This window comes from Kitasatospora sp. NPDC041917 (assembly GCF_055589745.1).
In genome coordinates this window covers 230,615-288,285 of the sequence record NZ_JBVJBI010000004.1, presented here as the reverse complement: position 1 = coordinate 288,285, position 57,671 = coordinate 230,615, and the positions used below count along the sequence as shown (strand labels likewise).

Sequence of the window (57,671 nt, the reverse complement as noted above, 5' to 3'; positions counted from 1 at the left end):
CTCCTTCGCCTCCGGCCTGTTCACCCGCTTCGACCTGACCTTCCTGGTCGCCGAGCCGACCCGCAAGGGCGTCTCCGTCTACCGCCAGTACCGGGACTACGCCCGCGACTTCGGCGTGCAGCTGCGAGTGGTCGGCAACAAGGTGCAGGGCCCGGACGACCTGGCCTTCCTGCGCCGCGAAGTCGGCGCCGACCTGCTCACCACCTTCGGGCAGTCGGACTGGGTGCGCCGTCTGGAGCAGGGTGCCGAACCGCCGCTGAAGACCCTGGAGCCGGCCAACCGGGCCGTGCTGGAGGAGCTGCGGTTCGAGGCCGACGCGGCGTACGGGCAGCGGGACGCGCGCCGCTACACCGAGCAGGCGGTGCTCTTCCACCGCCGCAACGCGGAGAGTTGGGCCAACTCCAAGGTCGGCATCGACCTCGCGACACAGGTGGACGAGGAGTTCGTCCTCGGCGGGTTCGCGGACGACGGCGGGCGCACGGCCCCGGCGGGCGCCCACGTCTGACCCGCACCACCGCAGCCGAACGGGCCACGGCCTCCCCATCCCGGGAGGCCGCGGCCCGTTCGCCGTGCGTGCTCCTGCTCCGGGACCGACCCCGGCCCCGCTCCCGTCGCCGGTCCCCGGCCGGCTGGTGCCACGACCCCTGCCACCAGCAGATTCCCGACCGTTCGGCCACCACCCATTGGGGTGAATCAGGGGGTTTTCCGCTTCCCTCCCGGAACCACGCTGTGCAAAGCTTTCATTACCCTCGGTTTACCGAGTCTTGATGGTTCGCCCGGCGGCCCCCGGTGAGACGTCCCGCACCTCGCCCGGAGCCCTGGCGGGCCTGATGGTCAACGCCGGCCGGTGACACCCGCACTCCCCCGCCGCGCCCACGCCATCCCGCCACACCGTCGCGACCCACGACAGCCGATCCGCCCCGGAGCCCCACCCCGGACTCACCGCCGGACCTGACTGCGTTCGCTCCCCCGGACAGACGGGAAGACAATGACCCTCGACATCTCCAGCGCCCCCATCGCCTCCGACACCACCGACCACGCGCCGCCGGGCCCGGCCCCCCGGATCCGGTGGGCCCAGGACCTCTCCGCGTCCCTCGTGGTCTTCCTCATCGCCGTGCCGTTCTCCCTCGGCATCGCGCTCGCCACCGGCGCCCCGCTCACCGCCGGCCTGGCCGCCGCGGCCGTGGGCGGGATCGTGGTCGGGCTGTTCGGCGGCACACCGCTCCAGGTCAGCGGCCCCTCGGCGGCGCTGACGGTGATCACCGCCGGGCTGATCGCCCGGTACGGCTGGCAGGCCACCTGTGCCATCACCGTCGCCGCCGGCCTGCTCCAACTCCTCCTCGGCGCACGTCGGGTGGCCCGAACGGCGCTCGCCGTCTCGCCCGCGATCGTGCACGGCATGCTGGCCGGGGTCGGGATCACCATCGCGATCGCGCAGCTCCACGTCGTCCTCGGCGGCTCCCCGCAGAGCTCCGCGATCGCCAACATCCTGGCCCTTCCAGGCCAGTTGTCCGGCCCGCACCCGGCCGCGGTGCTGGCCGGCACGGTGACCGTCGCCGTCCTGGTCGGCTGGCCCCGGCTCGGCCGACTCCCCGGTCGTGCCGGCGAGTTCGGCGCCCGGCTGACCAAGGTGCCCGGCCCGCTGGCCGGGGTCGCGCTGGCCACCGCCCTCGTCCTCGCCCTGGACCTGCGGCTCGCCCACATCGAGCTGCCCGCCTGGCGCCCGCAGTCGCTCCTGCCCGCGCTTCCGCACGGCCCGGTCCTCGGGTTGCTCGCCGCCGTCCTCACCGTCACCGCCGTGGCCAGCGTGGAGTCGCTGCTGTCCGCCGTCGCGATCGACCGGATGTCCCGGCGCACCGGCGACCTCGACCGCGAACTGCGCGGCCAGGGCCTCGCCAATCTGGTGAGCGGCCTGGTCGGCGGGCTGCCGGTCGCCGGGGGCGCGGTGCGCGGCACCGCCAACGTGCGGGCCGGTGGCCGGACCAGGTGGGCTTCGGTGCTGCACGGCGTCTGGGTGCTGGCCGCCGCGCTGGCGCTGACCGGCGGTCTGCGCCACATCCCGCTGGCCGCGCTCGCCGCGCTGGTGCTGGTGGTGGGGCTGCAGATGGTGAGCTTCGCGCACATCCGCAGGGTGCACCGGCACCGCGAGTTCCCCGTCTACCTGATCACCGTGCTCGGCGTGGTGGCCGCCGGCGTGCTGTGGGGCGTCGCGATCGGCGCCGGCGCCGCCGTACTGCTCGCGCTCTACCGGCTGACCCGCGCCCACGTGGACGTGGAGACCGGCCCCGAGGGGACGGTCACCGTCCGGACGCACGGCCCGCTCACCTTCACCGCCGTGCCCCGGCTCAGCCGGGCGCTGGCCGGCATCCCCGCCGGGGCCGAGGTCACGGTGATCCACGACGGCTCCTTCCTGGACCACGCCGCGTACGAGACGCTGCACACCTGGCGGGCCGCGCACCAGGACGCGGGCGCCCGGGTCTCGATGGTGACGCGCCGCCAGGACGACGAAGTGCTGGACCCGGACGGCACCGTGCGCGCGGGCAGTTCACCGGGCCCGCACCGGTGCCGGGCCTGGACGCCCTGGGTCGGCCATCACTGCATCGATCAGCAGGAGGACCCGCACGGCCGACTGCTGGACGGCGTCCGGGTGTTCCAGCTGCACACCGCCCCGCTGATCAGGCCGGAACTCGCCCGGCTGGCCCGCGAGGGGCAGGCGCCCTCCCAGCTCTTCCTGACCTGCGCGGACTCCCGGATGGTCACCAGCATGATCACCAACAGCGGCCCGGGCGACCTGTTCACCGTGCGCAACGTGGGCAACCTGGTGCCGGCCCCGCACGAACCCGGAGCGGCCGACGACTCGGTGGCCGCCGCGGTGCAGTACGCGGTCGAGGTGCTGGAGGTCCGCTCGATCACGGTCTGCGGCCACTCCGGCTGCGGCGCGATGAAGGCCCTGCTGGACGGCGTGCACGAGCGCCCCGGGCCGCCCACCCCCCTGGCCCGCTGGTTGCGCAACGGCCGCGGCTCGCTGGACCGGCTCCGACGCGTCCCGGCGGAGTTCGCCGCCCGGCCGGCGGTGGACGTCGTGGAGCAGCTCTGCATCACCAACGTGGTCCAGCAGCTGGACCAGTTGATGGCGAACCCGGCGGTGGAGCGCCGGGTCGAGGAGGGCACCCTGCGACTGGTCGGGATGTACTTCGACTTCGCGACGGCCCAGGCCTATGTCCTGGACCGGGCCGCCGGGACGTTCAGCCCGATCGAGGCCCGCACCGGCAATCGCACGAACGGAATCGAACACCACGCCGAGAACCCCACCGGGACCGGCTCCGAGGACCGGCCGGACACAGCATCGACCGAACGGGTGAATGCGGATGATCGGCTTCCGGCCGGGGACGGCGGGGAGGGCCCCCGACTGGCCGCCTGAGAGCCGGGTCCGTGTCCCGCCGGGCGGGCCGGGGCACGGGCCCACCCACCCCCGAACGGCCGTCCGGTCCTCCGCGGTGAATCGGACCGGAACCTGGTCGGCCATCGGTCAAAGGTCTACACCAATTCCCAGGAGCCTCTTGTCAACTGCCCCGTTCGCCTGGTGAGCTGTGCGCTGGGACACACGGGACAATCCCCACGCACGGGAACGCCCCCGATCATGACTCGATGAGGAGTGCGCGTTGAGCAACGAGAGCCTGGCCAACCTGCTCAAGGAGGAGCGGCGCTTCGCCCCGCCGACAGAGCTCGCCGCAGCCGCCAACGTCACCGCGGCCGCGTACGCGCAGGCCTCCGAGGACCGTCTGGGCTTCTGGGCCGAGCAGGCCCGTCGCCTCACCTGGGCCGTCGAGCCGACCGAGACCCTCGACTGGTCCAACCCTCCCTTCGCCAAGTGGTTCGCCGACGGCAAGCTCAATGTCGCGTACAACTGCGTCGACCGCCACGTGGAGAACGGCCTGGGCGACCGGGTCGCGATCCACTTCGAGGGCGAGCCCGGCGACGGCCGTTCGATCACCTACGCCCAGCTCAAGGACGAGGTCTCGCAGGCGGCCAACGCACTGCTGGAGCTCGGTGTCCGCAAGGGCGACCGGGTCGCCGTCTACCTGCCGATGATCGCCGAGGCGGTCGTCGCGATGCTCGCCTGCGCCCGGATCGGCGCCACCCACTCGGTGGTCTTCGGCGGATTCTCCTCCGACGCCGTCGCCTCCCGCATCCAGGACGCCCAGGCCAAGCTCGTCATCACCGCCGACGGCGGCTACCGCCGGGGCAAGCCCTCCGCCCTGAAGCCGGCCATCGACGAGGCGCTCACCAAGGTCGACGGCGTCGAGCACGTCCTGGTGGTCCGCCGCACCGAGCAGGACGTCCCGTGGACCGAGGGCCGCGACGTCTGGTGGCACGAGATCACCGCGCGCCAGTCCACCGAGCACACCCCCGAGGCGCACGACGCCGAGCACCCGCTGTTCATCCTCTACACCTCGGGCACCACCGGTAAGCCCAAGGGCATCCTGCACACCTCGGGCGGCTACCTCACCCAGGCCAGCTACACCCACCACGCGGTCTTCGACCTCAAGCCGGAGACCGACGTCTACTGGTGCACCGCCGACATCGGCTGGGTCACCGGCCACTCGTACATCGTCTACGGCCCGCTCTCCAACGGCGCCACCCAGGTCATCTACGAGGGCACCCCGGACACCCCGCACCAGGGCCGGTTCTGGGAGATCGTCCAGAAGTACGGCGTGACCATCCTCTACACCGCGCCGACCGCGATCCGCACCTTCATGAAGTGGGGCGACGACATCCCCGCGAAGTTCGACCTGTCCTCGCTGCGGGTGCTGGGCAGCGTCGGCGAGCCGATCAACCCCGAGGCCTGGGTCTGGTACCGCGAGCACATCGGCGGCGGCACCTGTCCGATCGTGGACACCTGGTGGCAGACCGAGACGGGCGCCATCATGATCAGCCCGCTGCCGGGCGTCACCGAGACCAAGCCGGGCTCGGCCCAGCGCGGCCTGCCGGGCATCGCGGCCACCGTGGTGGACGACAACGCCGTCGAGGTGCCGAACGGCTCCGGCGGCTACCTGGTGCTCACCGAGCCGTGGCCGTCCATGCTCCGCACCATCTGGGGTGACGACCAGCGCTACATCGACACCTACTGGTCGCGCTTCGAGGGCCGCTACTTCGCCGGTGACGGCGCCAAGAAGGACGAGGACGGGGACATCTGGCTGCTCGGCCGGGTGGACGACGTCATGCTCGTCTCGGGCCACAACATCTCCACCACCGAGGTCGAGTCGGCCCTGGTCGGCCACCCCTCGGTGGCCGAGTCCGCCGTGGTCGGCGCGACCGACGCCACCACCGGCCAGGCCATCGTCGCCTTCGTGATCCTGCGCGGCGGCGTCACCGAGAGCCCCGAGCTGGTCGAGGAGCTGCGGGCGCACGTCGGCCGCACGCTCGGCCCGATCGCCAAGCCGAAGCAGATCAAGGTGGTCGGCGAGCTGCCGAAGACCCGCTCCGGCAAGATCATGCGCCGCCTGCTGCGTGACATCGCCGAGGGCCGCGAGGTCGGCGACACCACCACCCTGGCCGACAGCACGGTGATGAGCCAGATCCAGGCCCAGCTGCCGCCCTCCGACAACAGCAACGGCAACGGCTGAGCCCATGACAACGGCTGAGCCCACGGCGCCGGCAACCGCCGAGCGCCACTGAGACGACGACTGTGCCCCGGGCGGTGATCACCGCCCGGGGCACAGTCGTCCCATCAGTCACCCGTTCGGACAGCGGGGCCCACCCGGGTATCCCGCCGCCTTCTCCCAGCGGCCCGGCCGCCGTCCGGTGCCGAGCCGCCGTTCGAGCACGGGGCCGCCCGTCGGGTACGCGGCCACCGTTCCGCGTACGGGCCACCGTTCCGCGTACGGGCCGCCGTTCCGCGTACGGGCCGCCGTTCCGCGTACGGGCCGCTGCTCCTCCGGAGTGCGAAACCAGCCCGCAGGGATTAAGTCCTTTGTTAGGACAATCCGGATGTCACCCAAACGTCCCGCTAGACTATTAAGGACGCATCAAGATCCCTTGACGGGAGTCGCGGGCGTCACAGGGCGCGCCGGGAAGTCTGGTCGGCAACTGCACCACACGTGCATCCATTTGCCGCTCCCAGCCCCAGGAGGTCCCGCGTGACCGACCAGCCGCCCGTCCATGAGCCGACGACCCGCCGCCGGCAGTTCCTCGGCCGGCTGTCACTGCCCGAGCGCACCTTCATCACCGACGCCCTGCGCACCGAGACGGTCGGCGGCATGCTGCTGCTGGGCGCCGCCGTCGTCGCACTGATCTGGGCCAACGCCTGGCCGCAGGCCTACCAGAGCGTGCTCGACTACACCGTCGGCCCCTCCGCCCCGCTCCACCTGAACCTCTCCCTGGCCACCTGGGCCAAGGACGGCCTGCTGGCGATCTTCTTCTTCGTCGCCGGGATCGAGCTCAAACGCGAGTTCGTCGCGGGTGAGCTGCGCACGCCCAGTGCCGCGCTGCTGCCCGTGGTCGCCGCCGTCTGCGGGGTGGCGCTGCCTGCGATCCTCTTCGCCCTGGTGAACTCCGGCAGCGGCGGGCATCCCAGTGGCTGGGCGATCCCGACCGCCACCGACATCGCCTTCGCACTCGGTGTGCTGGCCGTGGTCGGCAGCCACCTGCCGTCCCCGCTGCGCGCCTTCCTGCTCACCCTGGCGGTGGTCGACGACCTGATCGCGATCCTGATCATCGCGATCTTCTACAGCCACGGCATCAAGTTCTGGGCGCTCGGCCTCGCCTTCGTCGGGCTGGCGCTGTTCTGGTTCCTGCACCGGCGCGGCGTCCACGGCTGGTACCTCTTCGTGCCGCTGGCCTTCGTGACCTGGGCGCTGATGCACGAGAGCGGCATCCACGCCACGGTGGCGGGTGTCGCGATGGGCCTGATGCTGCGCTGCCACCGGGAGGGCGACGAGCAGCACTCCCCCGGCGAGCACATCGAGCACCTGGTCCGCCCGCTCTCGGCCGGCCTCGCCGTCCCGCTGTTCGCGCTGTTCTCGGCCGGGGTGGCCGTCTCCGGCCCGAAACTGCGCGAGGTGTTCACCCAGGCCGCCCCGTTGGGCATCGTGATCGGCCTGCTGGTCGGCAAGTCGGTGGGCGTGTTCGGCGGGGCCTGGCTGACCGCCCGGTTCACCAGGGCCGAGCTGAACCCGCGGCTCAAGTGGGCCGACATGGTCGCGGTCTCGGTGCTCGCGGGCATAGGTTTCACCGTCTCGCTGCTGATCAGCGAGCTGGCCTTCCCGGACGACCCTGCGCTCGCCGCCCGGGCCAAGACGGCGGTGCTGGTGGGCTCGGTGCTCGCCGCGGTCGTCGCCACGGTTCTGCTGAAGCTGCGCAACCGGCACTACCGAGAGCTGTGCGAGGAGGAGGACCGGGACGTGGACGGGGACGGCATCCCCGACATCTACCAGGAGGACGACCCGGCCTGGCAGGCCAGGGTCGGCGAGTCGCCCGGCCCGGCGGCCGGTGAGGAAGGCGACCCAGGCCCCGGCCACCAGGGCCGGCCCGGCCACACCGACTGAGACGCCCCGGCTGAAGCCCTGACCGAATCCCCTGCCCGACGCCCTGACCGAAGCCCTGCCCGACGCCCCGGCTGGGGCGCCCCGGCGGAAGCCCCCGACCGAGGCCTCCCGGCCGGGGCCCGGAAGGCTCTTCGGCCGGCACCCGGAGGACCGGGGCGGGGGAACGGTCCGGCGGGCCCGACCGAGGCATCCGAGGACCGGGGACGACGACCTCCGGCAGGCCCCGGCGGAGGCGCCCGGAGCACCCCCGCCGCCGGGACACATCCCTCCGGCGGGGCCCCGGAGTGGTGTCCGACTGACCGGTAGGGGCATGATTCTGAGCTGTCGACAACCCACAGACGCCTCCGGACCCCCGCCGGCCCCGGAACCGCACACCCGCGGCGGCGTCACGCCGCACAGCCGCAGAGGAGAACCGCTGATGCCCGCAGGAGCCGCAGACCCGTCCAGCAACGGCCGGGTGCCCTACGAGGGCGAGCGTTCGGTGGGGCAGCTGTTCGCGGCGGCCACCGCCGACCTGTCCGCGCTGGTCCACGACGAGATCGCGCTCGCCAAGGCCGAGATCCGGGCGGACGTCAAGCGCGGCGTCTCCGGCGGCGTCTCGCTGATCGTCGCCGGTGTGGTGGCGCTGTTCTCCATCCCGATGCTGAGCGCCGCGGCGGCCTTCGGCATCCACGCGCTGGGCCTGTCGCTGGGCTGGTCCTTCCTGGTCGTGGCGGGCGCCTACCTGCTGCTCGCGGTGCTGCTCGGGATGCTGGCCTGGCGCTCGTTCAAGAAGATCGAGAAGCCGGTCCGCACCATCGAGGGCGCCCAGAAGACCGCCGACGTGCTGAAGAACGCCCGGCCGCGGCCGGCCACCCAGGAGGAGATCGACCGGGCCTTCGGCCGCATCCCGTAACCGACCCGGTGTCGGCGGGGCGCCGGTGACCGGCCCGGGCGGGCGGGGACGGCGCCGCGCCGGTGAGCGGGGAGGGCCCGCCCCGGCGGGCTCCGGACCCGCCGACCACGAGTGCCGGGCACGTGTCCGGCGCCGGGATGTGACACGCTCTCGGTATGCCGCTTGACCAGAAGCCCGTGCCCGCGCAGCCGTCCGCCGAATCCGGCCCCGACTCCGGCGCCGGACTCACCGCCGAAGGCCCCGCCGGTCCCGAAGACCCCGGCGCCGCCCCCGGGAGCACCGGCCCGGCACCCGCGCGGAAGCCTGGGCGGGAGAGCGGGCGGGAGACCGGACGGGAAGCCTTCGCGGCGGCCTCCTCCGGGGGCCCGGCCGCGGGCGACGCGGAGGCCTGGAGCATCCGGCAGGCCGGCCCTTGGACGCACCGCGACCTCGCGGCCAACGGCGCCCGCTTCCACATCGCCGAGCTGGGCTCCGGCCCACTGGTGCTGCTGGTGCACGGCTGGCCCGAGTACTGGTGGGCCTGGCGCCACCAGCTGACCGCGCTCGCCGAGGCCGGCTACCGGGCGGTGGCGCTCGACCTGCGCGGCATCGGCGGCAGCGACCGCACCCCGCGCGGGTACGACCCGGGCAACCTCGCCCTGGACATCACCGGGGTGATCCGCTCGCTCGGCGAGCGCCGGGCGCACCTGGTCGGGCACGCCTCCGGCGGCACCCTGGCCTGGGTGGCGGCCGTGATGCGGCCGTCCGTCATCCAGAGCCTCACCGTGGTCTCCGCCGCGCACCCGCGGGACCTGCGCCGGGCGCTGCTGACCGACCGCCGGCAGTTCGCCGCCTTCGAGCACGTGCTGGGCTTCCAGCGGCCGTGGATACCGGAGCGCCGCCTGGTCGCCGACGACGCCGAGCAGGTCGGCCGCTACCTGACCTCCTGGACCGGTCCGAACGGTCTGGACGAGGCCGCGCTGCACGCGTACCGGCAGGCGATCCAGATCCCCAGCACGGCGCACTGCTCGATCGAGCCGTACCGCTGGCTGCTCCGCTCCTTGGCCCGGCCGGACGGCATCCAGTTCGCCCGGCGGATGAAGAAGCCGATCACCGCGCCGACCCTGCACGTCCAGGGCGCGGCGGACCCGGTGCTGCTGTCGCACACCGCGCTCGGCGGCGGCGAGTACGTGGCGGCGCCGTACCGCTGGCGGCTGCTGCCGGACGTCGGGCACTTCCCGCACGAGGAGGCGCCGGAGGAGTTCACCGCCGAGCTGCTGGACTGGGTCGGCCGCCACAAGGAGTGACCCCGAACACGGCCGGACGCAACCGCACGGCCACGCGGAGCCGGGGACCCCGGACGCGGCCGTACGTGCGGTCGGACGCTCGGCTGACCGGAAGGGCTCTCGGGCCCAACTCCCTTATGTTGACGCTCATATGACAACCGCATAGGCCAATTTCGGCGAGGCCCGGGCGGTTACCTCCACCGGCCCAGGGGCATCCATTCCGGTATGAGTTGGATGCCCGAAAGCGGCGGCGCCCCGCGCGGCCGACGTCACAACAGCCCCCAGCGCTCCGCCCACCGGCCCGACCGGGCGGACGACCTCGGCTTCGACGGCCCCGACGGCCGCCGGCGCACGGAACGGCGGCAGCTCGGCATCCCCCGCATCCTCGGCCGGCGCGCCCGCTGGGTGGGCGCACGGCTGCGGCGCGAGACCTGAGGCCCCGGTGCCGGCCGACCGGCACGGCCCGTTCAGTTCAGTTCACGATCGTCGGCGACAGCGCGGTGAACCAGAGCAGGACGAAGGTCGCCACCGACATGATCGGCACCAGCACCTTGGTCTCGACGCTGTTGCCGCTGCGCTTGATCAGCACGACCTCGTAGCGCTCCTTGTGCGGCCAGAGCAGCGGTGCGCCCTTCTTGGTCAGGCAGTCGCCGAGCAGGTGCGCCAGCGTGCCCAGCGCCACCGCGTACGGCAGCCAGCCGGGCGAGTTGGGCATCCAGGTGTTCATCCCGAAGGTGCCGAGCGCGGCCAGGCCGATGACGGTGATCCAGGCCTCCGGTCCGTCGCCCGGCGGGCAGAGCCGCAGGGCCCGGATCGCGAGCGCCAGCAGGAAAAAGGTCAGTCCGAGGGTGAAGTTGCGCCCCAGGTAGGTGACCCCGGCCCAGGTGCCGGCGCCCATCAGCGCGACGAACAGCAGCGAGTGGGTGGCGTGCCGGTGGCCGCCGGAGATCCACGCCACGAAGCGGCAGAGCACCTTGGAGACGGGGCCGAGGAAGTTGGCGATCGAGCCGTCGTGGTGGTCGAGGTCCGGCAGCAGGGCCGCGCCCGCGCACAGCACCGTGCCCATCAGTATGTCCGCCGGCTGCAGGGTGGTGTGCAGGAGCAGCGGGGGCAGGAAGGGAGCCGAGGCCGCGTACAGCATCGCCCCGCTCACCGCGTGCGAGTGACCCATCATCGGACTGCCACGACCTCTCGTCGGGCCCACGCCGGGACGGCGCCCGGTTGAGCCGAACGGGTGAGCGCGGCCGAGGCTACCAGGGCCGCCTGACGGGGCGGCGGATATCGGACGGACCGGCCCGGCGCGCCCTCCCGGCCACAGCCCGACCCCAGCCCCAACCCCACCCCGGCCCCACCACAACCCCGGCCCCGCCCCCGCCGGCACCCGTCAGAGCGCGCACCCCTGGGTGTCCGCCCGGCCGGTCGCGGCGCCGCCCCGCTCGACGTCCTCGCGCACCTCGGCCGCGGTCAGCACGTAGCCGGTGTCCGCGCTGTCCAGCGACTTGGCGAAGACCACGCCGTACACCTCGCCGTCCGGGGTGAGCAGCGGGCCGCCGCTGTTGCCCTGCCGGACCACCGAGCGCACCGAGTAGACGTCGCGGACCACCTGGCCGCGGTGGTAGATGTCCGGGCCGTTGGCCTGGATCCGGCCGCGGATGCGGGCCGGCTGGACGTTGAAGGCCCCGTTCTCCGGGAAGCCGGCCACGATCGCGCTGTCGTTGGTCTTCGCCTCGCCGGCGAAGGTCAGTGCGGGCGCGTTCAGCTTGGGCACGTCCAGGACGGCGATGTCGCGCTGCCAGTCGTAGCGGACCACCGTCGCGTCGTACAGCTGGCCGACTCCGCCGATCTGCACGGTCGGCTCGTTGACCCCGCCGACCACGTGGGCGTTGGTCATCACCCGGTGCGGGGCGAAGACGAAGCCGCTGCCCTCCAGGGTCTTGCCGCAGGAGGTCGCCGTGCCGACCACCTTGACCAGGCTCTGCCGGGCCCGCGTCACCGCCGGGCTGTTGGCCAGCGCGGGGTCGGGGGTGTCGACCTGGGTGATCGGCTCGTGCTCGAAGGGGTTGAAGACCTGCGGGAAGCCGTTGCGGGCGAGCACCTTGGAGAAGTCCGAGAACCAGTTCGGCGCGTCGCCGGGCAGCGCGTTCTGCACCCCGCCGAGGACCGCCGAGGAGCGCACCTGCTTGGAGACCGTCGGCAGCGACGCCCCGGCCAGTGCCGAACCGATCAGCCAGGCCACCAGCAGCATCGACACGACGTTCACCACCGCGCCGCCGCTCGCGTCCAGCACCCGGGCCGGGCGGCGCCCGATGTGTCCGCGCAGCTTCCAGCCGAAGTGCGCGGTGATCGCCTGGCCGATCGCGGCGAGGACGATCACCACCACGACGGCCACCACCGAGGCCGTGGTGCCCGGGCCGATGTGGTCGAGCACCAGCAGCGGCAGCAGCTCGACGGCGAGCAGGCCGCCGCCGAGGAAGCCGACCAACGAGAGCACGCCGACCACGAAGCCCTGCCGATAGCCCGACACGGCGAATGCCACGGCCGCGGCGATCAGCAGCACATCCAGGACGTTCACTCGGACACCCTCCCACGGTCCGCGCGCCGCACGCGCCGACGTCCGGTCACGAAGCGTCGGCGTCGCCGCCCGGCAGCACCCGGGAGTGTTCGAGGTCTCCCTGGACCAGGGCCAGCGCGTCGTCCGAGAGGTCGACGATCCGGGACGGATCCCAGGGCAGTTCCAGGCCGCCGTGGTGCAGCACCCGGTCGATCACGCCGGCGGTGAAGCCCCAGACCAGCCGCCCGGCGACCGCGAAGGCCGGCCCGATGTGCCCCGACGGGTGGCGCAGCCGCACCCGGTTCGCCGGGTCGGCCAGCTCCGTGATCGTGACCCGGAACACCGCGCCGGTCTCGGCCGCGTCCACCGGGCGCACCGGCGTCTCCTCGCGCCACCAGCCGAGCACCGGGGTCACCACGAAGCTGCTCACCGGGATGTACAGCCGGGGCAGCTCCGCGAACACCTGCACCCCGGCCGGGTCCAGGCCGGTCTCCTCCCAGGCTTCGCGCAGCGCCGCCGCGATCGGGCCCGGGCCGTTCGGATCGCCGTCCTCCGGGTCCAGCACGCCGCCGGGGAAGGACGGCTGGCCGGCGTGCGAGCGCAACGAGCGGGCCCGCTCGATCAGCAGCAGGTCCGGACCCTCCGGTCCCTCGCCGAACAGCATCAGCACGGCCGCCGGCCGGCCGCCCTCGGCCGGTGGCAGGAAGCGGCTCAGCTGCTCCGGCAACACCCGCTCGGCCGCCTCCCGGACCGGTTCCAGCCAGCGCGGCAGCCCGTCCGGCTCGATGCCCCGCGCCACTCCCCCGGCCTCCGGCCCGGGGTGGCCCCACCGCCCGCTCATGCGTCCACCGCCAGGTCCGCGACGTGCCCGTGGTGGCCGGCGGCGTCCGCGCGGGCGGCCGCCTCGCCGGGGAAGTCGGCCGGCGGCCGGAGCCGCTGCCCGGGCCGGCCGCCCATCTCGTACTTCAACAGCTTGCGTGCCTTCTCCGGGTCGGTCTCCCCCTCGCCGTACGAGGGGCAGAGCGGCGCGATCGGGCAGGCGCCGCAGGCGGGCTTCTGGGAGTGGCAGATCCGGCGGCCGTGGAAGACCACCCGGTGCGAGAGCATCGTCCACTCCGACTTCGGGAAGATCTCGGCGACGGCCGCCTCGACCTTCACCGGGTCCTCCTCGGTGGTCCAGCCGAACCGCCGGACCAGCCGCCCGAAGTGGGTGTCCACCGTGATGCCGGGGACCCCGAAGGCGTTGCCGAGGACGACGTTGGCGGTCTTGCGGCCGACGCCGGGCAGGGTCACCAGGTCGGCCAGCCGGCCGGGGACCTCGCCGCCGAACTCGTCGCGCAGCGCTATCGAGAGGCCCAGGAGCGACTTCGCCTTGTTCCGGAAGAAGCCGGTCGGGCGGATGATCTCCTCCAGCTCCTCCGGGTTCGCCGCCGCCATGTCCTCCGGCGTCGGGTACTTCGCGAACAGCGCCGGGGTGGTCTGGTTCACCCGCAGGTCGGTGGTCTGCGCCGACAGCACGGTGGCCACCAGCAGTTGGAACGGGTTCTCGAAGTCCAGCTCCGGATGCGCGTACGGGTACAGCTCCGCCAGCTCGCGGTTGATCCGCCGGGCCCGCCGCACCATCGCCAGGCGCGATTCCGGCTTCCTCGGCTTCACCGCCGCCTTCTTCGCCACCGGCTCCTGCGCCGCGGCCTTCCGGACCTTGCTCTCTGCCATGCACGAAGGCTACGCCGACCGGCGGACCGCTCGCGGCCGATCAAGCACGGAAACCGGTCCTGGCAAGGCCTGTTGTCTAATGAAGTCCGCCCGTGGCCGTCACCTGACAGGGGGAGAGTACGGATGATCAGGGTCCTGCTGGCAGAGGACATGAGCATGGTGCGCGGCGCGCTGGTGGCCCTCCTCGCGTACGAGGAGGACCTGGAGGTCGTCGCCGACGTGGAGCGCGGGGACCTGGTGGTGCCGACCGCCCTGGAGGTGCGCCCGGACGTCGCGGTGCTCGACATCGACCTGCCCGGACTGGACGGGCTGCGGGCGGCGGCCGAACTGCACGAGAAGCTCCCCGGGTGCCGGACGCTGGTCCTCACCGGGCTGGTGCGACCCGCCCACCTGCGCGCCGCGTTCTCCGCCCGCGCGCTCGGCTTCCTCGGGAAGGACGCCCCGGCGCAGGAGCTGGCGGCGGCGATCCGCAAGGTGGCCGCCGGCGAGCGCGTCGTCGACCCGGAGCTGGCGCTGGCCGCCCTGGACACCCGGGAGAACCCGCTGACGCCCCGGGAGTCGGAGGTCCTGCGGCTCGCGGCGCAGGGGGACTCCGCCACCGAGATCGCCGGTCGGCTGTTCATCTCCGCGGGCACCGCGCGCAACCACCTGGCCGCCGCGGTGGCCAAGACCGGGGGCCGCGGCCGGGTCGACGCGATCCGGATCGCCGAGGAGATGGGCTGGCTGCCGACGGCGTAGCCCCCCGGCACTCCCCGCGCCCCACGCCCCACGCCCCACGCTACGCGCTACGCGCTTCGGCGACCGGCACCCCAACACCCGGGCAGTACGGCCCCGCCGGTTCGACGGACCGTGCGTTTCGCATGGATCCGCCCGTGGACGGCCCACAGGACGCCTCAACGAGGCCTCCCTTCGTTGACGAACCGAAATCCGGCCGATGCCCCCGGAACTACGCTCGCGATGTCATCGAGGGCGAACCACCGGGGGGTCGAGCCGCGTGTTGAAGCTGGCCTGGCGAACGGTGCGGGCCCGGAAGGCGGGCTTCGCCGGCGCCTTCACCGCGCTCGTCTGCGCCCTGGTCCTGACCGTCGCCTGCGGGGTCCTGATGGAGTCCGCCCTGCGCGCGGGCACCCCCACCGAGCGCTGGGCCGGAGCCCCGGTGATGGTCGGCGACGGCACCCGCATCCCGGACGCCGGCCCGCTGACCGCGGAACTCGCCCGGCTGCCCGGCGTCACGGCCGCCGTCCCGGAGGTCTCCTTCCCGGCGGCCGTGGTCACCGCCTCCGGGCAGGTCCTCACCGGACCGCAGGGCGGCCCCTCGCTCGGGCACTCCTGGACGAGCGCCGCCCTCACCCCGTTCCGGCTGACCGCCGGCCGCGCCCCGACCGGGCCGGACGAGGTGGTCCTCGACACCGCGACGGCCGCCCGGGCCGGGGTAACGGTCGGCGGCACCGTACGGCTGGCCACCACCGAGGCGCCGCGCGGCTACACCGTGGCCGGACTCGCCGCGCCACCACAGGAGTTGGCCCGTCAGAGCGCGCTCTTCCTCAGCCCCCGGCAGGCCGCCGAGCTCGCCGGGACGGCGGCCGGCGCGGACGCGATCGGGCTCACCGTGCGGGAGGGGGCCGACCTGCGGGCACCGGCCGAGCAGGCCCGGCGGGTACTCGCCGCGGCACGGGACCGCGCCGGCGTGCCGGACTGGTCCGGGCCCCGGGTGCACACCGGCGACGAGCGGGGCGAGCTGGAGTTCTCCGGCGCTCCCGGGCCCGGCGACGGCCTCTCCTCGCTGGCCGGGACGACGGGCGTGCTGTCGCTGTTCGTCGCGGCCTTCGTGGTCGCGGGGGCGCTCGCGCTCTCCGTCCAGCAGCGGCTGCGCGAGATGGCCCTGCTGCGGGCGGTCGGCGCCACCACCGGACAGGTGCGACGGATGATCGCCCTGGAGACGCTGGTGCTGACCCTCGCGGCCGCGGTCGTCGGCCTCCCCACCGGGACCGGCCTCGCCGCGCTGCTGCGGGGCGAACTGGTCGACCGCGGGGTGGTCGGCTCGGACGTGCCGCTGCACATCGGGCCGACCGCCCCGCTGATCGTCCTCGGCGGCGTCGTCGTCACCGCGCAGCTGGCCGTCGCGGCCGCCGCGCGCCGGGCCTCCCGGGTCGAGCCCACCCGGGCGCTGCGCGACGCCTCGGCGCCACCGCCCGGCATCGGCCGGATCCGGACCGGGCTCGGGCTCGTGACGCTCGCCGGGTCCGGCACGGTGCTGGCCAACTCGACCGACGGCCACCGCGGGGCGGGGACGGCCGAGAGCATGGTGCTGGTGCTGCTGCTCGGGGTGGCCCTGCTCGGACCGCTGATCGGCCGGGTCGCGAGCGTGGCGATCGGCGGGCCGGTGGGCCGGCTCTTCCCGGCGGCCGGCTTCCTCGCCTCGGCCGCGCTGCGGGCCCAGCCGCGCCGCTTCGCCGCCGCCGTCACCCCGCTGGTGCTGGCGGTGGCCTTCACGGGCACGGTGCTGTTCGTCCCAGTGGTCAAGGCCCGGGCCACCGCGGCCGAGGACGGCCGACGGCTGCTGGCCGACCACGTGGTCCAGGCCGTCGGGATCGGCCTGCCGCCGGAATTCACCGCCGCGGTACGGCGGTTGCCGGGCGTCGCGGCGGCCGACGGCACGGTCTCCACGACCGTCCGAGCCTCCGTCGGGGACGTCGACCAGTACGGGCTGAACGCCCGGATCGTCGAGCCGCGGGGGCTCGCGGAGCTGGTCGACCCGGGGGTGACGGCCGGCTCGTTGGACGGGCTGCGCGACGCGGACATCGCGCTGGGGCAGCGGACGGCCGCCGCGCTCAAGGCCGGCGTCGGCAGCACCGTCCGGATCGCATGGCCGGACGGCACCGGCGGCACCGCGACGGTGGCCGCCGTGTACGACCGCGACGCGCGGTTCGCGGACGCCCTGCTGCCCGCCCCCTTCGCCGCCGCCCATGCCCCGGACCCGCTCACGCCGACCGTCCTGGTCCGTACCGCCCCCGGAACCGACCCCCGGCAGGTCGGCCGGGAACTCCACGACCTCACCGCGGCCTACCCGATGGCCCGGGTCGGCGACCGGGCCGAGTACGACGCGGCCCGCAGACAGCGGCAGGAGTCCGCCACCGCGGTCGGACGGCTGTTGCTCGGCATGATCGGCCTGTTCACCGCGATCGCCGTGGTCAACACCCTGGTGATGGCCACCGGCGAGCGGCGGCGCGAGTTCGCGCTGCTGCGGCTGGTGGGCACCACGCGGCCGCAGGTGCTGCGGATGGCGGCCTGGGAGGGCGGGATCACGGTCGCGGTGGCTCTCGCCCTCGGTGCGGCGGTCACCGCCGCCGTCCTGGTCCCGGTCAGCCTGGCGCTCACCGGGACGGCCTGGCCCGCGCCGCCCGGGAGTTGGGTGGCCGCGGTGCTGGGCGGGGCGGCGCTGCTGGGGATGGGCACCGTCCTGCTGACCACCCGGCTGGCGCTGCGCCGGAAGCCGGTCGAGACGATGGGGATGCGCGAGTAGCGGCGCGGGCCCGGTCAGGCGGCGCGGGCGGCCTCCCGGGCGGGCGCGGCCTCGACGACGGCCGTGAGGTGGAACCAGCCCGCTCCGTCCCGCTCGGCGGTCAGCCGGCCGCCGACGGCCCGCAGCCGCTCGGTGAGGTTCCCGATGCCGTGGCCGCCGCCCTCCGACCCGGGCCCGCCGCCCTCCTCGCGCGGAGCGCCGCCCGGTTCGCGCGGCACGCCGTCGTTGGAGACCACCAGGCGCACCGTGCCGAGCCCGTCCCGGCCGGCCCGGATCCCGCAGTGCCGGGCCGCGCTGTGCCGCAGCAGGTTGGTGACCGCCTCGCGCAGCACGGTGGCCAGCACCGCGTCGAGTTCGGGCCGCAGCCCCTCGCAGTCCAGTTCGGCCTCGACCCCGATCCCGGCCGCCCGCAGCACCGAGACCGCCGAACGCGCCTCCCGCGCCAGGGACATCCCGAGGTCGCCGCTGGGGAGCCGGCGGGTGTCCGCCATCGCCTGCCGCACCAGTGCCAGCACCTCGGAGATCTCCGCGCGGGCGCGTTCCGGCTCGTCCGCGGCCAGCCGTTCGGCGAGCTGGCACTTCAGCGCCGCCACCGAGAGGCTGGAGCCGAGCAGGTCGTGCAGGTCGCGCGCGAAACGCAGCCGTTCCCGGTCCACCGCGAGTTCGGCCAGCTCGGTCCGGGCCGCCCTCAACTCGGCTGTCAGGTCGGCGAGTCGGGCCACCCCGTAGACCACGATGCCGCCCACGGCGGTGGACACCGACGCATTGACGCACTGGCCGGGGTTCCCGCCCAGTGCCGCGCAGAGCGGGTACTGGGCGGCCACCAGTGCGACGAACAGCATCCAGGAACGCGGCAACGCGACGGTCAGCAGCACCGAACCGGCGAACGACCCGGGGATGCCGACCCACGCCCCGTCGAAGAACAGGAACGGCAGGTAGGTGAGCACCCCGTGGACGACCAGGCTCCACGGCCACCAGCGCCGCGCCAGACGCCACGGACCGGCGTGCCCGATCTGCAGGCCGAGCAGGACCAGCAGCAGCGCGACGGCGGGCAGTTGGTAGGCCAGGCCGTCGTGGTTGCGGACCGTGGCCACCACCGAGGCGGCGCAGAAGCCGACGGCGACCATGACCACGATGCCCCGGGTGAGCCGCGCGAGCGGGTCACCGGAGCCGCCGGAGCCACCGAAGCGCCCGAAGCCGCCGGGGTGCTCCGGACGGGAGCGATCGGCGTCGGTTCGGTCCGCGCTGTGGCCCAAGGGGAACTCCCGGTAGACGGCTCGACACACCGCGCGCCCAGCGGGAGCCCGCCGCGCACCCGGCGCCCCCGTGCGCCCGCACCACGAGCATAGTTTCCCGCCGGAGCACCACCGTTGACGCTCCGCCACGGTTCGCCGGCTCAGGCCGGGGTGCGGCCGATCGTCCCCTCAAGGCTGTTCAGCAGGCCGCTGAGGGCCTCGGCGAGCCGGTCCTGCTCGGCGGGGGTGAGTCCGGCCAGCAGGGCGCGGTCGTAGGCGACGAGCTCCTGGATCAGACCGTCCACCAGCGTCCGGCCCTCCTCGGTGAGCGCGAGGTGGGCGACCCGGCGGTCCCGGTCGTCGGTGCGGCGGCTGACCAGGCCGCGCTCCTCCAGCAGCCGCAGGCGCTTGGTGACGGCGGCCCCGGAGGCGAAGCTCTCCCGGGCCAGCTGGGTGGGGGTCAGCTCGCGGTCGAGGCGGAGCAGGGCGCCGAGGATGTCGAACTCGGCGCGGGTGAGGCCGGCCCGGGTGAGCGGGTCGGGGGTCTGCTGGAGCAGCGCGGCGCAGCGGTTGATCCGGCCGAGGACGGCGATCGGACCGGTGTCCAGCCCCGGGTAGGCCCGCTCCCACTGGCGCAGCACACCTGCGACGACGTCCTCCACGTGTGCTGCTCCCGTTCTGCGGCCTGCCGTTCGGCTTCGATCCTAGGGCGTGCCCGTCGCGGCCCCGGCCGTGCCCGTCGCGGCCCGGGCCGTGTCCGGCAGGGCCGGGCCGGGATCGGACAGGCCGTCGCGGCCGCGGTGTTCCAGCAGCGCGGCCAGCAGGTGGTGGGCCTGCTGCTCGGTGGCGGTGGCGCGCTGGTGCGGGAGGGCGGGTCGGCGCCACTCGCCGGCGGCGGTGTCGGTGGCCTCGCGCAGCTCCAGCAGGGCCGCGGCGAGGCCGGTACGGGCGGCGAGGGCGTCCGGGGTGCTCCCGGCCGCGACGGCCCGGACGCCCGGGACGGACGAGGCGGGCGCGACGGGCGCGACGGGCGCGACGGGCGGGGCGGGCGGGGCGGGCGAGGCGGCGCGGACGGCGGCCGACGCGCGGTGGCCGGCCGCCTCCGCTCCGGCGAGCGCGCGGGTCAGCCGGGCGGCGGTGCGGCGGTTGGTGACCAGCAGGCAGGCCGCGAGGCCGGCGAGCGCCCCGACGCAGGTGTCCAGCCAGCGGTCGGCGATCAGCGCCCCGGCCGGCTGCGGGCCCGCGAATTCCGTCATCAGCAGCGCCATCGGGGTCACGAAGACCGTCGCCAGCCAGTAGCTGCGGGCGATCGTCGCCTCCGCCCCGAACTGGCAGACCAGCCCGAGTCCGATCAGCGCCACCGGGCCGGTGTGCGCGACGGGCAGCGCGGCGGTGAACAGCAGCAGGCCGAGCAGGTTGCCCAGCACCCGCTGCAGCGCGCGCTGCCAGGACAGCGTGCTGTTGGCCTGGAACACCGAGGCCGCGGTGACCACCGCCCAGTACGGCCGGCCGACGCCGAGCGCCAGCGAGATCCACCCGGCACCGGCGCAGCCGACGGCGACCCGCAGCGCGATCGGCAGCAGCGCCGAGCCGGGCCGCAGCGCCCGCCGGAGCGGCGGTCGGGGGCCGGGACGGCGGACGGAAGGCTCGGCCGCCTCCGCCTCGGTGAGGTCGAGCGTCGGCAGCGGGCGGCCGCGCCGCAGGTCGCGGGCCAGGTCGAGGTACCGCGCGGCGTCCTCGGGCCGGGCCGGTCCGGCCAGTGCGGCCTCCGCGCGCACCAGCAGCCGCTCGGGCGCGTCGCCGAGGGCGCGCCGCCGGGACGGGGTGGAGAGCGCGAGGCTCTGCCAGGCCGCCTCGACCGCGCCGACCAGGGCGGTTCGGGCGGCGGCGTCCGGCTCCGGCCGGCCGGGCCCGGTCCGCAGCAGCCGGGCGGCGGCCTCCAGGGCGCGGGCGGTGGCGATCCGCTCGGGCCCGTACGGGCGCACCAGGGCCGGGGCCATGCAGACCAGCCAGGCCAGCGCGGCGCCGAGCGCGGTGAGCGCCAGGTGCGGCGGGACCTCGGCGAGCCGTTGCGGGAGGAAGGCGCAGCTGGCGGAGGTGAAAGTGATGATCAGACTGCCGGGCGGGCCGATCCGGGCGGCGTCGCAGAGCAGCTTGTGCAGGGCGGCGAGCACCGCCGCCACCGCGACCAGGACGGCGGCGTCGCGGGTCAGTGCGGCGGCGGTGAGGGCGGCGCCGGTGCTGAGCACGGTGCCGAGCAGCACGCCGGCCAGCGTCCGGGCCCGGGCCCGGTAGGGCAGGCCGTGCCCGTACAGCGCGCCCAGGCCGCCGGCCGAGGTGTAGAGGGCGAGGTCGAGCCGGCCGAGGCCGAGCAGGGTGAGGTTGAGCGCGCCGAGGGTGACCACGGCGCTGAGCGCGGGCTTGTGCCAGCCGTCCCCGGCCGGACCGACCCGAAGTGCCTGGCGGAACTGGGCGGTTGTGACCATGCAAAAAGGTTAGCAGGTAATTTACCCGTGAAACATATAGCCGCTCGGACACCCCGCCACAGGGCTCCGGAAGCTCCGGAAGAAAATTTCGGCCGGAGCGATGAGTTCTGCGGCGAACCCCGGTCTACCTCCACGACCGACTCGTACGACAGCAAGGAACACCCATGAGCACCGTGGTCTCCACCGACGGCACCGTCCTCGCCTGCTCCGTCACCGGCTCCGGCCCCGCCGTCGTCCTGGTCGACGGCGCACTGTGCCACCGCGGCATGGGGCCGAGCGCCTCGATCGCCGAACAGCTGGCGGCGCGGCACACCGTGTGGACCTACGACCGGCGCGGTCGCGGCGACAGCGGGGACACCCCGCCCTTCGCGGTGGAGCGCGAGATCGAGGACCTGGCCGCCGTCATCGCGGCGGCGGGCGGCTCGGCCCACGTCCTCGCCCACTCCTCCGGCGCCGCACTCGCGCTGCGGGCCGCCGCCGCGGGCACCGGCATCACCCGACTCGCCGTCTACGAGCCGCCGTTCAGCACCGGGGAGGCGCAGAGCGAGCGCTTCCGCCAGTACGTCGCCGAGCTGACGGCGGCGCTCGCCGAGGGGCGCCGCGGGGACGCGGTCGCGGCCCTCATGGTCTACGCCGGGACGCCGGCGGAGATGGTGGACGGGATGCGCGGCGCGCCGGTGTGGCCGCTGTTCGAGGCGGTCGCACCGACCCTGGCGTACGACGCGGCGGCGCTCGGCGACCGGACCGGCGCGGTCGTCCCGGTCGACCTGCTGGCCACGATCGCCGTGCCGACCCTGGTCCTGGACGGCGGCGCCAGCCCGGAGACACTGCGGGCCCCGGCCCGCGCGGTGGCGGCGGCCGTGCCGGACGCCGAGTACCGGACGCTGGACGGCCAGACCCACGAGGTGTCCGCCGAGGTGCTGGCGCCGGAACTGCTGAAGTTCTACGCCTGACGCGCGGCCCGGGGGCACCGTCCAGCCTTCCGGCGATCACCGGAGTCGCGTCACCGGCGCACGACCAACGACGGACAATCACCGACGGACGACCAACGACGGACGACCAACGACGGACGAGGAAGCATGGACGAGGACTTCAAGGACATCCCCACCACCACCCTGGCCGACGTCCTGGGCCGCGCCCAGGTCATGGACGCCGGCCTGCGACCGCTGTGGACGGGCATGCCCCGGGTGGCCGGACCGGCCTTCACCGTGCGGTGCCCGCCCGGCGACAACCTGATGCTGCACGCGGCGATCCACCGGGCCGGGCCCGGCTCGGTGATCGTGGTGGAGTCCGGCGACCTGGACCACGCGCTGGCCGGCGGCAACGTCTGCGCGGTGGCGCAGCGCCGGGGCGTGGCGGCCTTCGTGGCCGACGGCCTGATCCGGGACCTCGCCGAGGTGCGGGAGCTGGCCTTCCCGGTCTTCGCCCGCGGGGTGATCCCGATCCCCGGGGCGAAGGAGCGGCTGGGCACCCACGGCGCCCCGGTGACCTGCGGCGGGGTGTCGGTGGCGGCCGGCGACACCGTGGTGGCCGACGAGGAGGGTGTCGTGGTGGTGCCCGCCGCCGAGCGGGCGCGGGTCCTGGAGGCGGCCCGGGCGAAGCTGGCCAAGGAGGCGGCCGAGACCCTGGACGACTGGGAGGCCGCGCACCGCGCCCGGATCGACCGGGCCCTCGCCGAGCTGGGCTTCACCGGCTGATCACCCGGCTCCGGTACGGTCCGCCCCCCGGTCCGCCCGGCGCTCGTCGCCGGGCGGACCGGCGGCGGGACACGCCCGCACGGCGGGGCCCGCTTCCCTGTTCGAATCGGATGGACAAAGGTTCGACCGGCGGCCTCCCCCGGGCTCCCGTCACCGGGTCCGGCCGGTGATCCACCGGTACGAATGGCCCCGCACGGCGCACCTCGGCACACCCCCTCCTCATATGATCGGAGCGACATGCGCCATGCTTGGTGATGCAGAACACTGAACGGAACTTGCGCCGGACGGCCCACCCGCCGTACGGCCGAGAAGGAGGAAGCACGTGGACGACGTTCTGCGGCGCGCCGCACTCTTCGCGGCACTCGACGACGAACAGGCCGGCGAGCTGCGCGCTTCCATGACCGAGGTCACCCTCGCCCGTGGGGAGTCGCTGTTCCACGAGGGCGACCCGGGCGACCGGCTGTACGTCGTGGCGGAGGGCAAGGTCAAGCTGCACCGCGCCTCGCCGGACGGCCGCGAGAACATGCTGGCCGTGCTCGGCCCCAGCGAGATGATCGGCGAGCTGTCGCTGTTCGACCCGGGCCCGCGCACCGCGACCGCCAGCGCGCTGACCGAGGTCAAGCTGCTGGGCCTCGGCCACGGCGACCTCCAGCCCTGGCTGCACGCCCGCCCCGAGGTCTCCATCGCGCTGCTGCGGGCCATCGCCCGCCGCCTGCGCCGCACCAACGACGTGATGTCCGACCTGGTCTTCTCCGACGTGCCCGGCCGCGTCGCCAAGGCCCTGCTGGACCTCTCCCGCCGGTTCGGCGTGCAGTCCGAGGAGGGCATCCACGTCGCCCATGACCTCACCCAGGAGGAGCTGGCCCAGCTGGTCGGCGCCTCCCGCGAGACGGTCAACAAGGCGCTCGCCGACTTCGCCGGCCGCGGCTGGCTGAAGCTGGAGGCCCGCGCGGTGGTGCTGCTGGACGTCGAGCGGCTGTCGCGCCGCTCGCGCTGACGCCGGCGAAACGCCGCTGACGCCCGCGAACGCGGAGGGGCCCGTCCGGATCGGACGGGCCCCTCCGCGTTCACCCCCGCGTTCCCGCGTTCAGGGGATCACTCGGCGCCCGGGATCAGCCCGTGGTCCTCCAGGTAGTCCAGCTGGGCCCGCACCGACAGCTCGGCGGCCGGCCACAGCGCCCGGTCCACGTCGGAGTAGACCCGGGCCACCACCTCGGGCGCGGTCCGGCAGCCCGCCTCGACCGCGGTCTCCACCTGGGCGAGCCGGGCGGCCCGGTGGGCCAGGTAGAAGTCGACGGCGCCCAGCGCGTCCCCGAGCACCGGGCCGTGGCCGGGCAGCACCGTGCGCACGCCGTGCTGGGAGGCCATGGTGTGCAGCCGGCGCAGCGAGTCCAGGTAGTCGCCCAGCCGGCCGTCGGGGTGCGCGACCATCGTGGTGCCGCGGCCGAGCACGGTGTCGCCGGTGAGCACCGCACCGTCGTCCGGCAGGTGGAAGGTCAGCGAGTCCGAGGTGTGCCCCGGGGTGGCCACCACCCGCAGGTCGAGGCCGCCGACGTCCAGGCGCTGGCCGCCCACCAGGCCCTCCGAGCCCAGCCGGTGCGCCGGGTCCAGGGCCCGCACCTCGGAGCCGGTCAGCTCGGCGAAGCGGGCCGCGCCCTCGGAGTGGTCGGCGTGGCCGTGGGTGAGCAGGGTCAGCGCGATCCGCTTGCCCCGCTCCCGCGCGAGGTCGACCACCCGGCGCAGGTGGCCCTCGTGCAGCGGGCCCGGGTCGATCACCACCGCGAGGTCCGAGCCGGGCTCGGAGAGCAGCCAGGTGTTGGTGCCGTCCAGCGTCATCGGCGACGGGTTCGGTGCCAGCACGCACAGCGCCCGAGGGGTGGCCTCGCCGCCGACGGCGGCGGCGGGGTCGCCCGGCAGGAGTCCGCTCACCGGCCGCCTCCGCCGTCTCGGTGCAGGGCCCGCAGCGGCAGTGCCCGGACGAGGGCGCGCTGCGCCACCTCGACGAACGGGACCTGGCTCACGCAGGCGGGGTCACGGGGAGTCAGACGGCGGGCGGGCATCTCGGGCGCCGTCCGGCGAGCCACGTCGTTGTGGGTCATCGGGCGTCGGTCCTCTCTCTGCGTCGGTACGGGAAGGTCGCGTCCTGCGGGGTGTACGACCCGCAGCCGGTACGGGGGCCCGGGAGGCCCCACCGGTGGAACGGTCAGGAGCCCTCGGGGAACTCCCCGTCGATGGTCAGTTCCTGGTAGCCGGGCCAGCGGACCGTCAGGCGGTCGCCGCGGATCTCGGCCCGGCCCAGGACCGGCGTCAGCGGGCGGTCGGCGGCCGCGGCCAGTGCCTCGGCCGCGGTCCGGGCCGAGGACAGCTCGCGCAGCACCGTCACGGTCGGCGGCAGCATGCCGAACCGGCCCTCCCGGTGGCCGCGCACCGCCTCGGCGGGGGTCAGCCAGGCGACCCGGTCGGCCTCGCCGACCTCCAGGGCCGCGCGCTGGCCGGCCGGCAGCGCGGCGACGAAGAACCAGGTGTCGTAGCGCCGTTCCTCGAACTCGGGGGTGATCCAGCGGGCCCAGCCGCTCAGCAGGTCGCTGCGCAGCACCAGGCCGTGGTCGCGGAGGAATTCGGCGAAGGACAGCTCGTGCGCCTCCAGCGCGGCCCGCTCGGCGGACCAGTCGCGCGGCGCGGCGACGCTGTCGGCGTCCGGGCCAGCCAGCAGCACGCCGGCCTCCTCGAAGGTCTCCCGGACGGCCGCGCAGACCACGGCCCGCGCCGTCCGGGCGTCCACCCCGAGCCGTCGCGCCCATTCCCCGGGCGTCGGCCCGGCCCAGCCCGGCTCGACCTCGGCGTCCCGCGGGTCCACCCCGCCGCCGGGGTAGGCGTACATCCCGGCCGCGAAGGCCATCGAGGTGCGCCTGCGCAGCAGGTAGGCCTCCGGCCCCCCGGCGGCGTCGCGCAGCAGCACGACGGTGGCGGCGGGCCTGGGCACCGGCGGGGTCACCGCGCCGGATGCGACCGCCCGGATCCGGGCGGGCCAGCCGGGCGGCATCGGGAGCGTCGTCGCTCGATGGTCCATGCCCGGATGCTAGGGCGTGCCCGGCGATTCCCGCCAGGCTCACGGATCGATCGGACACACTCCGGCCACACGGGGGCGGGGCCGGACAGGCCCGGCCCCGCCCCCGCGATCACGTTCAGACGGTCTTGACGCGCACCACGAGCTCGACCTCGACCGGGGCGTCCAGCGGCAGCACCGCGACGCCGACGGCGCTGCGGGCGTGCACGCCCGCAGCGCCCAGCACCTTGCCGAGCAGCTCGCTGGCGCCGTTGACGACGGCCGGGACACCGATGAAGTCGGGGGCGGCGGCGACGAAGCCGACGACCTTGACGACCCGCTCGATCCGGTCGAGGTCGCCGATCACGGACTTCACGGCGGCCAGGGCGTTCAGCCCGCAGATCTGCGCGAGGTCCTTGGCCTCCTCTGGGGAGACCTCGGCACCGACCTTGCCGGTGGTCGGCAGCTTGCCGCCGACCACCGGGAGCTGGCCGGAGGTGAACACGAGGTCGCCGGAGTGCACGGCCGGCACGTAGGCGGCGACCGGGGCGGCCACCGGAGGCAGGGTCAGACCCAGCTCGGCGAGCTTCTCCTCGACCTTGCTCATGCGTTCTTCTCCCGCTTGAAGTAGGCCACCAGCTGCTCCGGGTTCGGGCCGGGCACGACCTGGACGAGCTCCCAGCCGTCCTCGCCGAAGTTGTCCAGGATCTGCTTGGTGGCGTGCACCAGCAGGGGCGCCGTCATGTATTCCCACTTGGTCATGGCCAGACTCTAGACGAGCCGTCGCGGTGATCCGCTCCGACGGCCGCGAGGCGTGTGAGGTGGGGCACAAAGAGGGCATGATCCGGCCTGACGGCCCAGGTGCTCCGGGCATCCGGTGCGCTCCCTGGTTACCCTCGCGAGAGGGCACCCTGGTGAAGGGCACCCCCGTCGGGAGGGGACCCTGGTGAGGGGCACCCTCGTCAGGAGGGGACGCCCGTAGGACGGAGACGGACGGAGACGGAGCGTGGCACGCACCCCCGGCCAGGCGGCCCGGCGCGACCCCGACTGGGAGGGCGTCCGGCTGCACGTGGTCAGCGGCAAGGGCGGCACCGGGAAGACCACGCTGGCCGCGGCGCTGGCCCTGGCGCTCGCCGCCGACGGCGGACGGGTGCTGCTGATCGAGGTCGAGGGCCGGCAGGGCATCGCCGAGCTGTTCGGGATCGCCGCGCTGCCGTACGAGGAGCGCCGGATCGCCTCGGTCTCCCGCGCCCAGCTGGGGCTGGCCGCCGGTGGGGGCGGGCCCGGCGAGGTCTTCGCGCTGGCGATCGACACCGAGCTGGCGCTGCTGGAGTACCTGGAGATGTTCTACAAGCTCGGCCGGGCCGGGAAGGCGCTCCAGAAGGTCGGCTTCGTCGACTTCGCCACCACCATCGCGCCCGGTGTGCGGGACGTCCTGCTCACCGGCAAGGCCTGCGAGGCGACCAGGCGCAAGGACCCGGCCGGCCGGCGGCGCTACGACGCGGTGGTCATGGACGCCCCGCCGACCGGGCGGCTGGCCAGGTTCCTGAACGTCAACGCGGAGGTCGCCGGGCTGGCCCGGATCGGCCCGATACACACCCAGGCGCAGGCCGTGATGCGGGTGCTGAAGTCGCCGGAGACCGCGGTGCACCTGGTCACCCTGCTGGAGGAGATGCCGGTGCAGGAGACGGTCGACGGCATCGGGGAGCTGCGCGAGGCGAAGCTCCCGGTGGGCGGGGTGATGGTCAACATGGTCCGGCCGCCGGTGCTGGACGCGGCGGCGGTGGCCGCGGTGGACGGGGACCACCGCGAGGAGGTCGCCGTGGCGCTCGGCGAGGCCGGGCTCGGCGGCCGCACGCGCGCCGCGGAGAAGGTCCGGGCGGCGGTGGAGCCGCTGATCGACCCCCTGCTGGCGCAGGCCAGGGAGCACGCCGAGCGGGTCGAGCTGGAGCGCGCGCAGCGCGCCGACATCCAGCAGCTGCGGCTCCCGACGTACGAACTGCCGCTGCTGGGCGAGGGCGTGGACCTCGGCGGGCTGTACCGGCTGGCGGGCGAACTGAAGCGGCAGGGGGCGGCATGACCTCGAACAGCGGGGTACGGAGCACCGGGCGGCGACTCGCGGTGGACGAGCTGATCGACGACCCGAAGACCAGGATCATCGTCTGCTGCGGCTCCGGCGGCGTCGGCAAGACCACCACCGCCGCGGCGCTCGGCCTGCGGGCGGCCGAGCGCGGCCGCAAGGTCGTGGTGCTGACCATCGACCCGGCCCGCCGGCTCGCCCAGTCGATGGGCCTGACCGAACTCGACAACACCCCCCGGGTGGTCAAGGGGGTCACCGGCGACGGCGAGCTCCAGGCCATGATGCTGGACATGAAGCGGACCTTCGACGAGGTCGTGCTGGCCCACGCCGAGCCCGAGCGGGCCAAGGCGATCATGGAGAACCCCTTCTACCAGTCCCTGTCGGCCGGCTTCGCGGGCACGCAGGAGTACATGGCGATGGAGAAGCTCGGGCAGCTGCGCGCCGCCGAGGAGTGGGACCTGATCGTCGTGGACACCCCGCCGTCCCGCTCGGCACTGGACTTCCTGGACGCGCCCAACCGGCTCGGATCCTTCCTGGACGGCCGGGTGATCCGGATCCTCACCGCCCCGGCCAAGGTCGGCGGGCGCAGCGCGATGCGCTTCCTGAACGTCGGGATGGGACTGCTCACCGGCACTCTGGGCAAGATCTTCGGTGCTCAGCTGCTGACCGACGTGCAGACCTTCGTCAGCGCGATGGACTCGATGTTCGGCGGCTTCCGGGAGCGCGCGGACCGTACGTACCAGCTGCTCAAGGCGCCGGGCACGGCGTTCCTGGTGGTGGCCGCGCCGGAGCGGGACGCGCTGCGCGAGGCGGCGTACTTCGTGGACCGGCTGGCCGCGGACCGGATGCCGCTGGCCGGGCTGGTGCTCAACCGGGTGCACGACACGGGGGCACCGCAGCTCACCGCGGAGCGGGCGCTGGCGGCCGCCGAGGCCCTGGAGGAGAACGGCTCGGAGCACGCCTCGCCCGCTGCGGAACTGCTCGCGGCCGGGCTGCTGCGACTGCACGCCGAACGGATGCAGATCATGGGGCGCGAACGCCGCACCCGCGACCGCTTCGTCTCGGTGTACCCGGACGTGCCGATCGTGGAGGTGCCGGCGCTGCCGGGCGACGTGCACGACCTGGACGGGCTCCGGGCCATCGGGGACCGGCTCAACGGCGCGGTGTAGCCCGTGCCCGAGGGCCGACCGGCCCGGACCGCGCGGTGGCGGTCGGGCTCAGCCCGCCTGGGCGTAGTCCGTCAGTATCACTCCGGTCGCGAGGGACTCCTCGTACTCGGTGCGTGCCGTCTCCAGCAACCTCCGCCACGAGATGACGGTCGGGCGGCGGCGCAGCAGCGCACGGCGCTCGCGCTCCGTCATCCCGCCCCACACCCCGAACTCCACCCGGTTGTCCAGGGCGTCCGCGAGGCACTCCGTCCGGACGGGGCAGCCGCTGCACACCGCCTTCGCGCGGTTCTGCGCCGCCCCCTGGACGAACAGTTCGTCCGGATCACTCGTGCGGCAGGCGGCCTGCGCACTCCAGTCGTCAACCCAGCCCATGCCGGCGCCGTCCTCTCCCGTTTCGAGGCTCCCCCACGGCGGCAACGGCATATTCACCGTTGCCAGTTGAGGACGTTACGGAAGAACGACAGCTTGCAACAGCCCCTTCGGGCTCAATCTCGAATGACCCGATTGGACTATGGGTATCAATCAGCTCACTCGTTGGAGTGATCGCAGGTCGCACGCCTTGCCAAAAGCGGAGCCCGCACTCTCGCCACAGGAGTCACCACGGAGCGTGACTGAACACACGGGTACAGTAGGCCACAGCTGCCTCAAAACCCGGCCATCACAGGGCATTCCGGGCAAGTCTCCTCGCCCACAAGAGTGAGCGATGTTGACGCACCGAAGCTGTCGCAAGCTTGTGACAAGCCTAGGCGAACGCCTGCCGCTGTGTGCGGGAATCCGCGACGTAGGGTTCTCCCCATGGCACCGAAGCGCCCACAGGCACCCCAGCCCCCAGGCAACACCGGAGCTCCGCGCGGCGGGACCGGCGGATCACCGTTGGAGCACGCCGGCAACGGCGTGAAGTTCCTGGGCGTCAGCGTGCTCTCCGGAGTCCTGCTGGCCGGTCTCGCCCTGCCCGCCGTCGGCGCCATCGGGCTGACCGCCAAGGACACGGCGGAGAGCTTCGACAACATCCCGGACGACTTCAAGACCCCGCCGCTCACCCAGGCCACCCAGATCTTCGACGCCAAGGGCGGGCTGATCGCCAAGGTCTACGAGCGCGACCGCACGGTCCTGACCGTCGATCAGATGTCGCCGTTCATGCGCCACGCCCAGGTGGACATCGAGGACGCCCGCTTCTACGAGCACGGCGCCGTCGACCTCAAGGGCATCCTCCGCGCGGTCAGCAAGAACGCGGAGAGCGGCACCGCCTCCCAGGGCGCCTCCACGCTGACCCAGCAGTACGTGAAGAACGTCAACGTGGAGAAGGCCGGCGACGACCAGGCGGCCGTCCTGGAGGCCCAGCGCAAGACCCTGGGCCGCAAGATCCAGGAGCTCAAGGTCGCCATCAAGCTGGAGGAGGACCTGTCCAAGGACCAGATCCTCACCAACTACCTCAACATCACCTTCTACGGTCACCAGGCCTACGGGGTCGAGGCCGCCTCCCAGCGCTACTTCAGCAAGAGCAACAAGGACCTGACCGTCGCCGAGGCCGCCACCCTGGCCGGCATGGTGCAGAACCCGTCGTCCTACGACCCGGTGCGCTACCCCGAGAACACGGTCAAGCGCCGCAACGTCGTGATCGACAAGATGCTGGAGAACAAGCACATCACCGCCGACCAGGCGAAGGAGGCGAAGGCCGCCCCGCTGGGCCTGAAGTACAAGGACCCGCAGAACGGCTGCATCACCGCCCAGGCCGGCATGGGCTTCTTCTGCGACTACGTCCGCCACGTGGTCAAGCAGGACCCGGCCTTCGGCAAGAACGCCGACGAGCGCAAGAAGGTGTGGAACACCGGCGGCCTGAACATCTACACCACGCTGGATCCGGACAAGCAGGCCGCCGCGCAGAACGCCGTCACCAAGAAGGTCAACGTGACCGACACGGTGTCGGCCGCCGCGACCATGATGGAGCCGGGCAGCGGCAAGATCCTGGCGATGGCCCAGACCCGCCCGTACGGCCTGGACCCGAACAAGAACCAGACCGTCGTCAACCTCAACGTGGACGCCGCGATGGGCGGCGGCAACGGCTTCCAGACCGGTTCGACCTTCAAGCCGATCCTGGCCGCGGCCGCGCTGGAGTCGGGCATGTCGAACACCCAGGCGTTCCCGTCCGAGAACAAGATCGAGTACCCGCAGATGTCCACCTGCTCGGGCACCTGGAAGAACACCGTCAAGCCCAAGGAGACGGTGAAGAACGAGCAGGACAGCGAGGTCGGGCCGTACCAGCTGAAGGAGGCCATGGCCCGCTCGGTCAACACCTACTTCGTGCAGATGGAGCAGCAGGTCGGCCTCTGCGCGATGAAGCAGATGGCGAACAAGCTGGGCATCACCCAGTCCGCCAAGGGCGACGCCTTCCAGGAGGTGCCCTCGATGGTCCTCGGCACCCTGGAGCTCTCCCCGCTGACCATGGCGAACGTCTACGCGACCTTCGCCGCCCGCGGCAAGTACTGCACCCCGATCGCGATCAACAAGATCACCACGGTGGACGGCAAGGACATCCCGGTCCCGCAGTCCCAGTGCAGCCAGGCCTTCTCCGAGCAGACCGCGGACTCGCTCAACGCCGTCCTGCTCAACGTGACCGAGAAGGGCACCGCGGCCGCCCTGACCATGGACGACGGCCGCAAGATCGCCGGCAAGACCGGTACCACCGACGAGAAGAAGGCCGCCTGGTTCAGCGGCTACACCCCGTCGCTGGCCGCCGCGGTCTGGCTCGGCGGCCCGGCCGGCGGCGTCAAGATGAAGAACATCACCATCGGCGGCAAGTACTACCCCGAGGTGTTCGGCGCCGACGGCCCCGGCCCGATCTGGGCGATGGCGATGAACCAGGCTCTCAAGGGAACGCCGCTGGAGCCGATCCAGACCGCCAACATCCCGGACCCGCAGCCGGCCGCTCCCCCGGCGGGCGCCACCGCACCGGCCACCGACCCGAACGCCCCGCAGCCCGGCGGCAACCCCCCGCCGCCGCAGCAGGGCGGCAACCCCGGTCAGCCCGGCGGCCAGCCCGGCGGGCTCCCCGGTGGACTGCCCGGCGGCTTCCCCGGCGGGTTCACCTTCCCGCCCTTCCCCGGCAACGGGAACGGGAACGGCGGCCGGCACGGCGGCGGCAACGGGAACGGCTGACCCGTCCCGGGCCGCGAACGGCCGACACGGCGAAGGGGCGCCCTCCAGTGCGGAGGGCGCCCCTTCGGCGTGCTGCCGGGGCGGCGCACGACCGGGGCGGGGCGTCACCTGGGGGCGTCACCTGGGCGACGGGACGGGACCGGCGGACCGGCGTCCGCGGGGGCGTCCGGGCACCCGGCTCAGGCCAGGGCGGCCTTCACGGCCGCGGCGACCCGGCCGCCCTCGGCCAGACCGTCGACCTTGGGCTTCACCAGCTTCATGACGGCGCCCATCCCCTGCGGGCCGCTCGCACCGCTCTCGGCCACGGCGGCCGCCACGATCGCGGCCAGTTCCTCGTCGGAGAGCTGCTTGGGCAGGTAGGTCGCCAGCACCTCGCCCTCGGCCCGCTCCCGGGCCGCCTGCTCCGTCCGGCCCGCCGTGTCGAAGGCCTCGGCCGCCTCCCGGCGCTTCTTCGCCTCGCGGCCGATCACCTTCAGCACATCGGCGTCGGACAGCTCGCGCTTCTGCTTGCCCGCCACCTCCTCGCTGGTGACGGCGGCCAGCGTGAGCCGGATGGTGGACGCGCGCAGCTCGTCCCGGTCCTTGATGGCAGCCGTGAGGTTCTCGTGCAGCTGCTCCTTGAGCGTTGTCATTTCCTCTTCTTATCCTTCGGCTGTGGGTGGGCTCAACCGGGTTTCCCTGGGCACCCACCGGGGTTTCCGCAGTTGAACGAGTATCCCCCGAGAACCCCGGCCGGCATCCCCGACAACCCCGGCCGAGGGCGCCCGACAGCCCGCCGGACGGCGCCGATCCGACCCGGGAACGGGCGGCGGTCGATTCCATGAACAATCGATGCCCGACTCCGGGAACAAGCGACGGGATTCGGCCACGGTGGCCGATAATGCTTGCACAATATCGGCCGCAATGCCGAAAATTGCCGGATCCGGAGCGAAGTTGCCGGTCCCGGAGGGGCAAATCGAACGCTGTGACCGCTTCGCCGAAAATAGTCCGCGTAGTACACTCGTTCGCGCGTCGCTTGAGCAGCCGATGGCGGCGATCACCTCACCTCGAATCACCGTCGAATCATCGCCGAAGACCGCCACGAACAACTGCGACAACCCGTCATCACGTCCCCGATTCATTATTCCACGGCACTGGCACACTGCCGCCCAGGCACCTGGCGGCCCTGACACCTGGCGGCCCGGGTCCCTTGCGCCCCCTGCCGGAACGAGCGCGCACGCCCGCGCTCCGCCCGGCTGCCCGACCGCCCGGCGACAGTGATCGCTTTTCGGAGCGATGGGCGCCGTAAAAGCGGCGCATCGAGTTCTGACTTTTATTCTGCTCACAACAGCAGGAAGCGCGGGGGAATGGACAACAATCAGCTTCGATCGATGTTGGTGACCCAACGGAAGATGGTCGGCTGGAGCCAGGAGCAATTAGCCGAACACTCCACTGTCAGCGTCCGCACCATTCGCAACCTGGAAACCGGCGCCATCAAGAATCCGCGACGCAGTTCCGTGGAACTCCTGGTGGGCGCGCTGTTCGCCGCGGCGACCAACCGGGACGACACCCTGCTCTCCCAGGTCGTTCACGCGGGCGCCCCGGCCGGGCTGCCGCCCACCCGGCCGGAACCCGGATTCCCGGCCCGCGTCGCCGAGCTCCCGGACAACGCGCGGTGGCGGGGACTGCGACCCAAGACGGACATCACCGTCGGCCGACGGGCCGACCTGCTGCACGTCGTGACCGCCCTGCGACCGGGCCGTCCGCTGGTGCTCACCGGACCGGCCGGGGTCGGCAAGACCCGGCTGGCGCTGGACTCTGCCGCCCACCTGCTGGACCGCTTCCGGGACGGCGTCGTGGTCCTGGAGCTCGGCTCGGTCACCCCCGAGGCCGTCGACCCGGCGGCCGCCTCGGCCCAGGCCCAGCGCGCGCTCGACGCCCTCCTCCGGGGCTTCGGCCGCGACCCGCGGACCGGCCCCGAGTTGCAGCTGCTGCTGGTCGTCGACAACGCCGAGCACGTCATCGACACGGTGGCCCGGCAGGTCAGGACACTGCTGGCGCGGCACCCGGCACTCCACATCATGATCACCTCGCTGCGGGCGCCCGCCGGGGTCCCCGCCGACCTGTGGGAGGTCTCACCGCTGTCGGTCGACCACCCGGACGGCCCCTACGGCTGCCCGCCGGCCGCCGAGCTGTTCTGCCACCGGGTGCACTCGGTCGCCCCGACGCTCGACCTCGGCGACCAGATGCCGCAGGTGGTCGAGCTCTGCCGGCGCCTCGGCGGCCTGGCGCTCGCGATCGAGAACGCCGCCGTGCGGATGCGCTCGGTGCCCCTGCACGTCCTGGTGGACGAGTGCCGGGTGCTGCCGATCCTCGGCCAGGAGGAGGTCGGCGGGCTCTCCCACCACCGCTCGCTGCACCGCAGCCTCGCCTGGGCGTACGGACTGCTCGACGAACGGCAGCGCCGGGCACTCAGACGGCTCTCCCGGTTCCCCGAGGAGTTCTCCATCGACGACATCCGGAAGGAACCCGTCGACGGCGGCGGCCCGGCCGGCCGGGAGCCCTCCCGCAACCTCGACGTCCTGGCCGAACTGGTCGACTTCTCCGTCGTCCAGGTGAATCGCGGCCACCAGTACGCGTACCGGGTCCCCCGGATGATGCGCGAGTACGTCAACGCCATTCCGGCCTGAGGCCGGCCCGCGCCCCCGTCGCCCGGAGTGCCGCTCCGGGCGACGGGGATGCCGGGCGACGGGGTGCTCCGCACCTCCGGGCGGAACCTCCTGACCAAGGGTCAGCCCTTCCGCCCGGCAGCGGCCCGCCCCTCTCCGTTCCCCCTCCGGCCCCGTAACCCGTCTTCCCGGTTACACCTATCCTGGGGCGCATGACCGACGGAGACGACCCGGTCCCCCGGAACGCGGCCGACGCGGCCGACCCGGCCGACCCGGCCGCCGCACCGCCCGACGGCACGGCCGGCCGGCACACCCCGCCCGGGCTGGTCCTCACCACCCCCGGAGGCAGCCGCTTCCACTTCGACCCCGGCGCCCTCTGCCTGGAACTGCTCACCACCGGCGGACCCGGCCCGTACGCCCGGTACGAGGTGCTGCACCGGCCCGCCGACCTCGCCGCCTGGCTCCCGCCGTCCCGGCTGCGGCTGCCCGCCGACGCCGTACGGATCTCCCCCGCCGAGCTCACCGCCACCCGCACCCTCCGCGACGCCCTGTGGCACCTGGCCGCCGCCCGCGCCCACGGCCGCCCCGGCGAACCCGAGCACTACGCCGTCCTCAACCGGGCCGCCGAGCACCCGCCGCTGGTCCCCCGGATTGCCCCGGACGGCACCGCGGCCGCCCCACCACCCGCCGACGGAGCCCAGCTGGCCTCCACCCTCGCCCGGGACGCCATCGCCCTGCTCACCGGCCCGTACGCGGACCGGATCCGGGAATGCGGCGCCCACGACTGCCGACTGATCTTCGTCGACACCTCGCGCCCCGGCCGCCGGCGCTGGTGCTCGATGGAACGCTGCGGCAACCGCCACAAGGTCCGCTCCCTGCGCGCCCGCCGAGAGACCGAGGAGACGCCCCCGGCCGCCGCCCTCCCCGCCGACTCCGGGCGTGCGCCCGCTGATCCACCGTCTGAGAGCATGGGCTGATGCGACCGCTGTACTCCGTTCCCCTCGGCATCGCCGCCGCCGGCACCGCCTGCCTCGCCTACTCCGTCGGGTACGAGGTCCGGGCCTTCCGCCTCCGCCGGATCGAGGTCCCCGTCCTCCCGCGCGGCGCCCGCCCGATCCGGGTCCTCCAGGTGTCCGACATCCACATGGTGAGCGGGCAGGGCAAGAAGCAGCGCTGGCTGAAGAGCCTGGCCGGCCTGCGCCCCGACCTGGTGGTCAACACCGGCGACAACCTCTCCGACCCGCTCGGCGTCCCGGCCACCCTCGACGCGCTCGGGCCCCTCATGGAGTTCCCCGGCGTCTACGTCTTCGGCTCCAACGACTACTACGGCCCGGCCCGCAAGAACCCGGCACGCTACCTCCAGGCCATGCGCAGCGGCGCCCACGGCATGAACAACCCCGACGGCACCGCCCGCCGCGGCATCACCGGAGCCGTCCACAACCCGTGGGAGAAGCTCCGCGACGGCTTCGACGGGGCCGGCTGGCTCGACCTCACCAACACCCGCGGCCGGCTCACCGTGAACGGGCTCGACCTGGAGTTCACCGGCCTCGACGACCCCCACATCCGCCGCGACCGCTACAGCGACGTCGCCGGCGGCCCCTCCGCCGACGCCGACCTCTCCCTCGCCGTCGTCCACGCGCCCTACCTGCGCGTCCTCGACGCCTTCACCGCCGACCGCTACCCGCTGATCCTGGCCGGCCACACCCACGGCGGCCAGCTCTGCATCCCCTTCTACGGCGCCCTGGTCACCAACTGCGACATCGACACCCGCCGGGTCAAGGGCCTCTCCACCCACACCGCCGGCGGCCACCGCTCCCACCTCCACGTCTCGGCCGGCTGCGGCACCAACCGCTACACCCCCGTCCGCTTCGCCTGCCCGCCCGAGGCCACCCTCCTCACCCTCGTCCCGGCCCCCCGCTGACCCCCGCCGGACGCCCGCCCGAAACCGGATTTCGTGTCTCGGCGAGCGTCCGGTAGAGTTCTACTCGTCGCGAAGGAGACGGAGCGACAAACCGCAAGATCGGGGTGTGGCGCAGCTTGGTAGCGCGCTTCGTTCGGGACGAAGAGGCCGTGGGTTCAAATCCCGCCACCCCGACCCAGTAGGACCAGCTCAGGGCCGGTCTCCCGCAAGGGAGACCGGCCCTGAGTGGTTGTCACGTCCTTTCGGGGAGACCTCGGCCCGGCATTCGCCTTGGACCGGCCATCGGCGGGGACCCAAACGCCGACCGGTGGTGACCTGCGCAGAGGCATTCGCCCCCCGGCGCCGGGCAACGGTGCACAACCTCCGTTGTCAGTGCATCGAGGTACGCTGCATGGTCGCCAGCAAGCGGCCGTCAAAGCGGGCACCCAGGCTCATCGAGCCACGTACCGTCGCCCCGTTACGACAATCAGGAGAACCAAGTGCAGCCCACCAAGATCGTGGATCTGTTCGCCGGCCCCGGGGGGCTCGACGTGGCGGCAGACAAGCTCGGCATCCCCACGGTGGGCATTGAATGGGACTCCGCCGCGTGCACCACACGCCGAGCCGCCGGCCTGGAGACGTGGGAAGGCGATGTCCGCATGTTCGGACCGTCGAACTGCCCCGAAGCCGACGTGCTGGCCGGAGGCCCTCCCTGCCAGACCTTCACCGTCGCGGGCTCGGGCGCCGGGCGCCGGGCCCTCGACCAGGTGTTGGAGTTCGTCGGGCGGCTCATCGCCCGGGAGGATCGCGAAGAGATCCAGAAGGACCTGGCCAAGCTCGACGACGAGCGGACAGGTCTGGTGCTGCAGCCCCTCATGTGGGCTCTCGACGCAATCGACTCCCCCGACCGAAAGCCCTACAAGGCAATTGTCCTCGAACAGGTACCGGCCGTGCTTCCGGTGTGGACGGCCTACAAGAAAGCATTCGAGGGCGAGGGCTACCAGGCGGACTGCGGCATCCTGCACACCGAGGCGTTCGGCATCCCGCAGACCCGCCGCCGGGCCGTGTTGATCGCCCGGTACGGCGACGAACCTGTCAAGCTCCCGGCACCCACCCACCGCGTCTACCGCAAGGGCGTCGGGCGCGACGAGGGAGACGAGAACCTTCTGGAGTGGCGGACCATGGACGAAGTGATCGTCCGCGAAACCGACTTCGAAGTGATCTCCAACTACGGCACCGGCGGCGATCCCAAGGCCCGCGGTCGACGCCGCTCGACCGAGCCGTCGGCCACGGTCACGGGCAAGATTTTCCGCAATCGCATGGTCGGCCCCGGCGACGTGGAGCTCGAGCGTTTCACGTATTCCGAAGCCGGTCGTCTGCAGACCTTCCCGGCCGACTACCCTTGGCGCGGCCGCGATGTCGGTCAGCAGATCGGCAACGCGGTTCCTCCACGTCTCGCCATGCACGTCCTGTGCGCCGCCTTCGGATGGGACGCACCGTCCGACGCCATGCTGCGGGACCTCGACTCCTGGGGTTCGCGGGGCACCGACGAGCCGGACGTCGACGACCCGACGGGCAGGGACCAGCAGAGCAACTGAGCGGGGCCGGAGAGAACAGCCAACGGCGAGCGTCCGCGTCGCGCACGAACGTCGACGATCCGAGGGGGAGCGATGCCCGCGTCCTTTGTCACCGACCTGTGCGGCTACCGGAACGGCAAGCCGAACACCAGCGACAGCAGCAAAGCCGATTCCGTCGAGCTGGGTCGGCTCTTCTTCGAACAGCTCGGAGTGCCCAAGGAGAAGGACGCCGAGAAGAACGACCACACGTGGAGCATGGCCATGGTCGCCGATCTGAACGGAAAGCTGGAGAAGGTCGCTCCGCACCTCACGGTCGAACGGGAGCGGCACGCCCACGACTTCGAACAGTACGCGCACCTGGGGGCCATGCAGCGGCTGGCCGACGAAGACTCGCTACCGCTCGACAACGCCGTGAAGGATCTGCAGAACCACCTGCCGACGGCCGAGGAAGGCGGGGAGGAGACGTCCGTCCTGGTGAAGGCCCTGCTCAATGCCCTCGACGAATCCCGAGCCAGGCGTCGTCCGCTGCTCGATGCCCTGGGTGACGAGTCACTGCCGAAGCTGGACATATCCGTCCACCGTCCGCTCGACGACGCGGCGATCGGCCGGCCTCACCTCGTGGCGGGGTTCTCACTCAAGTGGTCGCTCAGGACCGACCGGCTGCAGGACCCACGCACCCATGGTGCCAAGATGGCCACCCTCCGTCGAGGGCGCATGCCTCACTTCGCAGCCGTCACGATGGAACCCCGTCCGTACTTCCTGGCACGACTCGGGCAGGGCACGGGGGATCTCGACTGTGTCTACCACCTCCATCTCCCGGCTCTCACCGCCGCGGTGGACGAATACTACTCTGCGACGAAAAATCACCTGAAGACGCGCGACACCTTCCACCGCATGGTGGAACAGCGCCGCTTGCGCGACTACGACGATCTCGTCGCCTATCTGGGAACGCTCTAGCCAGGCGATCCGACAGAACCGCCTCCTGACAGCACGGTTCGCGCCCCATATGGTCGATCCGTGACCTACGAAGCGCCGCTCTTCCCCGTCCCGTCCGATGGCACCCCCCACTCAGATCGCCTCGACGACCCCGGCCTCAGCGCCGTCGAGGAATGGTTGCTCGACCAGAGAGACCACAGAAGGCGATTCGGGCAGGTCTTCCGCAGGGCCATCGACGAGGTCCTGGATGGACAGCGCACGGGCCGGTACGACCTCTACATCAAGGAAGGCCCGGGCCGGGTCGAGAGCACCGAGAAGACGTATCTCGGCACCAAGGTCGAGATCGTCACCCGAGCCGAGTTCGACCTCGGCTACGGGAACCCCATGGACTACGTCATCGCCGATGAGCACGTCGACGCGAAGTTCACCGTGGGCGGGACCTGGATGATCCCGAAAGAGGCCATGAACCACATTTGCCTCCTGATGCGTGCCGACGACCGAACGGGGTCCTTCCAGGTCGGGATACTCCGGATAAAGCCCGACGTCCTCACCACCGGGCCGAACGGCGATCAGAAGAGAAGTGTTTCGGCCGCAGGCAAGGCCCGGATCCGTTGGATCGTCCAGGATGGCGAACTACCGGACAACCTCCTGCTCCGTCTCCGGGAGGCCGACCCCAAAACAGTCCGGTCCATCTTCCGCGCCTCGGACGGTTACCGCGGATCCGGCAATGGCGGCCAGCTGCGCGTCAACGAACTCTTCCGTCGGGTACGGGGCCGAATCGTCGACCGCACCACCGTGGTCACCGTCGCCACCCAGCACGACGGTCTCAAGCGCGCACGGGACTCGCGCAAGCACCTCAGGCCGGAAGGCATCATCGTGATCGGCCATCTGAAGCCCTACCCGCAGATCGCGGAAGAATTGGGCCTGCCCGTCCCTGAAAAGGGCTCCTTCGTGTCGGTGAAGTTGACGGAGCTGGACGAACTCAGCACCCGTCGATCGACCGTCATCGACGGTGTCCGGTACGGAATCTGGGCTGAGGGCGACCCGGCCTGCGAAGCACCTGAGATCAAGGGATAAAGCCCGGGGCTCGATGGTGTTCGGCAACACGTCAACGTGATTCACGGGTCAGAGGACGGTGGTCAGTTCGGTGCGGGAGGTGATGTTGAGCTTGGGGTAGGCCTTGTAGAGGTGGTGGGCGACGGTGCGGGGGCTGAGGAAGAGCTGGGCGGCGATGTCGCGGTTGGTGAGGCCCTGGGCGGCGAGGCGGGCGATCTGGAGTTCCTGGGGGGTGAGGGGGGACTGCGGGGTGCCGGTGGGGGTGGCCGGGGCGGGGGTGCCGGTGGCGGAGAGTTCGGTGCGGGCGCGGGCGGCCCAGGGGTGGGCGCCGAGGCGGTCGAAGGTCTCCAGGGCGGCGCGCAGGTGGGGGCGGGCGTCGGTGCGGCGGCGGGTGCGGCGCAGCCATTCGCCGTAGAGGAGGGCGGTGCGGGCCTGTTCGAAGGGGCGGTGGGCCGTCGCGTGCCGGGAGAGGGCGGCGCGGTAGGCGGTCTCGGCGAGTTCGTCGGGGCCGAGCAGGGCCTGGCAGCGCAGGCGGAGGGCCTCGGCCCAGGGGCGGTCGGCGGCGGCCGTCCAGCGGGCGAAGCGCTCGTAGGGTTCGGCGACACGTTCGGGGGTGCCGAGGCGGACGGCGGCCTCGACCAGGTCGGGGACGGCCCGGGTGGCGCTGATGTGGTGCCGGTGCGGGCCGGTGGTGAGGGTGTGCAGCCGGTCGGCGGCGTCGCCGGCGCGGCCCTGGCCGAGGTCGAGCAGGGCGAGCGCCCACTGGACCCAGGCCAGGCCGGCCGCGGGGGCGGCGGTCTGCGGGCCGGTGGTGGCGAGGGCGGTCGCGGCGAGTTCGGCGCAGCTGTCATCGCGGCCGTCCAGCGCGGCCAGGCAGGCGAGCAGCGCGGTGAGTTGGCTGACCCACTGGTGCTGGCCGGTGTCCCGGGCGAGGCCGAGGCCTTCGGTGGCGGTGAGTTCGGCGTCGCGGTGCCGGCCGTGGAAAAGTTCGGCCTCGGCCAGGAAGAACTGCAGGGTGGGCATCACTCCGACGGTGCCCTTGGCGCGGGCTTCGGCGATCAGTTCGGCGGCGAGTTCGGCGGTCTCCTCGTCGCGCCCGAGGACCAGGGTGGCGCCGCACAGCTGGACCAGGTCGACCGGGCTGTCGGCCCCCGCCCGGCGGGCGGCCTCCACGGCCTCCCGGACGGGCCGAAGCGGCGTGGCGGGCCGGCCGAGCGCGGGCAGGACGGCCGCGGGCAGGTGGCGGGCGAGCGGGGCGAGGGGGTCGTCGGCGGCGAGCGGCAGGACCGCCAGGCGGTCCAGGACGGCGACCACCGGCTCCTCCCCCGCGTACCAGGCGGCGTGGAAGGCCTGGAGCAGCATCCGGGCGGCGTACATCGGGTCGATGTCGGTGCCGGCGGCGTCGAGCAGCAGCCGGTGGGCGGTCGGGTGCGCGCCGCGCCAGAAGTGCGCGGTGGCCCGGACCTGGTCGAGCAGGGCGTGCGCCAGGACGTTGTCGGTCCGGCCGGAGGCCTCGTCGGCGAGCGCCTCCGCGCGAGCCAACTCGCCTTCCTCGGTGGCGGCTTCGGCGGCCAGGACGAGCCGGCGGGTGGCGCTGTCGCGGTCCGGGGTGAGCCGGGCGGCGCGCTCGTACGCGGCGGCCCCGCCGTGGCCGCCGCGGCGCTCGGCGCGGACGGCGGCGCGCTCCAGCGCGTCGGCGAGGCCCGCGTCGGGGCCGGTGGCGGCCAGCGCGAGGTGCCAGGTGCGGCGGTCGCCGTCCGGCAGGGCCCGCGCCACGGCCTGATGGACCGTCGTCTTCTGGTGGTGCGGAGCGCGTTGGAGGATCGCGGAGCGCAGCAGGGGGTGCCGGAAGGCGATCCGGCGGTCGGCGGTGACCGTCGCCAGGCCGGACTCCTCGGCGGGCGCGAGGTGTTCGGCGGTGACGCCGAGGGCGGCCGCTGCGGGCAGGACGACGTCCAGCGCCCCGCTCTCCTCGGTGGCGGCGACCAGCAGCAGCGTCTGGGTGGCCCCGGGCAGGCCGGTGACCTGGCCGTGGAAGGCGATCAGCAGCCGACTGGTGAGCGGCAGGCCGCCCGGCGCCGACGTGTGCGGCCCCGCGGCGACCGGGAGTTCGGTGAGTGCGAGCGGGTTGCCGGCCGCCTCGGCGAGCAGCCGGTCGCGCGCGGCGGCGGGCAGGCCGGAACCGGCCCGCCGGGCCAGCAGCCGGGTGGCGTCGGCCTCGGACAGTCCGGTCACCTGTCGTTCGGGCAGTCCCAGCGGACGCTCCGCCGCGCCGGTGGTGGCCCCGGGGCCACCACTGGTGCGGGCGGCGAGCAGCAGGGCCACCCCCTCGGCCTGGAGGCGTCGGGCGGCCAGCAGCAGCGCGTCCAGTGAGGCCCGGTCCAGCCACTGCACGTCGTCCATGACGCACAGCAAGGGCTGGTCGGCGGCGAGTTCGGCGAGCAGACCGAGCGTGGCGAGCCCGACGAGCAGCCGGTCGGCGCGCCCTTCAGCGGCGGCCGGGCCACCGGCGACCGAGCCATCGGCTGCCGGGCCATCGGCTGCCGGGCCATCGGCGACCGGAACGCCGTCCACCCCGCGGCCGCCCGGCCGGCCCTCGTCGGAGAGCCCGAACGCCGCTTCCAGCGCCCGCCGTTGCGGCCCGGGCAGGGCGTCCAGCCGGTCCAGGCCGGGTGCGAGCAGCAGGCTCAGCCCGGCGTACGGCAGCTCGGCCTCGTACTCGACGCCGGCCGCCCGGATCACCCGGAACGACTCCCCCGCCCGCGCCACCGCGTCGTCCAGCAGCGCGGTCTTGCCGATGCCGGCCTCGCCCCGGAACAGCAGCACCCCGCTGCGGCCGGCCCGCGCCGCGTCCAACAGGCCGTCCACGGCGGCCTGTTCGCTTTCCCTCCCGTACAGCATGCCCCGACCCTACCCACCCGGGCCCGCACCGCCGTCGGCACCGGCAGCGACGCCACTACCGACGCCACTACCGACACCGGTACCGGCACACCGCCGCGCGCCCCCGCCCACCCCGGCGGAGGCTACGTACCCCCATGCCCATACGTGACGGATTCGCCGACCGCCGCCCGTCCGTACCGTGGTGAGCACCGGGAACGGCCCGGCCAACCACCCACCGGAACACGGGAGATGACGATGACCGAGATCACCACCGCCGCCCTCCAGCAGCTCGCCGAGCGCTACCTCGCGGTGTGGAACGAGACCGACCCGGCGGCCCGCCGCAAGCTGGTCGACGAGGTGTGGGCCGAGGACGGCCGCTACACCGACCCGCTGGCCGCCGTCACCGGCCGGGACGCCGTCGACGCGCTGATCGGCGCCGCCCAGGCCCAGTTCCCGGGGCTGGAGTTCACCCTCGGGCCGGTCGACGCCCACCACGACATCGCCCGCTTCACCTGGAACCTGGGCCCGGCCGGCGCGGAGCCGGTGGTGATCGGCTTCGACGTGCTGGCGGCCACCCCGGACGGCCGGATCGGCGCGGTGTACGGCTTCCTCGACCGCGTGCCGGGCGCCTGAGCCGCAACCGGGGCCGGGCGCCTGGGCCACAGACCGCCGCGCTGCCCGAGGGGCGGGCGGCCCCCACCGCGCCCGCCCCTCGGCGCCGGACCGCCCCTCGGCGCCGGACCGCCCCTCGGCGCCGGACTGGCCCTCACCGCGTACGGCGCCGCGGACGGCAGTGTCCGGTGGCCGACGCTCGGGATCGCGCTGATCGGCCTGGTCCACTGCGGCGCCGGCGGCCCGACCGCCGCCGTAGGCCGCAGCGTCCTCGCCCTGGCGTCGCTGGCGCCGGCGCCCGTGGGCCTGGTCCGGTTCCTGCGGCTGGGAACGCCGCCCGGGGGCCGGTCCCCGCACGCCCCGGAGCGGCCGTGGCGGGATCCCGGCACGCGGGGCGGGTGGCCGAAGCCCACCCGCCCGTTCCCTTCCCTCCCCCCGATCGGGTTGGATGGTCGGATGAGCGAGGAGAAGAGCGCCGTACCGGCGTGGGAGCAGCGGTTCAGGGCGGCCCGGGTGTCCCTGCCCGACTGGGCCGAGGACGCCCCCGACCGGGCGTTGTACGTGTCCAACGCGACCGGCACCTACGAGGTCTACGCCTGGGACCGCGCCACCGGCGCCCACCGCCGGGTGACCGACCGTCCGAACGGCACCACCGACGCCGAGCTGTCCCCCGACGGCGACTGGGTCTGGTGGTTCGACGACCACGACGGTGACGAGTTCGGCGTCTGGCGCCGCCAGCCGTTCGCGGGCGGCCCCGACGAGGAGGCCGTGCCCGGCCTCGCCGCTTCCTACTCGGCCGGCCTGGCCCTCGGCCGCGACGGCACCGTGGTCGTCGGCCGCTCCACCGACGAGGACGGCACCACCCTGCACCTGCGCCGCCCCGGCAGCGCCGAGCCGGTCGAGATCTACCGGCACGAGGAGTACGGCGGCATCGGCGACCTCAGCCACGACAGCACCCTGCTCGCCATCGACCACACCGAGCACGGCGACGCGATGCACTCCGCGATCCGGGTCGTCCGCGTCACCGGGGACGGCGGTGTCGAGACCGTCGCCGAGCTGGACGAGGTCACCGGCCGGGACGAGCCGCGCGGCGTCGCCTGCCTGGGCTTCGCGCCGGTCGAGGGCGACACCCGGCTGCTGGTCGCCCACCAGCGCACCGGCCGCTGGGAGCCGATGATCTGGGACGTCGCCACGGGCGCCGAGACCGCTCTCCCGCTGCGCGACGAGCAGGGCCGCGAACTGCCCGGCGACGTCTCCGCGCAGTGGCGCCCCGGCGCCGGTGAGCTGCTGGTGGAGCACGAGTACGAGGCCCGCAGCGAGCTGTTCTCGTACGGGCTCGCCGACGGCCGGCTGACCCGCCTGGACACCCCGCGCGGCACCGTCGGCGGCGCCACCGCCCGTCCGGACGGCACCGTCGAGTACCTGTGGTCCTCCGCCGCCGAGCCCTCCACCGTCCGTTCCACCGCCGGTACGGTCGTGCTGCGGGCGCCCGGCGCGGTGCCGCCCGGTTCGGTGCCGGTCGAGGACGTCTGGGTGGACGGGCCCGGCGGGCGGGTGCACGCCCTGGTGCAGCGGCCGTCGACGGCCGCCCCGGGCCCGTACCCGACCGTGTTCGAGATCCACGGCGGCCCGACCCACCACGACAGCGACTCCTTCGCCGCCGGTCCGGCCGCCTGGCTGGACCACGGCTTCGCGGTGGTCCGGGTCAACTACCGCGGTTCGACCGGCTACGGCCAGGCCTGGACGGACGCGCTGCACGAGCGGGTCGGCCTGATCGAGCTGGAGGACATCGCGGCGGTCCGCGCCTGGGCCGTCGACAGCGGCCTCGCCGACCCGGCCCGGCTGGTGCTCACCGGCGGCAGCTGGGGCGGCTACCTGACCCTGCTCGGCCTCGGCGTCCAGCCCGACAGCTGGGCCCTCGGCGTCGCCGCCGTGCCGGTCGCGGACTACCACACCGCGTACGCCGACGAGATGGAGGCGCTCAAGTCGCTGGACCGCACGCTCTTCGGCGGCACCCCGCAGGAGGTGCCGGAGCGCTTCACCGCCTCCTCACCGCTGACCTACGTCGAGCAGGTGCGGGTGCCGGTGTACATCAGCGCCGGGGTCAACGACCCGCGCTGCCCGATCCGGCAGATCGACAACTACGTCGAGCGGCTGGAGCAGCTCGGCAAGCCGCACGAGGTGTACCGCTACGACGCCGGGCACGGCTCGCTGGTGGTGGAGGAGCGGATCAAGCAGCTGCGACTGGAGATCGAGTTCGTCCGGCGGCACCTGGGCGCGGCCGGGAGCGACGCAGACGGAGGGGCGGCGTGAGACGTCTGCTGCTGCTCGCGGGGGTGGCGGTGGCCGGGGCCCTGGTGCTCAGCGGCTGCTCGGGGTCGCGGCCGGAGGTCGCCTCCTGCCCGCCACCGGCCGGCCCGCCGGTGCCGAGCTCCTCGGTCGTCGCGCCCAAGCCGGCCGTGCCGACCACCACCGCACCGCCGACCGGCGCCGTACCGCCCGCCCGCGCCGTCCCACCGACCGGTGCTGTACCGCCCGCCGGTGCCACGCCGCTCGCCACGGCGACCAGGGCGAGCGCACCGGGCGCGGGGAGGGCGGGCGGGATCGCGGGCGGGGTCGCGGGCGGGGTCGCGGGCACGGCCGTCCTGGCGGCGGCGTACGAGTCGACCGACCCGGACGGCACCGTCGAGCTCGCCAAGGGTTCGAAGGGGTCCGGCGGCTCCTCGGGCTCCTCGGGCTCCTCGGGCTCCTCGGGCTCCTCCGGCTCGAAGGGCTCCAAGGGGTCGAAGACCGGTCGCACCGTGCACCACCACATCGACCACTACGACTCCGACGACCACAACGGCAGCGGCAACGGCAACGGCCACTGCCACAGCGACCCGACGCCGCTGCCCACCGGCTCGTCCTCCCCGACCCAGCAGCCGCTCCCGACGCCGACACCGGCGGCGCCGACACCGACAGCGCCCCCGCCGGCGGTCAAGCCGACAGCGGCACCGGCCCTGCCGACCAAGCGCTGAGAGCGGGGTCGGACCAGGACGCGCCGGTCAGTCCAGGACCGGGTCCAGCCCGAGGGCCCGGTCCTGCTCCGCCTCCGCCTCGCGGCGCACCAGGCGGAACCACATGAAGACGACGAACCCGGCGAAGACGAACCACTCCAGGGTGTAGCCCAGGTTCTGGAACGCGCGCAGGGTGAGCCCGTCGCCGCCCTGGGGCTGCACGGTCGGTACCGGGGCCAGCCCGGCGGGCGCGTCGTCGGCGGCCACCCAGCCGTCGTACCAGCCGTCGTACTCCAGCACGTTCAGCAGCGACGCCCGGTTGATCATGCCGAGCTGCCCGGTCGGCAGACCGCCCGCCACCGCGCCGTTGCTGCCCACGGCCTCGTTGGCCTGCAGGCGACCGGTCACCGTCACCTCTCCGCCCGGCGGCGACCCGGCGGCGGCCGGGTCCCCGCCCGCCCAGCCGCGCACCACGGCGACGGCGTGACCGTCGGCGGTGCGCAGCGGGGTGAGCACGTAGTAGCCCTGCTTGCCGTCCACCACCCGGTTGGGGACGAGCAGTTGGTGCTCGCTGTCGTAGGTGCCGGTCACCGTGACCGTCCTGCCGACGGTCTCCGTGCTCACCTGCGGAGTCGCCTGGTTGAGCAGCGCGTCGATCGGCCGGGCGTCACTCGAAGCGGTGACCGCCTGCTGGGTCTCCTGGTGCGTGGACACCCGGTCCTCGAACCGGCCGAGCTGCCAGGAGCCCAGCCACAGGCACACCGCCACGGCCGCCACGGCCACGACGGTGCCGCCGAGCCAGCGCGAAGTCAGGAGGAACCGGTACACACCCCCACGGTAACCACTCCTCACACCCGCCCGGCCCCCGGGCCCCGGCCACGGCGGCCGCCGGCCCGCCGCGGCCGCCCGTCGTCACCGCTGCCCGACGTCACCGCTGTCCGTCGTCACCGCTGCCCGACGTCACCGCTGTCCGTCGTCACCGCCGCCCGACGTCACCGCGCCGCCGCCCGCGGTCACCCCGCCGTCGGCGAACCCGACGGCTGCGGCACCGAACCGCCCAGGTTCTGGACGCCGCCGCGGTAGACGGTGCCGCTGCACGCCACGGGCAGGGTCGCCGTGGCGGCCGCCGGACTGCCGGGGGCGGGGGTGTGGGCGATGGTCACGGTGGACGGTGCGGCGGTCGGGCCGCCGGTCGGGGTCGGGGTCGGGCTGGGAGCCGTGCTGGGGCCCGCCGACGGGGACGAGGAGGCCGGCGGGTTGGCGCTGGGCTCACTGGAGGGGACGGAGGCCGGGGCGCCGGGCTCGATGGCCGGGACGTCCGAGCGCAGGGCCACCTGGTTGACGCCACTCGACGGGGTGGTCAGGGTGCCGGAGCCGGTACAGGTCCGGTCGGGGACCCAGGCGAACGGCACCCGGTACCCGGCCCGCGGCGCGAGCACCGGGGGCTCCCCGTCCATCGCGGGGAGGCCGGCCGCCGGGTCGCCCGGCGCGTGGTCGGCGGTGCGGATGCGTCCGCGGTCGCCGCCGCTGACGGCGGTGACCGCCACCGAGCCCGGCCCGCCGAGCCGGCAGCTGCGCACGGAGACGTTGTGGACGGTGAACGAGCCGTAGATCCGCCCGTCGCCGTCGGCCGTGCCGACCTGCGCGACGCCTTCGCCGAGGTCCGTCCGGGTGCAGAGCGGGACGATGCCGCCGTCGCCGGCCCCGGAGGTCCCGGAGGGCGCGACGCCACCGTCGGTTTGCGTCAGCCCGCCGCCGGGGGTGTGCGGGGCCGCGGCCGTACCGGTCGGCGAGGTGGCGGCGCCGGTGCCGCCCGCGCCCGTCTGCGTGGCCGCCGCGGTGCCGCCGGCGGTACCGGCGGCACCGCTGGGGGACGCGGCGGCCGGGCTCTTGGCGTCGGCCGAGCCGGGACCGCCGGAGAGCCCGAGGTGCTCCCCCTCGTGCAGGACGGGCAGGCCGATCGCGACGGCGAAGGCGAGTGCGGCCGCCCCGGTCCAGGCGCCGCGCCGGGCGGCCCGGCGGCGGGGCACGGCCCGCCGGATCCGCGGCAGCCCGCCCACGGCGGGCTGGATACCGGAGACGGCGCCGTGCAGCCGCTCGCGCAGCGCCCGTTCGTCGGCGGAGAGGTCCAGGAGCTCCGGGACCTCACCCGCGGGGCCGTTCGCACCGGGCTTCCCGGCCGCGTTCGGACTGGACGCGAGCGGACCCGGTGCGTTCGGACCCGGTGCGTTCGGACTCGGTGCGCGCGTACCCGGCGACTTCGACTCGGGCGCCGTCGACTCGGACGCGTGCGGCTCGGGCGCCGTCGGCTCGGACGCGTGCAGCTCGGGCGCCGTCGACTCGGACGCCGTCGGCTCGGGCGCGTTCGGCCCGGACGCCCCGTCGACCGGTCGCCGACGGCCGTCGTCCGCCTCAGCCATGTCCGGCCTCCATCTGGACGCGGAGGGCGGCGAGTCCGCGGGAGCCGTAGGCCTTCACCGAGCCGAGCGAGATGCCCAGGGTCTCGGCGACCTGCGCCTCCGTCATGTCCACGAAGTAACGCAGCACCAGAACCTCCCGCTGACGGCGTTGCAGACCACGCAGCGCGGCCTTCAACTGGTCGCGCTCCAGGGCATCGTAGGCACCTTCTTCTGCACTGGCCATGTCAGGCATGGGCTTCGGCAGCAGTCGCAGCCCGAGGATGCGGCGGCGCAGCGTGGAGCGGGACAGGTTGACGACCGTCTGCCGCAGGTAGGCCAGGGTCTTCTCGGGCTCGCGCACCCTGCGCCGGGCGGCGTGCACCCGGATGAACGCCTCCTGGACGACGTCCTCGCACGTCGAGAGGTCGTCCAGGAGCAGTGCCGCGAGCCGCAGCAACGAGCGGTAGTGCGCCTGGTAGGTCTCGGTGAGCAGGTCCTCGCTGGTACCCGCGTCGGTACCGGCGCCGGAGTCCGCCGCACCGCGTGCGGCCGCCGTCATCTGGTCTTCTTCCGGCCTACTCGCAGGCCACGGGGCGCGCGACGGGAAGGGCACCGCGGCTCTCGCCGGTATGCCCGCCCTTGCCCCCACCATCACGTTCGCCACGCACGTTGGACACTCGATCCCCTGTCATGGTTGCCCGGCTCGGGGCCCATTCTTCCGCATCGGCGGAAGAGGCCTCCAGGGGATTCCCCCGGGATTCCGGACAGATTGTGTCGAGGAGCGAACACAGGTATGGACACAGCTGTGGACACAAGCGGGCACTTCGGAACGCGCGAGGGCCCCGGGACCTAGTACTCCGGCTTCTCCGGCCCCGTCGGCCCCGTCGGCTCAGCCGTCGCCGCCACGTCCAACTCCGCGTCCGGCTCCGCGTCCACCGGCTCGCCCGCCATCAGTTCCGCCGCCACCAGCTCGGCCAGCTGCACCAGGTTGAGCGCCGACCCCTTGCGCAGGTTGTCCCCGCACAGGAAGAGGTCCAGCGCGTCCGGCTCGTCCAGCGCCCGCCGGACCCTCCCGACCCAGACCGGGTCCGTCCCGACCACGTCGTTCGGCGTGGGGAACTCGCCGGCCGCCGGGTCGTCGTAGAGCACCACGCCGGGCGCGTCCCGCAGGATGTCCTGCGCGTGCTCCTGGGTGACCTCGCGTTCGAACCGCGCGTGCACGGCCAGCGCGTGGGTGCGGACGACCGGGATGTGGACGCAGGTCGCCGAGACCTTCAGGGCGGGCAGGCCGAGGACCTTGCGGGACTCGTCGCGGATGCCCGTCTCCTGGGCGGACCAGCCGCCCTCGCGCAGCCCGCCGGTCCAGGGCACCGCGTTGAGCACCAGCGGGGCGGCGAACGGCCCCTGATCGGCGATCAGCGCGCGCAGGTCACCGGTCTGCCGGCCGACGGCGGCACCCGCCACCAGCCCGGTCTGCGCGCGCAGCGTCGCCTCGCCGTCGCGGCCCTCGCCGTCGGCGGCCTGGTAGGAGGCGACCACGAGCTGCGCCAGCCCGTACTCGGCGTGCAGCGCCCCCACCGCGGCGATCATCGCGAGGGCGGTAGCGGCCGGACTGGCGACGATGCCGCGCGGGCGGATCCGCAGCGCGGCCGCGTTGACCTCCGGGACGACCAGCGGCACGTCCTCGGCGGTACGGAAGACGGCCGAGCCGTCGATCACCACGACGCCCTTGGCCGCCGCGATCGGCGCCCACTGCGCCGAGACCGGGTCGGGGACGGCGAACACCGCCACGTCGATGCCCGCGAAGGCCTCCTCGGCCAGCGGGACGACCTCGACGGCCTCCCCGCGCACCACCGCCTTGCGGCCGGCCGAGCGCGGGGAGGCGACGAGTCGGATCTCGCCCCAGACGTCCTGGCGGAGGGAGAGCAGCCCGAGCAGCACCTCGCCGACCGCGCCGGTGGCGCCGACGACGGCGAGGTTCGGACGCCGGGTCATCGCCCGGCGCCCCGGCAGGACCCGGTGACCCGGCCCCGCGTCCGGGTCATCGCCCGGTGCCGCCGTAGACGACGGCCTCGTCGCTCTCGCTGTCCAGGCCGAAGGCGCTGTGGACGGCGCGGACGGCCTCCGGCACGTCGTCGGCGCGGGTGACCACCGAGATGCGGATCTCCGAGGTGGAGATCAGCTCGATGTTGACGCCCGCGGCGGACAGCGCCTCGAAGAAGGTCGCCGTGACGCCCGGGTTGGAGCGCATGCCGGCGCCGACCAGCGAGATCTTGCCGATCGCGTCGTCGTAGCGCAGCGACTCGTAGCCGATGCCCGCCTTGACCCGGCCCAGCGCGTCGATGGCCTTCTGGCCCTCGGTCTTGGGCAGGGTGAAGGAGATGTCGGTCAGGCCGGTCGACGCGGCGGAGACGTTCTGCACCACCATGTCGATGTTGACCTCGGCGTCGGCGATGGCGCGGAAGATGCGCGCCGCCTCGCCCGGCTTGTCGGGCACGCCGACGACGGTGACCTTGGCCTCGGAGGTGTCGTGGGCGACTCCGGAGATGATGGCCTGCTCCATCTCGCCCCCTTCGGGCTTGTTCGGGTTGTCGTTGCTGACGATCGTCCCGGGAAGACCCGAGAAGGACGAGCGTACGTGAATCGGGATGTTGTAGCGACGGGCGTACTCGACACACCGATCGAGCAGCACCTTGGAACCCGACGAGGCCAGCTCCAGCATGTCCTCGTAGGCGATCCAGTCGATCTTGCGGGCCTTCTTCACCACGCGCGGGTCGGCGGTGAACACGCCGTCCACGTCGGTGTAGATCTCGCAGACCTCGGCGCTGAGCGCGGCGGCGAGCGCCACGGCGGTGGTGTCCGAGCCGCCCCGGCCCAGCGTGGTGATGTCCTTGCTGGTCTGGGAGACGCCCTGGAAACCGGCCACGATCGCGATGTTGCCCTCGTCCAGGGCGGTGCGGATGCGGCCGGGCGTCACGTCGATGATGCGCGCCTTGTTGTGGACGGAGTCGGTGATGACACCGGCCTGGCTGCCCGTGAAGGACTGTGCCTCGTGCCCCAGGGATTTGATCGCCATGGCCAGCAGCGCCATGGAGATGCGCTCTCCAGCGGTCAGCAGCATGTCGAACTCACGGCCGGCAGGCAGCGGTGACACCTGCTCCGCGAGTTCGATGAGCTCGTCCGTCGTGTCGCCCATCGCGGACACCACGACGACGACCTCATGGCCGGCCTTCTTGGTGTCAACGATCCGGCGGGCCACGCGCTTGATGCCTTCGGCATCCGCAACGGATGAGCCGCCGTACTTCTGCACGACAAGGCCCACGTGCGCTCCTCGACTCGAAGTCTTTTCCGGGGGCTCCGGGCCCCCGTACCCCCCTGGGGAGAGGGGGGTGCGGTCGTCGTCAGTCTACCGAGCAGGGGTGCTCCGACCGGCGCTTTCCATATGGTGAGACGGTAGTTTCAGCACGTGAGCGGCCGTGCGGGGGGCTCCGCCGTCAGGTCTGCGGGCGATTCGGTACGGCTCCGAAGAATCGGCGGATCGGGGGACGGCGATCCGGCCGGATTTCCTTTCCGGCCGGGGCGCTGAGGCATTCGTCACAATCCGAGAGGGCCGTCGCGGAATACCGCCCACCGGCTGCCGGCCACCGTGGCCATGGCCGTGGGCCATGGCCGTGCCCGGGCGCCGACAGCAGGCCGCCTACCGCCCGAGGCCGAGCTCGGCCGCCATCAGGTCGCCCGCCTGCTGTTCGAGCTGCTCGTCGGTGAGCCCGTCGTCGTCGGTGTCCGCGCCGTCCGGCACCGCGCCGAGCGGGCTGTCCAGCCGGACGTGGGCGATGAGCGACTGCAGGGCCCGCAGCACCGCCGTGCAGGTCGTGCCCCAGTTGGAGAGGTACGAGAACTGCCACCACCACAGCGCCTCGCTGATCCGGCCCTCGCGGTAGTGGGTCAGCCCGTGCTGGAGCTCGCTGACCACGCCGGCCAGGTCGTCCGAGATCCGGAAGGCGTTGGGCTTCTCCGGCGGGCCGTACGGGTCGAAGACCTCGTGGTAGACGTCGATCGGCGCGAGCAGCTCGGCGAGGCGCTCGCGCAGCTGCTCGCCGTCCGGCTCGGGACCGGCGTCGGGCTCGAAGCGGTCCTCCGGGACGACGTCCTCGATCGCACCCAGCCGGCCGCCGGCCAGCAGCAGCTGCGAGACCTCCAGGAGCAGCAGCGAGACCGCGCTGCCGGGCTCGTCGCCCTTGGCGACCTCGGTGACGGCGAGCACGAAGCTCTCCACCGAGTCGGCGATCTGCACGGCGAAGTCGTCCGGCTCCGAGCCGTGACCGTGGATGTGCGGGGCGTGCGCCCCCGGTTCCCCGTGGGACTGCTGGTGGGGGGTGTGGGGCTGCTGGTTGATCGTCCGGTCAGACATCGAGCAGTCGTCTCCCTTCGAAGGCGCGACCGAGGGTGACCTCGTCCGCGTACTCCAGATCCCCGCCGACGGGCAGGCCGCTCGCCAGACGGGTCACCTTCAGGCCCATCGGCTTGCAGAGCCGGGCCAGGTAGGTGGCGGTCGCCTCCCCCTCCAGGTTGGGGTCGGTGGCCAGGATCAGCTCGGTGACCGTGCCGTCCGCGAGGCGCGACAGCAGTTCGCGGATGCGCAGGTCGTCCGGGCCGACGCCCTCGATGGGGCTGATCGCGCCGCCCAGCACGTGGTAGCGGCCGCGGAACTCGCGGGTGCGCTCGATGGCGACGACGTCCTTGGACTCCTCGACCACGCAGATGACGGCGAGGTCGCGGCGGGGGTCCAGGCAGACCCGGCACTGCTCGGCCTCCGCGACGTTGCCGCAGACCGCGCAGAAGCGGACCTTGTCCTTGACCTCCAGCAGCGCGTGGGCCAGCCGGCGCACGTCGGTCGGGTCGGCCTGCAACACGTGGAAGGCGATCCGCTGGGCGCTCTTGGGCCCGACGCCGGGCAGCCTGCCCAGTTCGTCGATCAGGTCCTGAACCACGCCCTCGTACAACGTCGCGCCTTCCCTCGGATGGTCGATGGTGCCGTATGCCCGGTGGTGGCCGGTGACGGCCGGTGGTGGCCTGCTGGTCCGTGGTGGCCTGACGGCCGGGTAGCGGACGACCGGTGGTACCGGACGGCCGGTGGTGCTCCGGTGCCATCATCCAACGAATCGGGCGTCGGACACAGCGCCCGACGCCCGACTCCCACATAAATCACATAGGTCTGTCGTCTGAACTTCAGACCTTCTGGAACGTAGAGCCGACGTTAGAACGGCCGACGCTAGAACGGCAGGCCGGGGATGCCGCCGCCCAGGCCCTGGGTCAGCGGGCCCATGCGCTCGGCCTGCATCTTCTGCGCGGTCTGGTTGGCGTCCCGGACGGCCGCCAGGATCAGGTCGGCCAGCGTCTCGGTGTCCTCCGGGTCCACGGCCGCCGGGGCGATGGTCAGCGCCACCAGCTCACCGGCGCCGGTCACCGTCGCCTCGACCAGGCCGCCGCCCGCCGAACCGTTCACCTTCGTCTCGGCCAGCTCCTGCTGGGCCTTGGCGAAATCCTGCTGCATCTTCTGCGCCTGCTTCAGCAGCTGCTGCATGTTGGGCTGGCCACCACCGGGGAACACGGCTGTCTCCTTGCTGTCACGGCTGTCATGCGGTGCTTCGTTCGTCACCGCCGAGCCTACGTGCTGCCCACCGCTCCGGGGCCCGGACCGGGGCCCGGCTCCGGGGCGGCTCAGGGTCGGCTCGGGGACGGCGCCGGGGCTCGGGCCCGGGCCGGTGCCGTCGCACGCGGGCGGGGCCCGGGGCCCGGCTCAGGAGCCCTGGTGGTGGATCTCCTCCAGCACCGTCGCGCCCAGCTCGCGGATGATCAGCTCCTGCCCGGAGAACACGTCCTCCTTCAGGTCCGGATCGTCCGCCTCCGGGATGTCGTCCTCCGGGGCCACCGACCGCACCGGACGGGCCTGCGCGGCCTGGACCGGCGGGGCCTGCACCGGCGCGGGCTGCACGGGCGGCGCCTGGACGGGCGCCGGCGCGGCCTGGACCGGCGGAGCCTGCACCGGCGCCGGGGCGGGCGCGGGCATCGACGGCACGGCCGCCGCCGGGCGCGCCGGGGCTCCCCAGCCCCCGCCGCCCTGGGCGCCGCCGCTCGGCGCCCCGCCGCCCGGGCCGCCGGCACCGCCGGACGGGTCGACGATGCACTCGATCCGCCAGTCCACACCCAGCGCCTCGGCCAGCGCGGCGCGCAGCACGTCGTCGCTGTTGCTGCCGACGAAGCTGTCCCGGGCACCGGCGTTGATGAAGGACACCTGGAGCACGCTGCCGTCGAACCCGGCCACCTGGCCGTTCTGGCTGAGCAGGATCCAGGTGAAGCGGCGGCGGTTCTTCACCGCCTCCAGGATCTGCGGCCACAGCTGCCGCACCTGTGCGGCGCCCTGCTGCGCGGACGCCGACGGCTGCCCGCCGGAAGCCGCCGCCGGGGCGGGGGCCGGAGCGGGCACGGGAGCGGGAGCCGCCTGGGCCGGGGCCGCCTGCGCCTGCGGCTGCGCCGCCGGGGGCGTCGCCGGAGCCGCGGCGGGGGCGCCACCGGCGGGCGGGAAGCTGCGCGGGATCGGCCAGGCACCCGGCGCCGACCCGGCGGGGGCGGCGGGCGGCGCGGCCTGCACGGGCGGCGCGGCCGGGACGGGAGCGGCCTGCACCGGGGGCGCGGCCGGGACGGGCGCCACCGGCACCTCGCCCACCGGGACGGCCGCCGCCGGCGCAACCGCCATCGGGCCAACCGACGCCGGGGCCGTCATCGGCATGCCCACCGGGGCCGCCATCGGCGCGGCGAACCCGCCCGCCGCCGCCCGTCGCTCCAGCTTGTCCAGCCGTGCCTGCAGCGACAGCTCGTCGCTGTAGGCGCCCGGCAGCATCACCCGGGCGCAGATCAGCTCCAGCTGCAGCCGGGGCGCCGCGTTGCCGCGCATCTCGGTCAGCCCGGTGTTGACGATGTCGGCGGCCCGGCTCAGCTCGGCCGCGCCGAACGCGTCCGCCTGGGCCTGCATCACCGCGATCCGGTCGGCCGGGGCGTCGATCAGCCCCTTCTCCCCGGCGTCCGGCACGGTGGCGAGGATCACCAGGTCGCGCAGCCGCTCCAGCAGGTCGGTGACGAAGCGGCGCGGGTCGTGCCCGCCCTCGACCACCCGGTCGATCACCTGGAACACCGTCGCCCCGTCGTGCGCGGCGAAGGCGTCCACCACCTCGTCCAGCAGCGCGGAGTCGGTGTAGCCGAGCAGCGACGTGGCCATCTGGTACGTGACGCCGCCCTCGGCGGCCCCGGCCAGCAGCTGGTCCATCACCGACATCGAGTCACGCACCGACCCGGCGCCCGCCCGCACCACCAGGGGGAACACGGTGTCCTCGACCTGGATCCCCTCCCGGCCGCACACCTCCGCCAGGTAGTCGCGCAGCGTGCCGGGCGGGACCAGCCGGAACGGGTAGTGGTGCGTCCGGGACCGGATCGTCCCGATCACCTTCTCCGGCTCGGTGGTCGCGAAGATGAACTTGAGGTGCTCCGGCGGCTCCTCGACGACCTTGAGCAGCGCGTTGAAGCCGGCCGAGGTCACCATGTGCGCCTCGTCCAGGATGAAGATCTTGTACCGGCTGTGCACCGGCGCGAAGAACGCCCGCTCGCGCAGCTCGCGCGCGTCGTCCACACCACCGTGCGAGGCGGCGTCGATCTCGATCACGTCGATCGACCCGGGCCCGCCGGTCGCGAGGTCCCGGCAGGACTGGCACTCCCCGCAGGGCGTCGGCGTCGGCCCCTGTTCACAGTTGAGGCAACGGGCCAGGATGCGCGCGCTCGTCGTCTTTCCACAGCCACGCGGCCCACTGAACAGGTACGCGTGGTTGACCCTGTTGTTGCGCAGGGCCTGCTGGAGCGGAGCGGTCACGTGCTCCTGCCCGATGACCTCCGCGAAGGTCTCGGGGCGGTAGCGGCGGTACAGGGCTAGGGACACACCCCCGACGATATCGGGACGGACCGACAAACGCGTCGCCGCTCACCCCTCACCCCGGCCCCGGGAACGCAAAGACCCCCCGTGCACCCGCCAGAGCCCTCCTACCCTTGCTGCCTTCCGGCCCTGGGGGGGTTCAGAGAGATGACGCCACACGAGGGGCTGACCCCCACAGTACCGGATCCCGGCCCCGACGATCCACAGGCCACCCCATCCCTCCGCCTGCGGGACAGGTGGTCGCGACCACCCCGAAACATGTACTAAGCTCTCCCACGGAGGATTCGCCTAGAGGCCTAGGGCGCACGCTTGGAAAGCGT

General features: G+C 73.7%; 48 protein-coding genes, 2 tRNA genes and 1 other RNA gene (2 of these 51 running past the window's edge). 26 read left to right on the top strand and 25 right to left on the bottom strand.

The window, feature by feature from the left end; genetic code table 11:
- From ACZ6EM_RS07055 to ACZ6EM_RS07025, 7 genes are all read left to right on the top strand, one after another.
- Positions 1–505, top strand: the 3' portion of a protein-coding gene (locus tag ACZ6EM_RS07055; RefSeq protein WP_452178778.1) for an ATP-binding protein. It extends 503 nt beyond the left edge of the window; 505 of the gene's 1,008 nt are visible here — the last part of the coding sequence; the start codon falls outside the window, past its left edge; the stop codon is at positions 503–505.
- Positions 506–988: 483 nt separating this feature from the next.
- Complete coding sequence (locus tag ACZ6EM_RS07050; RefSeq protein WP_465771880.1) at positions 989–3,421, top strand: SulP family inorganic anion transporter; 2,433 nt, start codon at positions 989–991, stop codon at positions 3,419–3,421.
- Between the two features lie 241 nt (positions 3,422–3,662).
- Positions 3,663–5,627: an acetate--CoA ligase gene (gene acs, locus ACZ6EM_RS07045; protein ID WP_401048445.1), complete on the top strand. Its 1,965-nt coding sequence runs from the start codon at positions 3,663–3,665 to the stop codon at positions 5,625–5,627.
- 513 nt (positions 5,628–6,140) lie between these two features.
- The gene (nhaA, locus tag ACZ6EM_RS07040) at positions 6,141–7,547 is read left to right on the top strand and encodes a Na+/H+ antiporter NhaA (RefSeq protein ID WP_465771879.1); all 1,407 of its coding nucleotides are present in this window, start codon (positions 6,141–6,143) and stop codon (positions 7,545–7,547) included.
- Between the two features lie 418 nt (positions 7,548–7,965).
- Positions 7,966–8,442: a phage holin family protein gene (locus ACZ6EM_RS07035; RefSeq protein ID WP_359902000.1), complete on the top strand. Its 477-nt coding sequence runs from the start codon at positions 7,966–7,968 to the stop codon at positions 8,440–8,442.
- A gap of 155 nt (positions 8,443–8,597) precedes the next feature.
- Positions 8,598–9,728, top strand: coding sequence for an alpha/beta fold hydrolase (locus ACZ6EM_RS07030; RefSeq protein ID WP_465771877.1), 1,131 nt, complete (start codon positions 8,598–8,600; stop codon positions 9,726–9,728).
- Between the two features lie 204 nt (positions 9,729–9,932).
- Positions 9,933–10,142, top strand: a complete 210-nt coding sequence (locus ACZ6EM_RS07025) for a hypothetical protein (protein ID WP_359901994.1) — start codon at positions 9,933–9,935, stop codon at positions 10,140–10,142.
- Between the two features lie 37 nt (positions 10,143–10,179).
- Here the strand turns inward: ACZ6EM_RS07025 and ACZ6EM_RS07020 are convergent, their stop codons facing one another.
- From ACZ6EM_RS07020 to nth, 4 genes are all read right to left on the bottom strand, one after another.
- On the bottom strand, positions 10,180–10,881 hold the full coding sequence (locus tag ACZ6EM_RS07020; protein WP_359901991.1) for a metal-dependent hydrolase: 702 nt from the start codon (positions 10,879–10,881) through the stop codon (positions 10,180–10,182).
- A 210-nt stretch (positions 10,882–11,091) separates the two neighbouring features.
- Positions 11,092–12,279: a MarP family serine protease gene (locus ACZ6EM_RS07015; protein WP_380541496.1), complete on the bottom strand. Its 1,188-nt coding sequence runs from the start codon at positions 12,277–12,279 to the stop codon at positions 11,092–11,094.
- Between the two features lie 46 nt (positions 12,280–12,325).
- Positions 12,326–13,099 carry an NUDIX hydrolase gene (locus ACZ6EM_RS07010; RefSeq protein WP_401054446.1) on the bottom strand — a complete coding sequence of 258 codons (774 nt, stop codon included), beginning with the start codon at positions 13,097–13,099 and terminating at the stop codon, positions 12,326–12,328.
- A complete protein-coding gene (gene nth, locus ACZ6EM_RS07005) occupies positions 13,096–13,974 on the bottom strand; it encodes an endonuclease III (RefSeq protein ID WP_380357878.1) in 879 nt (292 codons plus the stop codon). The genes ACZ6EM_RS07010 and nth overlap by 4 nt, the downstream gene beginning before the upstream one ends.
- Positions 13,975–14,097: 123 nt before the next feature.
- Here nth and ACZ6EM_RS07000 point away from each other — a divergent pair, with 123 nt between their 5' ends.
- A complete protein-coding gene (locus ACZ6EM_RS07000) occupies positions 14,098–14,712 on the top strand; it encodes a response regulator (protein ID WP_465771876.1) in 615 nt (204 codons plus the stop codon).
- 256 nt (positions 14,713–14,968) lie between these two features.
- Positions 14,969–17,497 carry an FtsX-like permease family protein gene (locus ACZ6EM_RS06995; RefSeq protein WP_465771875.1) on the top strand — a complete coding sequence of 843 codons (2,529 nt, stop codon included), beginning with the start codon at positions 14,969–14,971 and terminating at the stop codon, positions 17,495–17,497.
- A 14-nt stretch (positions 17,498–17,511) separates the two neighbouring features.
- On the opposite strand, the gene ACZ6EM_RS06990 is transcribed toward ACZ6EM_RS06995, so the two are convergent.
- The 3 genes from ACZ6EM_RS06990 to ACZ6EM_RS06980 all read right to left on the bottom strand — a co-directional run bounded on the left by ACZ6EM_RS06990 (position 17,512) and on the right by ACZ6EM_RS06980 (position 21,218).
- Complete coding sequence (locus ACZ6EM_RS06990) at positions 17,512–18,753, bottom strand: sensor histidine kinase (protein ID WP_465771874.1); 1,242 nt, start codon at positions 18,751–18,753, stop codon at positions 17,512–17,514.
- Between the two features lie 140 nt (positions 18,754–18,893).
- Positions 18,894–19,394 (bottom strand): MarR family winged helix-turn-helix transcriptional regulator, encoded by a 501-nt coding sequence (locus ACZ6EM_RS06985; protein WP_359901973.1) that lies wholly within the window; start codon positions 19,392–19,394, stop codon positions 18,894–18,896.
- A gap of 42 nt (positions 19,395–19,436) precedes the next feature.
- Positions 19,437–21,218 (bottom strand): FUSC family protein, encoded by a 1,782-nt coding sequence (locus ACZ6EM_RS06980; RefSeq protein ID WP_465771873.1) that lies wholly within the window; start codon positions 21,216–21,218, stop codon positions 19,437–19,439.
- Between the two features lie 164 nt (positions 21,219–21,382).
- On the opposite strand from ACZ6EM_RS06980, the gene ACZ6EM_RS06975 reads away from it, so the two are divergent.
- The 3 genes from ACZ6EM_RS06975 to ACZ6EM_RS06965 all read left to right on the top strand — a co-directional run bounded on the left by ACZ6EM_RS06975 (position 21,383) and on the right by ACZ6EM_RS06965 (position 23,912).
- Positions 21,383–22,171: an alpha/beta fold hydrolase gene (locus ACZ6EM_RS06975; protein WP_465771872.1), complete on the top strand. Its 789-nt coding sequence runs from the start codon at positions 21,383–21,385 to the stop codon at positions 22,169–22,171.
- 126 nt (positions 22,172–22,297) lie between these two features.
- Entirely contained in the window at positions 22,298–22,915 is a 618-nt protein-coding gene (locus ACZ6EM_RS06970; RefSeq protein WP_465771871.1) for an RraA family protein, read from the top strand.
- 322 nt (positions 22,916–23,237) lie between these two features.
- Positions 23,238–23,912 carry a Crp/Fnr family transcriptional regulator gene (locus ACZ6EM_RS06965; RefSeq protein ID WP_030288117.1) on the top strand — a complete coding sequence of 225 codons (675 nt, stop codon included), beginning with the start codon at positions 23,238–23,240 and terminating at the stop codon, positions 23,910–23,912.
- Positions 23,913–24,010: 98 nt separating this feature from the next.
- On the opposite strand, the gene ACZ6EM_RS06960 is transcribed toward ACZ6EM_RS06965, so the two are convergent.
- The 5 genes from ACZ6EM_RS06960 to ACZ6EM_RS06940 form a co-directional block, all read right to left on the bottom strand.
- Positions 24,011–24,844 carry an MBL fold metallo-hydrolase gene (locus ACZ6EM_RS06960; RefSeq protein ID WP_452181076.1) on the bottom strand — a complete coding sequence of 278 codons (834 nt, stop codon included), beginning with the start codon at positions 24,842–24,844 and terminating at the stop codon, positions 24,011–24,013.
- Positions 24,841–25,014, bottom strand: a complete 174-nt coding sequence (locus tag ACZ6EM_RS06955) for a hypothetical protein (protein ID WP_359905710.1) — start codon at positions 25,012–25,014, stop codon at positions 24,841–24,843. Before ACZ6EM_RS06955 ends, ACZ6EM_RS06960 begins: the two co-directional genes overlap by 4 nt.
- 104 nt (positions 25,015–25,118) lie before the next feature.
- On the bottom strand, positions 25,119–25,985 hold the full coding sequence (locus tag ACZ6EM_RS06950; protein WP_452181077.1) for an NUDIX hydrolase: 867 nt from the start codon (positions 25,983–25,985) through the stop codon (positions 25,119–25,121).
- 115 nt (positions 25,986–26,100) lie between these two features.
- Positions 26,101–26,568: a RidA family protein gene (locus tag ACZ6EM_RS06945; RefSeq protein ID WP_452191313.1), complete on the bottom strand. Its 468-nt coding sequence runs from the start codon at positions 26,566–26,568 to the stop codon at positions 26,101–26,103.
- Positions 26,565–26,723, bottom strand: a complete 159-nt coding sequence (locus ACZ6EM_RS06940; protein WP_094743074.1) for a DUF4177 domain-containing protein — start codon at positions 26,721–26,723, stop codon at positions 26,565–26,567. Before ACZ6EM_RS06940 ends, ACZ6EM_RS06945 begins: the two co-directional genes overlap by 4 nt.
- Before the next feature lie 244 nt (positions 26,724–26,967).
- Between ACZ6EM_RS06940 and bagA the strand changes: the two genes are divergently transcribed.
- Both bagA and bagB read left to right on the top strand, forming a co-directional pair.
- Positions 26,968–28,041 carry an ATPase BagA gene (gene bagA / locus ACZ6EM_RS06935; protein ID WP_465771870.1) on the top strand — a complete coding sequence of 358 codons (1,074 nt, stop codon included), beginning with the start codon at positions 26,968–26,970 and terminating at the stop codon, positions 28,039–28,041.
- Positions 28,038–29,210 (top strand): ATPase BagB, encoded by a 1,173-nt coding sequence (gene bagB / locus ACZ6EM_RS06930; RefSeq protein WP_359905699.1) that lies wholly within the window; start codon positions 28,038–28,040, stop codon positions 29,208–29,210. Before bagA ends, bagB begins: the two co-directional genes overlap by 4 nt.
- A 48-nt stretch (positions 29,211–29,258) precedes the next feature.
- On the opposite strand, the gene ACZ6EM_RS06925 is transcribed toward bagB, so the two are convergent.
- The gene (locus tag ACZ6EM_RS06925) at positions 29,259–29,582 is read right to left on the bottom strand and encodes a WhiB family transcriptional regulator (RefSeq protein ID WP_030240986.1); all 324 of its coding nucleotides are present in this window, start codon (positions 29,580–29,582) and stop codon (positions 29,259–29,261) included.
- Between the two features lie 501 nt (positions 29,583–30,083).
- Between ACZ6EM_RS06925 and ACZ6EM_RS06920 the strand changes: the two genes are divergently transcribed.
- On the top strand, positions 30,084–32,366 hold the full coding sequence (locus ACZ6EM_RS06920) for a transglycosylase domain-containing protein (RefSeq protein WP_452179952.1): 2,283 nt from the start codon (positions 30,084–30,086) through the stop codon (positions 32,364–32,366).
- A gap of 179 nt (positions 32,367–32,545) precedes the next feature.
- Here the strand turns inward: ACZ6EM_RS06920 and ACZ6EM_RS06915 are convergent, their stop codons facing one another.
- A complete protein-coding gene (locus tag ACZ6EM_RS06915) occupies positions 32,546–32,998 on the bottom strand; it encodes a GatB/YqeY domain-containing protein (protein WP_359905693.1) in 453 nt (150 codons plus the stop codon).
- A 744-nt stretch (positions 32,999–33,742) separates the two neighbouring features.
- On the opposite strand from ACZ6EM_RS06915, the gene ACZ6EM_RS06910 reads away from it, so the two are divergent.
- From ACZ6EM_RS06910 to ACZ6EM_RS06880, 7 genes are all read left to right on the top strand, one after another.
- Positions 33,743–35,035: a helix-turn-helix domain-containing protein gene (locus ACZ6EM_RS06910; protein ID WP_452179951.1), complete on the top strand. Its 1,293-nt coding sequence runs from the start codon at positions 33,743–33,745 to the stop codon at positions 35,033–35,035.
- Positions 35,036–35,226: 191 nt separating this feature from the next.
- Complete coding sequence (locus ACZ6EM_RS06905; RefSeq protein WP_465771869.1) at positions 35,227–35,991, top strand: CGNR zinc finger domain-containing protein; 765 nt, start codon at positions 35,227–35,229, stop codon at positions 35,989–35,991.
- Positions 35,991–36,935 carry a metallophosphoesterase gene (locus ACZ6EM_RS06900; RefSeq protein WP_380358346.1) on the top strand — a complete coding sequence of 315 codons (945 nt, stop codon included), beginning with the start codon at positions 35,991–35,993 and terminating at the stop codon, positions 36,933–36,935. Before ACZ6EM_RS06905 ends, ACZ6EM_RS06900 begins: the two co-directional genes overlap by 1 nt.
- A gap of 100 nt (positions 36,936–37,035) precedes the next feature.
- Positions 37,036–37,109, top strand: a tRNA-Pro gene (locus tag ACZ6EM_RS06895).
- Positions 37,110–37,414: 305 nt separating this feature from the next.
- On the top strand, positions 37,415–38,512 hold the full coding sequence (locus ACZ6EM_RS06890) for a DNA cytosine methyltransferase (RefSeq protein ID WP_452179949.1): 1,098 nt from the start codon (positions 37,415–37,417) through the stop codon (positions 38,510–38,512).
- 72 nt (positions 38,513–38,584) lie between these two features.
- Positions 38,585–39,448, top strand: coding sequence for an NgoMIV family type II restriction endonuclease (locus tag ACZ6EM_RS06885; RefSeq protein ID WP_452179948.1), 864 nt, complete (start codon positions 38,585–38,587; stop codon positions 39,446–39,448).
- Positions 39,449–39,508: 60 nt separating this feature from the next.
- Complete coding sequence (locus tag ACZ6EM_RS06880; RefSeq protein ID WP_465771868.1) at positions 39,509–40,504, top strand: NaeI family type II restriction endonuclease; 996 nt, start codon at positions 39,509–39,511, stop codon at positions 40,502–40,504.
- A gap of 48 nt (positions 40,505–40,552) precedes the next feature.
- On the opposite strand, the gene ACZ6EM_RS06875 is transcribed toward ACZ6EM_RS06880, so the two are convergent.
- On the bottom strand, positions 40,553–43,384 hold the full coding sequence (locus ACZ6EM_RS06875) for an ATP-binding protein (RefSeq protein WP_465771867.1): 2,832 nt from the start codon (positions 43,382–43,384) through the stop codon (positions 40,553–40,555).
- Between the two features lie 234 nt (positions 43,385–43,618).
- Here ACZ6EM_RS06875 and ACZ6EM_RS06870 point away from each other — a divergent pair, with 234 nt between their 5' ends.
- The 3 genes from ACZ6EM_RS06870 to ACZ6EM_RS06860 all read left to right on the top strand — a co-directional run bounded on the left by ACZ6EM_RS06870 (position 43,619) and on the right by ACZ6EM_RS06860 (position 46,992).
- The gene (locus ACZ6EM_RS06870) at positions 43,619–43,996 is read left to right on the top strand and encodes a nuclear transport factor 2 family protein (protein ID WP_359905678.1); all 378 of its coding nucleotides are present in this window, start codon (positions 43,619–43,621) and stop codon (positions 43,994–43,996) included.
- Between the two features lie 435 nt (positions 43,997–44,431).
- On the top strand, positions 44,432–46,288 hold the full coding sequence (locus tag ACZ6EM_RS06865) for a S9 family peptidase (RefSeq protein ID WP_465771866.1): 1,857 nt from the start codon (positions 44,432–44,434) through the stop codon (positions 46,286–46,288).
- Entirely contained in the window at positions 46,285–46,992 is a 708-nt protein-coding gene (locus ACZ6EM_RS06860) for a hypothetical protein (protein ID WP_465771865.1), read from the top strand. Before ACZ6EM_RS06865 ends, ACZ6EM_RS06860 begins: the two co-directional genes overlap by 4 nt.
- 27 nt (positions 46,993–47,019) lie before the next feature.
- On the opposite strand, the gene ACZ6EM_RS06855 is transcribed toward ACZ6EM_RS06860, so the two are convergent.
- The 10 genes from ACZ6EM_RS06855 to ffs form a co-directional block, all read right to left on the bottom strand.
- Positions 47,020–47,799, bottom strand: a complete 780-nt coding sequence (locus tag ACZ6EM_RS06855) for an SURF1 family protein (protein WP_452179943.1) — start codon at positions 47,797–47,799, stop codon at positions 47,020–47,022.
- A gap of 185 nt (positions 47,800–47,984) precedes the next feature.
- Complete coding sequence (locus ACZ6EM_RS06850; protein WP_465771864.1) at positions 47,985–49,391, bottom strand: hypothetical protein; 1,407 nt, start codon at positions 49,389–49,391, stop codon at positions 47,985–47,987.
- Positions 49,384–49,929, bottom strand: coding sequence for a SigE family RNA polymerase sigma factor (locus ACZ6EM_RS06845; RefSeq protein WP_359905665.1), 546 nt, complete (start codon positions 49,927–49,929; stop codon positions 49,384–49,386). Before ACZ6EM_RS06845 ends, ACZ6EM_RS06850 begins: the two co-directional genes overlap by 8 nt.
- Positions 49,930–50,219: 290 nt before the next feature.
- Positions 50,220–51,365, bottom strand: a complete 1,146-nt coding sequence (locus ACZ6EM_RS06840; protein WP_465771863.1) for an aspartate-semialdehyde dehydrogenase — start codon at positions 51,363–51,365, stop codon at positions 50,220–50,222.
- Positions 51,366–51,411: 46 nt separating this feature from the next.
- Complete coding sequence (locus tag ACZ6EM_RS06835) at positions 51,412–52,692, bottom strand: aspartate kinase (RefSeq protein WP_359905659.1); 1,281 nt, start codon at positions 52,690–52,692, stop codon at positions 51,412–51,414.
- A gap of 375 nt (positions 52,693–53,067) precedes the next feature.
- Entirely contained in the window at positions 53,068–53,781 is a 714-nt protein-coding gene (locus ACZ6EM_RS06830) for a DUF5063 domain-containing protein (RefSeq protein ID WP_359905656.1), read from the bottom strand.
- Positions 53,774–54,373: a recombination mediator RecR gene (gene recR / locus ACZ6EM_RS06825; protein ID WP_316522617.1), complete on the bottom strand. Its 600-nt coding sequence runs from the start codon at positions 54,371–54,373 to the stop codon at positions 53,774–53,776. The genes ACZ6EM_RS06830 and recR overlap by 8 nt, the downstream gene beginning before the upstream one ends.
- Positions 54,374–54,642: 269 nt before the next feature.
- Positions 54,643–54,981, bottom strand: coding sequence for a YbaB/EbfC family nucleoid-associated protein (locus ACZ6EM_RS06820; RefSeq protein WP_359905653.1), 339 nt, complete (start codon positions 54,979–54,981; stop codon positions 54,643–54,645).
- Between the two features lie 189 nt (positions 54,982–55,170).
- Entirely contained in the window at positions 55,171–57,357 is a 2,187-nt protein-coding gene (locus tag ACZ6EM_RS06815; protein ID WP_465771862.1) for a DNA polymerase III subunit gamma and tau, read from the bottom strand.
- A 67-nt stretch (positions 57,358–57,424) separates the two neighbouring features.
- Positions 57,425–57,521: signal recognition particle sRNA small type (ffs, locus tag ACZ6EM_RS06810), an RNA gene on the bottom strand.
- Positions 57,522–57,628: 107 nt separating this feature from the next.
- On the opposite strand from ffs, the gene ACZ6EM_RS06805 reads away from it, so the two are divergent.
- A tRNA-Ser gene (locus ACZ6EM_RS06805) sits at positions 57,629–57,671 on the top strand; it runs 42 nt beyond the window's last position.

Bases quoted from the DNA above. Each gene is read 5' to 3' on its own strand.
- ACZ6EM_RS07050 (WP_465771880.1), top strand. From the start codon at position 989: ATGACCCTCGACATCTCCAGCGCCCCCATCGCCTCCGACACCACCGAC.
- ACZ6EM_RS07035 (WP_359902000.1), top strand. From the start codon at position 7,966: ATGCCCGCAGGAGCCGCAGACCCGTCCAGCAACGGCCGGGTGCCCTAC.
- ACZ6EM_RS07030 (WP_465771877.1), top strand. From the start codon at position 8,598: ATGCCGCTTGACCAGAAGCCCGTGCCCGCGCAGCCGTCCGCCGAATCC.
- ACZ6EM_RS07025 (WP_359901994.1), top strand. From the start codon at position 9,933: ATGAGTTGGATGCCCGAAAGCGGCGGCGCCCCGCGCGGCCGACGTCAC.
- ACZ6EM_RS07020 (WP_359901991.1), bottom strand. From the start codon at position 10,881: ATGATGGGTCACTCGCACGCGGTGAGCGGGGCGATGCTGTACGCGGCC.
- ACZ6EM_RS07010 (WP_401054446.1), bottom strand. From the start codon at position 13,099: ATGAGCGGGCGGTGGGGCCACCCCGGGCCGGAGGCCGGGGGAGTGGCG.
- nth (WP_380357878.1), bottom strand. From the start codon at position 13,974: ATGGCAGAGAGCAAGGTCCGGAAGGCCGCGGCGCAGGAGCCGGTGGCG.
- ACZ6EM_RS07000 (WP_465771876.1), top strand. From the start codon at position 14,098: ATGATCAGGGTCCTGCTGGCAGAGGACATGAGCATGGTGCGCGGCGCG.
- ACZ6EM_RS06980 (WP_465771873.1), bottom strand. From the start codon at position 21,218: ATGGTCACAACCGCCCAGTTCCGCCAGGCACTTCGGGTCGGTCCGGCC.
- ACZ6EM_RS06975 (WP_465771872.1), top strand. From the start codon at position 21,383: ATGAGCACCGTGGTCTCCACCGACGGCACCGTCCTCGCCTGCTCCGTC.
- ACZ6EM_RS06970 (WP_465771871.1), top strand. From the start codon at position 22,298: ATGGACGAGGACTTCAAGGACATCCCCACCACCACCCTGGCCGACGTC.
- ACZ6EM_RS06955 (WP_359905710.1), bottom strand. From the start codon at position 25,014: ATGACCCACAACGACGTGGCTCGCCGGACGGCGCCCGAGATGCCCGCC.
- ACZ6EM_RS06950 (WP_452181077.1), bottom strand. From the start codon at position 25,985: ATGGACCATCGAGCGACGACGCTCCCGATGCCGCCCGGCTGGCCCGCC.
- ACZ6EM_RS06945 (WP_452191313.1), bottom strand. From the start codon at position 26,568: ATGAGCAAGGTCGAGGAGAAGCTCGCCGAGCTGGGTCTGACCCTGCCT.
- ACZ6EM_RS06940 (WP_094743074.1), bottom strand. From the start codon at position 26,723: ATGACCAAGTGGGAATACATGACGGCGCCCCTGCTGGTGCACGCCACC.
- bagB (WP_359905699.1), top strand. From the start codon at position 28,038: ATGACCTCGAACAGCGGGGTACGGAGCACCGGGCGGCGACTCGCGGTG.
- ACZ6EM_RS06925 (WP_030240986.1), bottom strand. From the start codon at position 29,582: ATGGGCTGGGTTGACGACTGGAGTGCGCAGGCCGCCTGCCGCACGAGT.
- ACZ6EM_RS06915 (WP_359905693.1), bottom strand. From the start codon at position 32,998: ATGACAACGCTCAAGGAGCAGCTGCACGAGAACCTCACGGCTGCCATC.
- ACZ6EM_RS06905 (WP_465771869.1), top strand. From the start codon at position 35,227: ATGACCGACGGAGACGACCCGGTCCCCCGGAACGCGGCCGACGCGGCC.
- ACZ6EM_RS06900 (WP_380358346.1), top strand. From the start codon at position 35,991: ATGCGACCGCTGTACTCCGTTCCCCTCGGCATCGCCGCCGCCGGCACC.
- ACZ6EM_RS06885 (WP_452179948.1), top strand. From the start codon at position 38,585: ATGCCCGCGTCCTTTGTCACCGACCTGTGCGGCTACCGGAACGGCAAG.
- ACZ6EM_RS06875 (WP_465771867.1), bottom strand. From the start codon at position 43,384: ATGCTGTACGGGAGGGAAAGCGAACAGGCCGCCGTGGACGGCCTGTTG.
- ACZ6EM_RS06870 (WP_359905678.1), top strand. From the start codon at position 43,619: ATGACCGAGATCACCACCGCCGCCCTCCAGCAGCTCGCCGAGCGCTAC.
- ACZ6EM_RS06865 (WP_465771866.1), top strand. From the start codon at position 44,432: ATGAGCGAGGAGAAGAGCGCCGTACCGGCGTGGGAGCAGCGGTTCAGG.
- ACZ6EM_RS06850 (WP_465771864.1), bottom strand. From the start codon at position 49,391: ATGGCTGAGGCGGACGACGGCCGTCGGCGACCGGTCGACGGGGCGTCC.
- ACZ6EM_RS06845 (WP_359905665.1), bottom strand. From the start codon at position 49,929: ATGACGGCGGCCGCACGCGGTGCGGCGGACTCCGGCGCCGGTACCGAC.
- ACZ6EM_RS06840 (WP_465771863.1), bottom strand. From the start codon at position 51,365: ATGACCCGGCGTCCGAACCTCGCCGTCGTCGGCGCCACCGGCGCGGTC.
- ACZ6EM_RS06830 (WP_359905656.1), bottom strand. From the start codon at position 53,781: ATGTCTGACCGGACGATCAACCAGCAGCCCCACACCCCCCACCAGCAG.